Origin of the sequence: Alicyclobacillus acidocaldarius subsp. acidocaldarius Tc-4-1, assembly GCF_000219875.1 — a bacterium.
In the GTDB taxonomy this organism is placed as follows: domain Bacteria; phylum Bacillota; class Bacilli; order Alicyclobacillales; family Alicyclobacillaceae; genus Alicyclobacillus; species Alicyclobacillus acidocaldarius_A.
The window spans coordinates 2,348,766-2,404,888 of sequence record NC_017167.1; the positions used below are offsets into that span (position 1 = coordinate 2,348,766).

At 56.6% G+C, this 56,123-nt stretch carries 67 protein-coding genes (2 of these 67 cut by a window edge); 12 read left to right on the plus strand and 55 right to left on the minus strand.

All coding sequences use genetic code 11. From position 1 onward, the window contains the following. From TC41_RS15970 to TC41_RS11555, 33 genes are all read right to left on the minus strand, one after another. Nucleotides 1-587, minus strand: partial view of a G1 family glutamic endopeptidase gene (locus TC41_RS15970; RefSeq protein WP_014465207.1) — the 5' end (the start) only. The gene continues 868 nt to the left of window position 1, outside the view; only the first 587 of its 1,455 coding nucleotides appear in the window; it begins with the start codon at nt 585-587; its stop codon lies off the left edge, out of view. Nucleotides 588-981: 394 nt separating this feature from the next. Further along, a complete protein-coding gene (locus TC41_RS11425; RefSeq protein ID WP_014465208.1) occupies nt 982-1,482 on the minus strand; it encodes a sigma factor-like helix-turn-helix DNA-binding protein in 501 nt (166 codons plus the stop codon). A gap of 41 nt (nt 1,483-1,523) precedes the next feature. Beyond that, entirely contained in the window at nt 1,524-1,937 is a 414-nt protein-coding gene (locus TC41_RS15440; RefSeq protein ID WP_158306746.1) for a hypothetical protein, read from the minus strand. Beyond that, on the minus strand, nt 1,925-2,404 hold the full coding sequence (locus TC41_RS11430) for a ParA family protein (RefSeq protein WP_014465210.1): 480 nt from the start codon (nt 2,402-2,404) through the stop codon (nt 1,925-1,927). Before TC41_RS11430 ends, TC41_RS15440 begins: the two co-directional genes overlap by 13 nt. 107 nt (nt 2,405-2,511) lie before the next feature. Continuing rightward, nucleotides 2,512-3,609: a ComF family protein gene (locus TC41_RS16325; protein WP_158306747.1), complete on the minus strand. Its 1,098-nt coding sequence runs from the start codon at nt 3,607-3,609 to the stop codon at nt 2,512-2,514. A gap of 224 nt (nt 3,610-3,833) precedes the next feature. Next, entirely contained in the window at nt 3,834-4,898 is a 1,065-nt protein-coding gene (locus TC41_RS15975) for a DNA-processing protein DprA (RefSeq protein ID WP_148260194.1), read from the minus strand. 204 nt (nt 4,899-5,102) lie between these two features. Next, on the minus strand, nt 5,103-5,807 hold the full coding sequence (locus TC41_RS11435) for a putative quorum-sensing-regulated virulence factor (RefSeq protein WP_014465212.1): 705 nt from the start codon (nt 5,805-5,807) through the stop codon (nt 5,103-5,105). A gap of 201 nt (nt 5,808-6,008) precedes the next feature. Next, on the minus strand, nt 6,009-6,596 hold the full coding sequence (locus tag TC41_RS11445) for an AAA family ATPase (protein WP_041695394.1): 588 nt from the start codon (nt 6,594-6,596) through the stop codon (nt 6,009-6,011). Between the two features lie 77 nt (nt 6,597-6,673). After that, entirely contained in the window at nt 6,674-7,066 is a 393-nt protein-coding gene (locus TC41_RS11450; protein WP_041695395.1) for a RusA family crossover junction endodeoxyribonuclease, read from the minus strand. A gap of 46 nt (nt 7,067-7,112) precedes the next feature. Then, nucleotides 7,113-7,328, minus strand: a complete 216-nt coding sequence (locus TC41_RS11455; RefSeq protein ID WP_041695396.1) for a hypothetical protein — start codon at nt 7,326-7,328, stop codon at nt 7,113-7,115. A gap of 384 nt (nt 7,329-7,712) precedes the next feature. Next, the gene (locus TC41_RS11460; RefSeq protein WP_014465218.1) at nt 7,713-8,120 is read right to left on the minus strand and encodes a hypothetical protein; all 408 of its coding nucleotides are present in this window, start codon (nt 8,118-8,120) and stop codon (nt 7,713-7,715) included. Nucleotides 8,121-8,122: 2 nt separating this feature from the next. Beyond that, complete coding sequence (locus tag TC41_RS11465) at nt 8,123-8,530, minus strand: DUF669 domain-containing protein (RefSeq protein ID WP_014465219.1); 408 nt, start codon at nt 8,528-8,530, stop codon at nt 8,123-8,125. Between the two features lie 114 nt (nt 8,531-8,644). Further along, nucleotides 8,645-8,836, minus strand: a complete 192-nt coding sequence (locus TC41_RS11470) for a hypothetical protein (RefSeq protein ID WP_041695397.1) — start codon at nt 8,834-8,836, stop codon at nt 8,645-8,647. Next, complete coding sequence (locus tag TC41_RS11475; RefSeq protein WP_041695888.1) at nt 8,827-9,315, minus strand: hypothetical protein; 489 nt, start codon at nt 9,313-9,315, stop codon at nt 8,827-8,829. The genes TC41_RS11470 and TC41_RS11475 overlap by 10 nt, the downstream gene beginning before the upstream one ends. 261 nt (nt 9,316-9,576) lie before the next feature. Continuing rightward, nucleotides 9,577-10,686 (minus strand): DNA polymerase III subunit beta, encoded by a 1,110-nt coding sequence (gene dnaN, locus TC41_RS11480; protein ID WP_014465222.1) that lies wholly within the window; start codon nt 10,684-10,686, stop codon nt 9,577-9,579. Continuing rightward, on the minus strand, nt 10,674-10,982 hold the full coding sequence (locus TC41_RS11485) for a hypothetical protein (RefSeq protein WP_014465223.1): 309 nt from the start codon (nt 10,980-10,982) through the stop codon (nt 10,674-10,676). Before TC41_RS11485 ends, dnaN begins: the two co-directional genes overlap by 13 nt. 16 nt (nt 10,983-10,998) lie before the next feature. Further along, the gene (locus TC41_RS11490; protein WP_237699927.1) at nt 10,999-11,361 is read right to left on the minus strand and encodes a DUF4406 domain-containing protein; all 363 of its coding nucleotides are present in this window, start codon (nt 11,359-11,361) and stop codon (nt 10,999-11,001) included. Beyond that, nucleotides 11,352-11,540 (minus strand): hypothetical protein, encoded by a 189-nt coding sequence (locus tag TC41_RS11495; protein ID WP_014465225.1) that lies wholly within the window; start codon nt 11,538-11,540, stop codon nt 11,352-11,354. The genes TC41_RS11490 and TC41_RS11495 overlap by 10 nt, the downstream gene beginning before the upstream one ends. Nucleotides 11,541-11,655: 115 nt before the next feature. Beyond that, nucleotides 11,656-12,186, minus strand: a complete 531-nt coding sequence (locus TC41_RS11500; RefSeq protein ID WP_237699928.1) for a sigma-70 family RNA polymerase sigma factor — start codon at nt 12,184-12,186, stop codon at nt 11,656-11,658. 31 nt (nt 12,187-12,217) lie between these two features. Beyond that, the gene (locus TC41_RS16460; protein WP_158306748.1) at nt 12,218-12,403 is read right to left on the minus strand and encodes a hypothetical protein; all 186 of its coding nucleotides are present in this window, start codon (nt 12,401-12,403) and stop codon (nt 12,218-12,220) included. Between the two features lie 893 nt (nt 12,404-13,296). Next, entirely contained in the window at nt 13,297-15,117 is a 1,821-nt protein-coding gene (locus TC41_RS11505) for a DEAD/DEAH box helicase (RefSeq protein ID WP_014465229.1), read from the minus strand. 6 nt (nt 15,118-15,123) lie between these two features. Beyond that, the gene (locus TC41_RS11510; protein ID WP_041695398.1) at nt 15,124-15,612 is read right to left on the minus strand and encodes a hypothetical protein; all 489 of its coding nucleotides are present in this window, start codon (nt 15,610-15,612) and stop codon (nt 15,124-15,126) included. A 19-nt stretch (nt 15,613-15,631) separates the two neighbouring features. Beyond that, entirely contained in the window at nt 15,632-18,043 is a 2,412-nt protein-coding gene (locus tag TC41_RS11515) for a DNA primase family protein (RefSeq protein WP_237699929.1), read from the minus strand. A 1,242-nt stretch (nt 18,044-19,285) separates the two neighbouring features. Further along, nucleotides 19,286-19,444 (minus strand): hypothetical protein, encoded by a 159-nt coding sequence (locus TC41_RS16330; protein WP_014465232.1) that lies wholly within the window; start codon nt 19,442-19,444, stop codon nt 19,286-19,288. A gap of 836 nt (nt 19,445-20,280) precedes the next feature. Then, nucleotides 20,281-20,907, minus strand: a complete 627-nt coding sequence (locus tag TC41_RS11520) for a BRO-N domain-containing protein (RefSeq protein WP_014465233.1) — start codon at nt 20,905-20,907, stop codon at nt 20,281-20,283. 87 nt (nt 20,908-20,994) lie between these two features. Further along, nucleotides 20,995-21,201, minus strand: a complete 207-nt coding sequence (locus TC41_RS11525; RefSeq protein WP_041695399.1) for a hypothetical protein — start codon at nt 21,199-21,201, stop codon at nt 20,995-20,997. 16 nt (nt 21,202-21,217) lie between these two features. Further along, a complete protein-coding gene (locus tag TC41_RS11530) occupies nt 21,218-21,553 on the minus strand; it encodes a hypothetical protein (protein ID WP_014465234.1) in 336 nt (111 codons plus the stop codon). Between the two features lie 494 nt (nt 21,554-22,047). Then, nucleotides 22,048-22,668 carry a hypothetical protein gene (locus TC41_RS11535; RefSeq protein ID WP_014465235.1) on the minus strand — a complete coding sequence of 207 codons (621 nt, stop codon included), beginning with the start codon at nt 22,666-22,668 and terminating at the stop codon, nt 22,048-22,050. Nucleotides 22,669-22,931: 263 nt separating this feature from the next. After that, on the minus strand, nt 22,932-23,759 hold the full coding sequence (locus TC41_RS11540; protein ID WP_014465236.1) for a hypothetical protein: 828 nt from the start codon (nt 23,757-23,759) through the stop codon (nt 22,932-22,934). A gap of 33 nt (nt 23,760-23,792) precedes the next feature. Further along, nucleotides 23,793-24,719 (minus strand): PD-(D/E)XK nuclease family protein, encoded by a 927-nt coding sequence (locus TC41_RS11545; protein ID WP_014465237.1) that lies wholly within the window; start codon nt 24,717-24,719, stop codon nt 23,793-23,795. A gap of 85 nt (nt 24,720-24,804) precedes the next feature. Then, entirely contained in the window at nt 24,805-25,038 is a 234-nt protein-coding gene (locus TC41_RS11550; protein ID WP_014465238.1) for a hypothetical protein, read from the minus strand. Between the two features lie 102 nt (nt 25,039-25,140). Then, nucleotides 25,141-25,308 (minus strand): hypothetical protein, encoded by a 168-nt coding sequence (locus TC41_RS16575; RefSeq protein ID WP_014465239.1) that lies wholly within the window; start codon nt 25,306-25,308, stop codon nt 25,141-25,143. A 14-nt stretch (nt 25,309-25,322) separates the two neighbouring features. After that, a complete protein-coding gene (locus TC41_RS11555; RefSeq protein WP_008340968.1) occupies nt 25,323-25,493 on the minus strand; it encodes a hypothetical protein in 171 nt (56 codons plus the stop codon). Between the two features lie 165 nt (nt 25,494-25,658). Between TC41_RS11555 and TC41_RS11560 the strand changes: the two genes are divergently transcribed. After that, nucleotides 25,659-25,997 carry a ribbon-helix-helix domain-containing protein gene (locus TC41_RS11560; RefSeq protein WP_041695400.1) on the plus strand — a complete coding sequence of 113 codons (339 nt, stop codon included), beginning with the start codon at nt 25,659-25,661 and terminating at the stop codon, nt 25,995-25,997. Between the two features lie 388 nt (nt 25,998-26,385). Here TC41_RS11560 and TC41_RS15990 read toward each other — a convergent pair whose 3' ends face one another. Then, a complete protein-coding gene (locus TC41_RS15990) occupies nt 26,386-26,559 on the minus strand; it encodes a hypothetical protein (protein WP_237699930.1) in 174 nt (57 codons plus the stop codon). A 20-nt stretch (nt 26,560-26,579) separates the two neighbouring features. Between TC41_RS15990 and TC41_RS11565 the strand changes: the two genes are divergently transcribed. Further along, nucleotides 26,580-26,939, plus strand: coding sequence for a hypothetical protein (locus tag TC41_RS11565; protein ID WP_014465242.1), 360 nt, complete (start codon nt 26,580-26,582; stop codon nt 26,937-26,939). 26 nt (nt 26,940-26,965) lie between these two features. Here the strand turns inward: TC41_RS11565 and TC41_RS11570 are convergent, their stop codons facing one another. Both TC41_RS11570 and TC41_RS15995 read right to left on the minus strand, forming a co-directional pair. Then, nucleotides 26,966-27,316 carry a hypothetical protein gene (locus TC41_RS11570; protein ID WP_081462280.1) on the minus strand — a complete coding sequence of 117 codons (351 nt, stop codon included), beginning with the start codon at nt 27,314-27,316 and terminating at the stop codon, nt 26,966-26,968. Next, nucleotides 27,313-27,543, minus strand: coding sequence for a helix-turn-helix transcriptional regulator (locus TC41_RS15995; protein WP_081462281.1), 231 nt, complete (start codon nt 27,541-27,543; stop codon nt 27,313-27,315). The genes TC41_RS11570 and TC41_RS15995 overlap by 4 nt, the downstream gene beginning before the upstream one ends. 91 nt (nt 27,544-27,634) lie before the next feature. Between TC41_RS15995 and TC41_RS16000 the strand changes: the two genes are divergently transcribed. Further along, nucleotides 27,635-27,883 (plus strand): helix-turn-helix domain-containing protein, encoded by a 249-nt coding sequence (locus TC41_RS16000; RefSeq protein ID WP_014465245.1) that lies wholly within the window; start codon nt 27,635-27,637, stop codon nt 27,881-27,883. A 4-nt stretch (nt 27,884-27,887) separates the two neighbouring features. On the opposite strand, the gene TC41_RS11580 is transcribed toward TC41_RS16000, so the two are convergent. Then, nucleotides 27,888-28,097, minus strand: a complete 210-nt coding sequence (locus tag TC41_RS11580; RefSeq protein WP_148260199.1) for a helix-turn-helix transcriptional regulator — start codon at nt 28,095-28,097, stop codon at nt 27,888-27,890. Nucleotides 28,098-28,212: 115 nt separating this feature from the next. Between TC41_RS11580 and TC41_RS11585 the strand changes: the two genes are divergently transcribed. Continuing rightward, nucleotides 28,213-28,440 (plus strand): helix-turn-helix domain-containing protein, encoded by a 228-nt coding sequence (locus tag TC41_RS11585; RefSeq protein WP_041695892.1) that lies wholly within the window; start codon nt 28,213-28,215, stop codon nt 28,438-28,440. Between the two features lie 2 nt (nt 28,441-28,442). Here the strand turns inward: TC41_RS11585 and TC41_RS11590 are convergent, their stop codons facing one another. Together TC41_RS11590 and TC41_RS16005 are read right to left on the minus strand one after the other, a co-directional pair. Continuing rightward, nucleotides 28,443-28,691, minus strand: a complete 249-nt coding sequence (locus tag TC41_RS11590; protein ID WP_049784371.1) for a helix-turn-helix domain-containing protein — start codon at nt 28,689-28,691, stop codon at nt 28,443-28,445. 383 nt (nt 28,692-29,074) lie between these two features. Continuing rightward, nucleotides 29,075-29,293 (minus strand): helix-turn-helix transcriptional regulator, encoded by a 219-nt coding sequence (locus TC41_RS16005; RefSeq protein WP_258165036.1) that lies wholly within the window; start codon nt 29,291-29,293, stop codon nt 29,075-29,077. 134 nt (nt 29,294-29,427) lie between these two features. Between TC41_RS16005 and TC41_RS16010 the strand changes: the two genes are divergently transcribed. From TC41_RS16010 to TC41_RS11600, 3 genes are read left to right on the plus strand one after another with little or no spacing between them, the layout of a single operon-like run. Beyond that, nucleotides 29,428-29,964, plus strand: coding sequence for a helix-turn-helix domain-containing protein (locus TC41_RS16010; protein WP_081462282.1), 537 nt, complete (start codon nt 29,428-29,430; stop codon nt 29,962-29,964). Between the two features lie 4 nt (nt 29,965-29,968). Next, nucleotides 29,969-30,445 (plus strand): ImmA/IrrE family metallo-endopeptidase, encoded by a 477-nt coding sequence (locus tag TC41_RS17315; RefSeq protein ID WP_081462283.1) that lies wholly within the window; start codon nt 29,969-29,971, stop codon nt 30,443-30,445. Then, complete coding sequence (locus TC41_RS11600; RefSeq protein ID WP_014465249.1) at nt 30,390-31,934, plus strand: recombinase family protein; 1,545 nt, start codon at nt 30,390-30,392, stop codon at nt 31,932-31,934. Before TC41_RS17315 ends, TC41_RS11600 begins: the two co-directional genes overlap by 56 nt. Nucleotides 31,935-31,955: 21 nt before the next feature. Here the strand turns inward: TC41_RS11600 and TC41_RS11605 are convergent, their stop codons facing one another. Next, on the minus strand, nt 31,956-32,951 hold the full coding sequence (locus TC41_RS11605) for a LysM peptidoglycan-binding domain-containing protein (RefSeq protein WP_041695404.1): 996 nt from the start codon (nt 32,949-32,951) through the stop codon (nt 31,956-31,958). A gap of 381 nt (nt 32,952-33,332) precedes the next feature. Further along, complete coding sequence (locus tag TC41_RS11610) at nt 33,333-34,823, minus strand: amino acid permease (RefSeq protein WP_081462331.1); 1,491 nt, start codon at nt 34,821-34,823, stop codon at nt 33,333-33,335. 204 nt (nt 34,824-35,027) lie between these two features. Here TC41_RS11610 and TC41_RS11615 point away from each other — a divergent pair, with 204 nt between their 5' ends. Beyond that, the gene (locus TC41_RS11615) at nt 35,028-35,588 is read left to right on the plus strand and encodes a hypothetical protein (RefSeq protein WP_014465254.1); all 561 of its coding nucleotides are present in this window, start codon (nt 35,028-35,030) and stop codon (nt 35,586-35,588) included. 6 nt (nt 35,589-35,594) lie between these two features. Continuing rightward, nucleotides 35,595-36,206, plus strand: a complete 612-nt coding sequence (locus TC41_RS11620; protein ID WP_014465255.1) for a SpoIID/LytB domain-containing protein — start codon at nt 35,595-35,597, stop codon at nt 36,204-36,206. 27 nt (nt 36,207-36,233) lie between these two features. Here the strand turns inward: TC41_RS11620 and TC41_RS11625 are convergent, their stop codons facing one another. From TC41_RS11625 to TC41_RS11650, 6 genes are all read right to left on the minus strand, one after another. Further along, nucleotides 36,234-36,653 carry a putative iron-sulfur cluster-binding metallochaperone gene (locus TC41_RS11625; RefSeq protein WP_049784372.1) on the minus strand — a complete coding sequence of 140 codons (420 nt, stop codon included), beginning with the start codon at nt 36,651-36,653 and terminating at the stop codon, nt 36,234-36,236. A 12-nt stretch (nt 36,654-36,665) separates the two neighbouring features. Next, nucleotides 36,666-38,123 (minus strand): hypothetical protein, encoded by a 1,458-nt coding sequence (locus TC41_RS11630; protein ID WP_014465257.1) that lies wholly within the window; start codon nt 38,121-38,123, stop codon nt 36,666-36,668. 6 nt (nt 38,124-38,129) lie between these two features. Beyond that, entirely contained in the window at nt 38,130-38,987 is an 858-nt protein-coding gene (locus TC41_RS11635) for a hypothetical protein (RefSeq protein ID WP_041695405.1), read from the minus strand. A 109-nt stretch (nt 38,988-39,096) separates the two neighbouring features. Next, nucleotides 39,097-40,872: an ABC transporter ATP-binding protein gene (locus TC41_RS11640; protein ID WP_041695406.1), complete on the minus strand. Its 1,776-nt coding sequence runs from the start codon at nt 40,870-40,872 to the stop codon at nt 39,097-39,099. Further along, complete coding sequence (locus tag TC41_RS11645; RefSeq protein WP_041695407.1) at nt 40,869-42,611, minus strand: ABC transporter ATP-binding protein; 1,743 nt, start codon at nt 42,609-42,611, stop codon at nt 40,869-40,871. Before TC41_RS11645 ends, TC41_RS11640 begins: the two co-directional genes overlap by 4 nt. A 139-nt stretch (nt 42,612-42,750) precedes the next feature. Beyond that, the gene (locus tag TC41_RS11650; RefSeq protein WP_014465261.1) at nt 42,751-44,292 is read right to left on the minus strand and encodes a Na+/H+ antiporter NhaC family protein; all 1,542 of its coding nucleotides are present in this window, start codon (nt 44,290-44,292) and stop codon (nt 42,751-42,753) included. A 78-nt stretch (nt 44,293-44,370) separates the two neighbouring features. Here TC41_RS11650 and TC41_RS11655 point away from each other — a divergent pair, with 78 nt between their 5' ends. Continuing rightward, on the plus strand, nt 44,371-44,871 hold the full coding sequence (locus tag TC41_RS11655) for a hypothetical protein (protein ID WP_014465262.1): 501 nt from the start codon (nt 44,371-44,373) through the stop codon (nt 44,869-44,871). Nucleotides 44,872-44,877: 6 nt separating this feature from the next. Here TC41_RS11655 and TC41_RS11660 read toward each other — a convergent pair whose 3' ends face one another. From TC41_RS11660 to TC41_RS11685, 6 genes are all read right to left on the minus strand, one after another. Further along, on the minus strand, nt 44,878-46,647 hold the full coding sequence (locus tag TC41_RS11660) for a peptide ABC transporter substrate-binding protein (protein WP_041695408.1): 1,770 nt from the start codon (nt 46,645-46,647) through the stop codon (nt 44,878-44,880). A gap of 371 nt (nt 46,648-47,018) precedes the next feature. Then, nucleotides 47,019-47,981 (minus strand): ABC transporter permease, encoded by a 963-nt coding sequence (locus TC41_RS11665; RefSeq protein ID WP_014465264.1) that lies wholly within the window; start codon nt 47,979-47,981, stop codon nt 47,019-47,021. Nucleotides 47,982-48,017: 36 nt separating this feature from the next. Continuing rightward, nucleotides 48,018-48,905: an ABC transporter permease gene (locus TC41_RS11670; RefSeq protein ID WP_041695899.1), complete on the minus strand. Its 888-nt coding sequence runs from the start codon at nt 48,903-48,905 to the stop codon at nt 48,018-48,020. Between the two features lie 56 nt (nt 48,906-48,961). Further along, nucleotides 48,962-50,701 (minus strand): peptide ABC transporter substrate-binding protein, encoded by a 1,740-nt coding sequence (locus TC41_RS11675; RefSeq protein ID WP_014465266.1) that lies wholly within the window; start codon nt 50,699-50,701, stop codon nt 48,962-48,964. 77 nt (nt 50,702-50,778) lie between these two features. Then, on the minus strand, nt 50,779-51,747 hold the full coding sequence (locus TC41_RS11680; RefSeq protein WP_014465267.1) for an ABC transporter ATP-binding protein: 969 nt from the start codon (nt 51,745-51,747) through the stop codon (nt 50,779-50,781). A 17-nt stretch (nt 51,748-51,764) separates the two neighbouring features. Next, nucleotides 51,765-52,730, minus strand: coding sequence for an ABC transporter ATP-binding protein (locus TC41_RS11685; RefSeq protein ID WP_014465268.1), 966 nt, complete (start codon nt 52,728-52,730; stop codon nt 51,765-51,767). A gap of 459 nt (nt 52,731-53,189) precedes the next feature. On the opposite strand from TC41_RS11685, the gene TC41_RS11690 reads away from it, so the two are divergent. Together TC41_RS11690 and TC41_RS11695 are read left to right on the plus strand one after the other, a co-directional pair. Beyond that, entirely contained in the window at nt 53,190-53,915 is a 726-nt protein-coding gene (locus tag TC41_RS11690; RefSeq protein ID WP_014465269.1) for a response regulator transcription factor, read from the plus strand. Then, nucleotides 53,900-55,189, plus strand: coding sequence for a sensor histidine kinase (locus tag TC41_RS11695; protein ID WP_014465270.1), 1,290 nt, complete (start codon nt 53,900-53,902; stop codon nt 55,187-55,189). The genes TC41_RS11690 and TC41_RS11695 overlap by 16 nt, the downstream gene beginning before the upstream one ends. Here the strand turns inward: TC41_RS11695 and TC41_RS11700 are convergent. Together TC41_RS11700 and TC41_RS11705 are read right to left on the minus strand one after the other, a co-directional pair. Next, entirely contained in the window at nt 55,167-55,946 is a 780-nt protein-coding gene (locus tag TC41_RS11700) for a lipoate--protein ligase family protein (protein ID WP_148260277.1), read from the minus strand. The genes TC41_RS11695 and TC41_RS11700 overlap by 23 nt on opposite strands. A 5-nt stretch (nt 55,947-55,951) precedes the next feature. Then, on the minus strand, nt 55,952-56,123 hold the 3' end of the coding sequence (locus TC41_RS11705; RefSeq protein WP_014465272.1) for a sensor histidine kinase. It continues 1,295 nt past the right edge of the window; 172 of the gene's 1,467 nt are visible here — the last part of the coding sequence; its start codon lies off the right edge, out of view — the gene reads right to left on this strand; its stop codon occupies nt 55,952-55,954.

Consider the following 56,123-nt stretch of genomic DNA (forward strand, 5'->3'; position numbering starts at 1 on the left):
AATACATTCTTGACACCATTGATGTAATATATGTACTCCTGACCTCCGTCAGGAAGTGTCTGTACCGAGGAAGCAGTCAATGCCTGGGTTGAAATCGTAGAGACCTTCGAATGCGTTGCCGCTGAAGCTACGGTTGGTTCCGCGTCAGAAGTGTTCTCGGTAATCCCTTTATACGGAACGAGACGATGTGAAATATTATACGGAATGAGACGATGCGAAATATTTGTCATTACCACCTTGGGCGGAAGCATCCGTTTCCAATGACTCATTTCCTGCTCCCACTGTTGAAGGTTCTGGGGATCAGAAGGCCGTGGCGGGAACCCATATTCTCGAAGTTGTGCATCCGTTGCCGTCAGCGGATTAAATCCTTTGGGTGGTACCGGGAATACATTCTTGACACCATTGATGTAATATATGTACTCCTGACCTCCGTCAGGAAGTGTCTGTACCGAGGAAGCAGTCAATGCCTGGGTTGAAATCGTAGAGACCTTCGAATGCGTTGCCGCTGAAGCTACGGTTGGTTCCGCCATCGGAATTGCTGCGAAGATCGCCAAAAAACCGCAAAGAGAAATTTTACGCACATCCATCTGTCTCACCCTCCTTTTTCATGATCAGACATGTATAATAGAGGTTTTTGCAGAATGACTCCTGCGCGTGGCCTACACACAATGTATAGCGTCTAATTATCATGGAGCCCGCTACGTATAGTCAGTTAAACGCTTAGAAATTGAATTCTTCAAAACCATCAATCGATATTTTTGCGCCGATTCCTGTTCTAACACTGGTGATACTGGAATGTTATCACTGACTCTTTGTCAAGATCAAGTCCGAGATTGTGTGGCCGTGTCAAGTCGTCGTAGGGGGCCCACTAGGTAGTTTCATTCGACCATTGTAAACCACATCATGGAATATCTCGCGCAAGACGTACTTTCTTTACCCAGGATCGGTCCAGTGGCCGGACACCGAACGTATGCAACGAAATCACGGTAGACCTGAGCAGTTAGCAGACCACAACCCCAACTGCGCCCCCTCCACCCTCTTCAACTTAGCCCTCGCCCGCTTCAGATGGTTCTGCACCGCGCCGCGTGTGATCCCAAGCTCCCGCGCGATCGCCGAGTACGTCATACCGGACTCATATGCGAAGAGACACGCCGCTTCCCGCAGGCTCAGGATCGACAGCCACGCCACGGGCAGACGTTCTTCCTCTTCGCCACCCTCACTCGCGTCGTCCCAGTCCATCCACCGCCTTCGCCGCGCCGCCAGTCTGTCAAGGTCCGCCAGGTCTCCAACGAGGATTTCACGCCGAGGAGCGCGACACTCGCCCTCCATCACCGCCAGCGCATAGTCAAGTGTCTTCACCATGCTGTCATACAGAGTGGCATCCTGATCATTGGCCTCTCGCCGCGCTCGGTTCCGAGCTTGGCGGATCGCCTCGCGAGTGGACTCGTACTCCGCGATCAGGTCGTCCAGATCCCGACGCATGGATGTCCCCTCCACAGGTTATCCACACAGAATCCACAGAGTTATCCACAGGCGATGTATGCGTCGTCCTTCAGCCAACTGATCTCCTGTGCGAGCGCTGCGTACGCGAGGTCGAGTGCAATGCCGCTGCCGCTGATGTCGCGCAACGACTTCGGGTGCATTATCCCGTCTATCCAGAACACCGGTATTGCATAATGCGGCGCTGATTCGTCCACGAGATCGAACGAGAAGACAGGCTCCGTCCCCCAATCCTCGTCGTACAACGTGTCTCGGAAGACATCCCACGCCCGCTCGCGGAGCGTTTCCATGTGTTCGCCAGCGCGACGTAACGGGACCATAGCTGCAATGGTCTTGATACGTTCGCGCACCTCTTCCGCTAGCCCGGTCGCCAGCCACTTTTGGAACAAGCGGCTATACATGTTCCAAGTGGTCTCATCGTCCATCAAAACATCCACACCGTCGCGTCGAGCGACGGGACAAGCGAGGCTCCCCAAAGACCGCTTGGACCGTCAATCAGCGTCACATCTGGGCAGATGGCAGCTTCCAGCCTTGACGCGAGGTCTGCGAAACGGTCCGCCCACGCCTCATTCGCATGCACCCGCATGAGCTTGGTCAGATAATCCTGAGTTTTGTGTCCGTAGGCCGGGACGACATCGATTTTCCCCGGAAGCTTAGCCGTCCATGCCGGCGATGCAACCATGTCCATCTCTATCTCCGCTGGCTGATCGACCAACCAGTCCACAACCCCATAGCGCGGCAGCTTGTCCGGCTCCACAAACGCAGTCGTAGAACCAGGCGAGTCCAGATCGACATCGATCACAAGCACACGGCGACCCCAATTGGCCAGCATGCGTGCGATCGCGTATGTCGTTGTGGTGCGACCCACCCCACCGCTTGCGGAGAACATCAGGATGCGCTTCATGTTTTCCCTTCGTGATAGTATCTTTCTTGGATTATGAAAATAGTTGTCAAAACGTTATGTCCGAACCAACGATGTCAATGTCGTCATCGTTAGCCATTCGATTTCTCTCACGCCATCCATCCAAAATCCCATTTTACCATTGCATTTTGTGTTCTCCCACTGGTTACATCCAAAAAAGCACCTTGATTAGATGCAATTCGTAATGTCAGTTGGCCGTTACAGTTTGGGCACGGAAGTGTCACAAATTTGCGCCATTCAGGTGGAAACTGATTGAGAGCTAAGACAACGACGGTTACTTTTCGGGCTCCCTTTTCCATGATTGTTTTGGCACATTCTAAAGCTGTAGATCCAGTAACGTAAACATCGTCTAGAAGCACAACATGCTTCCCTCTCACTTCCTCAGTTGCACGAAATTTATCTTTTACGTTAGCTCTACGTGCTTCTTTGTCGAGACCTTTTTGTTTTGGATACTTCTGTGTACATACTAGCGCAGTACTCAAATCGAGTTTGTCCAACCGCGAACATAGCAGTTCCACGATGGGCTTAAAGCGATCCTGCTCGTTTGGACGCGGAGGAACACGAGTGATTCCGTCTATTACCTCAAATCTATTTTCTACATCATTAACCAAAACAGAGAACACTTCTGCAAATAATTCATTTTGACTCGTATCACGCTTGCTCTTCCAGATTCGGTGTGATAGTTGATGCACTGACCAGCGTTCATGCCTTGGGCCAAAGTAACGCCCTCCGCAAAATACCCGAAAGGTATAGCCATCGTATTCACGATTGAAAGAAAACAATAATCCCCCGTTGCCATACCAGTTCGAGCGATCAATTTTGGTTGTAAGGACCTCTGATAAGTATCCTTTCCATTCATTTCGTACAATTTTCAACACATCTGCTCCATCATGCGCGAGAAAGTCCGGCATGTATCCAAGCAAATCTGGCATATGTCCCCTTACGACAGAATCTAGATCACCAACGAAGATAGTTCCAATATGTTCTGACATCAGAGCTTGTATTTCATAAAGGTTCGAAGTAGCATATGCAGTTTCATACTTTTGTCCGTCAATCGCGTTTAGTGCGCTTGTGATGAGCTTGTTGATGCCAAATAAGACATGCCTAGGTCCTTCAACAAACTCTGCCGACGGGTGTACACGTCCTTGTAATTCTCCAATTTGATTCCAATCCGAATAAATGAACACGCATCGAACTTGACGAGATATCTCGGGCCAGCAAGGATCCTCGCTTAGGATATCGTTCAGTTTGATGATGAGGTTACGGAGACTGTTTATATCGGTAAACATACACGGAGCCCTCTTCTTTACGCGCCATGTTCAGTGCTTCATCACTTACGTTAATAACTTTCGAATTCCGCAGATATTCTATCAGCTCGTCGATTCTCCCAAATTTTATTGCCCCCTTTTCTTCAACATATTTTTGGGCCAACGAAGGTGCGGATTTTCGACGGCGCTTTGTGGTATAAAACAAATCTGTCTTGCTTCAAGGCATAGTCAGCTTGAATCAGTGCACCACTGGTTTCCCCAGCCTCTACAATAACCGTCGCTAGGCAGATACCGCTCATTACTGCATTTCTCGCAGGGAAATTCCATTTATGAACAGGAGACAACGGAGCAAATTGTGAAATAAGCAACCCGCGTTCCGCAATCTCGGCCTGCAATCTTTCGTGCTCTTTCGGATACGTTTTTGTAATCGGTGTACCTATAACTGCAATGGTCGGTATGTTATTTCTGAGCGCACCTTCATGTGCAGCACGGTCAATGCCTCTTGCTAAACCTGACACTACAACAATGCGATATTTACCAAGCAATGCAGCTAAAGCAGAGGCCTTTTTGATACCCTCTTGGGTAGGGTTTCGCGTACCAACAATAGCCACACAATGCAAATGTGGCAGTCGAATATTACCCCGCATAAAGAGAAACAACGGTGCCTCATGAGTTAAGGCAAGGTATGGTGGATATGTTTCTTGCCCAAGCCTACTTATGTGAGTATCATTCGGCAAAAGGGAAAAGCCCTTCTGAATCGACGCATACGTTTTTACAATTACAGAGCTGTCTATCTGCAGAATTTGGGATACACCGTTCAGGTTCTTAACAATAGGTTCTGACATGTCAAAACAAGCACTGATCCTATCATACAACGACCGAGTTCGTTTCGGTGCCCATTTACATAAGGACTGGATTGTAAAATAATTTAGTGCATCCTGAACAATCTTGGGGTCATTCTCAAACCTCATGTATTCCCCCCCGGTTCCATTAGGCCTTCTGCCGGCATTACGATTCACTTCGTTTTTCCGCTCCTCAACGTCCTTTCTTAAGAACAGGAAACTAGAACGACTTTGCTTCACTGGAATCAACTTCCCAGATTTAACTAATTGATGAAGTCTCTGAGGACTAATACCGAGATATTGAACCACTTCATGTGTAAACATCACTTGATCAGCAATGAACTTACGAAGTTCATCCTCACGCATTCCTCATCATTCATTCCCGTACGTATGTTGTGTGGTATTCATCGTACCACTGCACTTGATAATCATCAAGATCAAAGACTGTAGGCGCCGTGTCAATTCGTTCCCTTAAATTGTCGTTTAATAAGGAATATGCTCTTAAAAAATTCTTCAATATTATCTTCCGTATTCTGTAGAGCAGAAGTTGGGCGACTGCACTCATCCCGTTCACCCCAAACCCTGCTCCAGCGCCTTCTGCATGCTCCACCGCAAATCCGGTGAAAGGTCCTGTAAATTGCGCAACGCCCAGTCGAGATAGTCCAGCGGCACGTCTTTCAACGGCATGCCCTTGTGCTTTCCGAACGGCATCGTCTGCACCTCAATGGGCGACTCTGCAAACGCGATCAAGGCTTCCACATCATCCGGATACCCCGCCTCCAGATACGCTTGAAGCTCCCGTTGGAACACATGCGCCGTCACGATCGCGTCGCCGAGCGCCCGGTGCGGATTTCCCACTTCCACATCGATCCCGAGCCAGTACCGCAACACCTGGTTTGAGTGCCGCGGTGCGTCGGGCCATAAGTGCTGCGCCAGACGCTTCGAGCAGATCCACGGTCGACCCGTCTCCGGCAGCATCCCACGATCGAACTCGGCGTTGTGCGCAACGAGGATCGCTCCCTCGATGTACCGCATCACCTTGGGCCAGATCTGCGACAAGCTCGGCTTTCCTACGACGTCGCGATCCGTCAGGTGATGCACCGCCGAAGCTTCGGGAGGGATCGGGCAACCGGGATCAACCAGTGCCGAGTACACGATCTGCGGCTCGCGGTCCAGTCCCACCTCGACCAGCGCAAGTTCGACGACGCGGCCTTCGGGTGGAAGGCCGGTCGTCTCAGTGTCGATTACGACAAAACGCGCTTCACTCAATCTCACTTGCTCGCCCTCTTTCGTTGACTTTTTCGTGTCGCAAGCTCTGCTCCCACTGGCGGTTTCTCTGTCGGTTTCGAGAACACCCGCGCGCCGTACTTTTCCCGGAGATATCGATCCATCTCAACGGGATCCATACGATAGATCGATAACTCCGACGGACCTGTTGTTCGCTCCTTATGTCGATTTGGCACCGGCGTGCCGTGCTCATGCCTCATCGCCATTTGCCGTTCTCTCCTCTCGTTTGCACATCGCCAACCGACGTGCCTCAATCGCGGCACACACCATTTGGCACATCTCATCTTCCGTCAGATCACTGGTATCGATCAAAAACCCGCGCGCATGCTGCCACTGCTGTTCGGTCATGTCCTCATGCGTCCGTCCGTCGGGCAGCTCTCCGTCTCGCGCCAGTATCCGACGCCGCCGAACGAACTCTGAGGCGGTGAGGATGATGACGAGAAACCCGTGCTGGTCCGCCCACACCGCTTCTTCAACCGTTCGTCCATCGTCGATGACGATCGGACTCACAGTGTGCTTCAACACCTCCTCCGCAGCAAGAAGCAGCGGATTTGGTTTGAACTCACGAAGAAACCGCCCGACCTTTTGTAGATACGGCCGCCGCACCGCCTTACTTGCGTCCTTCAGCCACGGTGCCGCAATATCAAGCACGGCGTCGACGGGCGTCGCCAGCGAGTACCGAACATAGCTCATCTCCCGTCTTAGATACTGCGCCACAGTACTCTTTCCCGCCCCCATAGGTCCCATCAGAAACACGTGTTGGAATCGCCGTTCCATAGCCTTTGCCCCTAACGAACATATGTTCTATACCAAGCATAACTCAACCAGGTTCGCCACGCACGCGGCAAAATCGGTTACATCGCGCTTAACTCTTTGTGCAGCAGGACTTCGACCTCCAGCCTCGGGTTGCTTCGGTCTACGAAAAAGTCCATTTCCTGAACCAGCACCCACCGGTCTTCTGGATACAAGACGCCCTCCAGAGCATCCAACAGCACCTTTTCTCGATTATGCGTATCCATCCGGCGATTTGACGGCCAGAAGTACCACAAGCGCAAGACCACTTTCGTGCCTGGTTGCGGCATCTGCCACCCTGTCGCCTGCCGCCAACGAAGCGCAAGATAGGCCGCGTCGCGCCGAAACTTCTGCGCTTTGGCGTTGAGGACCCGCATCCGCTGCCCTGTCTTCGGATGCACAAAACTTCGATAGGCATGATTGACAGATGGCGGAAGCGGGAGCACCAGACGCATGGAATGGCCTCCAATCATTTGGCATGGTTTAGCGGCGAAACTTGTGTTAGCATGCGGTTCGTGGGTTTCCACGCCCACTGCGTTGTGGCGCTGCGATCGCGTCGAGTAGCCGGGCCAGGTACGCTTGCTCGGCGCGGTACCGCTCATAGAGTTGGTTGGCGCGATCTGTATGGCGATTTTCAAACCAAATCGCCTTCGCGCGAGCAACGCGCTCATCGGCTTGTTGCAATTGGACTTCGAGTAACGCCAGTCGTTCGTTCATCCTTGTCGTCCCCCCAAACTCACTTCGACAATCCTCGCAAAGAGGACTCCACGGATAGCGGACAAAGTGCCCGCACAGTCGGCATCTCGGTCTTTCCATCTTGCGCGCCCTTCGTTTGGACATGCTTGAAATCACGCCTTTCGTTTGTGTCGAAACGCGCTCTCAGGACGAAGAATGTACTCCTGCACACGAACCTGACCGTTGACTTCCATCACCACTTCAAGTACCGTCGGCAACCCGCGTCGCCACTTGAGTGGTCGGGCTTCGACGACGGTTGCTTGTCTCGACTCATTCCTAGGAGCGTTTTGCATCTTCATCACTCACCATCAAAAATCATCCTCCCAAGCTTCCGGCGTCGCAGGCGGTTGTCGGCGATCAGGCGGATCAACGGGGATCCACACTCGCTCCTTGCGCCACGGCAACAACAATCGGCGCAAGCGTCTGCGCCATGACTGGCGTCGATTCATCGACATCCTCCTCTCGGTCAAAATCCACGGGATACAAGCAGCCCACGACTCGAAACCCAATGCACGGCTCCTGTTCCACGCCGGGCGGCGGAGGCTTCCGCCGTCGATAACGTTCGCGCCGAGCGTAGAACTCGACGATCTCGCCTGGGCGAAGCGGCGGCTGATGCTGAGGCGAGCGCCGACCGAGTTGGAGCCACGCATGCTCCCGTAGCAGGTTGCCGTCCCGATCCCGCACATCGTAGACCAGCGCGACCAGGTTGCGCGCGGGCGTGTTCCGACTCCACAAAACAAACTCCGCCGTGTACCGATCCAGTGCGGCCCTCATGGTCAGCGCCCCTTTACCGGATCCAGATAGGCCACTTGCGTCTTCTGCCCCGTGGCCGGGATCGTCACCGTCTTCAGTTCCACCTTCACCAGGCGTCCGAGGCACTGTGGCAGAAGCTCCGGCAGCCGAGACAGATAATCGGTGTAGCCTATCGCCAGGAGATCCCGCTTGAGCCACGCCAACGTCTTCTCGTTGTTGTTGATGGGCCGGTGGTGGAAGATGCGCCGCCCCTTGTGAGAACCCTCATCAACCACAAACACCAGCGCGAGGTGCAAGCCGTCGTTGCCCTTGTTCTGCTTCACTTGCGCTTTCTCCAAGCGACAAACGTACGTGCCGTCTGGCAGCGGCTGATATCCACCCTTGGCAGGTTCGACGTCCTGATACTTCTTGTCCAGTTCGGTAAGATTCATTTTTCATCCTCCGTTTCTTCAATGTTCCAGTTACTGGGCGTATGCGGCAGCGGCTCCCGCTCTACTTGGAGGGGGAGTGGCAGACAACAGATTCACTTCTGAAAATGCCCTCTTCTAACTTAACGGCATCGGCCCCCCACCACGCGGCTCGTCTCTCGTCACCAGTTTGAGACCATCTCGCAACTTCCTCGCTGTCTCTTGGTCGATCACAAGCTCCAGTGGACCGTGTGCATCGGACAAAAGTACCCGAATCTCGCCTCCGTCGACCACAACCTGCACCTCTGCTTCCTTGATGCTCAACCGCAACTCGCTCGCTCCCCCTCCAACTGCCGCGCCAAACTTGCCAGCGCCATCCGCTCCTCGTTCAGCGCCAACCGCACCTGCTCCGCCACAAGCTCATGCCCAAGCTCATCGTCCTTCCGCACCCCGAGCAACGCCTGGCTCGCATCGACCCGGCGCTTGACCGCACTGTAGAGCATCATCAGCGCCTGATATCGCTCTGTCGGAATCGCGACGACATTGCCTTGGACCGCCGCACTCGCCTGCTGCGCCTCCACACACGCCCTGGCCAACGACTGTGCCTCCCGCAAATCGTGATAGAGATCCAAGAGCGAATCCAACATCTCGCGGTATGCGTAGGCACGATCCCGAAGCGCCCGGTTGTGACTGGCCTCGCATTGTGCCCAGTGGCTCTGCAATTCCCGCAGGAAGTGGTCGTAGCACTCACAGACAATGGTCAGTCGGTTGTAGACCTCAGTGACTGACACGCTCCACGTCGTTTCCATTTCGCCATGCCTCCCTCGCTTCGCGTAGAATGGTGGAGACTTCAGCTCGCGCCTTTTGTAGATTTGCAAACGCCAAAGGTTCCGCAGGATCGTCGGCCCATTCATAAGCCACCTCAGCGGCGCGACAACGTTCGACAGCCTCAAACAGCGCCTCTTGGTAGGCTCGGTAGACCTCGCTTGTCTCCCACGCCGGGGATCGTCGTCGAGCAATTCGATCAAGCATAATCACCACCTCACCATTGCGTGGCTTGCAGGACAAAATCAGTCGTTCGTCAGGATCGCCGAGATCAAATGCAGGTGATCATCGTCATCATGGAAGGCCACCGGTCGACTCCGCCCAGCAAATCGCATCCTCACCGTCGCGCCTTCCATCGCCTGCAACATCTCCAACATGAATCGCGCGTTGAGCGTCACCCGCACTTTCTCACCCGAAGATTCGAGAATCGGCACCTCTTCGCGCGCCTGACCGCGATCTCTCGCTCGCGATGTCATGTGTAGCGCGCCGTCCGACAAATCCATCGTGACCGAGTGATGTTCGTTCTCAGCGAGAATCATCGCACGTTCGACCGCCTGCTCAAGCCGATCACGTTCCACCATGCACTCCGCGATAAACTCCGTCGGGATCACCCGAGTCACGTCATGGTACTCCGCTTGATACAAGAGCGCGTACAACCGGACATTCCCCCACGCGAACATCACGTAGTTGGCGCTCTGGTACACCTGCACCGTCGTGTCTTCTTCGTCTTCTAATAGTCGCAAGAGCTCTGATAGCCCGCGTCGCGGAACCGTAAACCGAATTGGCAAATCTCGCCCCAACTTCTGCGCCATTCGCGCCAACCTCAACCCGTCTGTCGCTGTCCAGACCAATCGACCGTCTTCGCACCGGACATGAACGCCATCTAAAATCCGCCTCACCTGGTCCTGCTTCGCCGCTGCATAGGCCACAGCCTTAATCGCTTGGACGATGGCCTTCGCCGGGATCTCCACTGGCTCGATGCCCACCATGTCAGGCAACGTCGGAAATTCCACGGCGTCGCGAGCATTCAACTCCATGTGCGTCGTGCCCGAGTCCAAGCTGGCATTCAAGTGGTATGGAGGGATCGTTGCGATATCAATCGGGCCTTCCGGAAGCCGTCGCACCAAGTCTGACAGCAGTTTCGCCGGGAGCACGATTTCACCCGAATCCACGACGTGCGCTTCAAGTGTCATCCGAAGCGCAACCTCCAAGTCATACGCCGTGAGCGTGACTTGACCGCCATTGGCCTCGATCAGCACGCCCTGGAGTATGGTCTTGGGTGTTCGCGCCGGCGCGATGCGAGCGAGTGCAGCTAGCGCAGGTTGGAGGATTTTTTGCTCGATTAGGCACCGCATATTGTCTCGGCCTCCGATGTCGAATTTTGCACGATTGCCTGACGCAATGCCTCGCGATCCTTCGGCGTGACTGCCTGCGGAACAACCAGGTAGATGGTGTGCACCACCGACACCTTGCAGAACCTCGGCACTGCCATGAGCAACCGCGTCTCGTCGCATGGCTTGTTCGGATCGTAGGCCATCCGAAACCCGCGGCCCTCGTAGACCGGCGGGTACTCGCCTTCCTCCACGACGCCCAGACACAAGCCGCGCTTCATGCGAACTCGACCCTGCTCCCAAACAGCAAACTCAAACATTCAACCACCCCTCTCATTAAGTGGATGTTTGCAGGACAAACGGAACAACTTCTCCGTCGCGATACTCGAACATCGGCATCCCCAAGGCCTCCGCGATCGTCCGTTCCAACTGCGCGCCTCGCGAGGACTCCCAACCCGGCAGGAACACCACGGCGTGGCAGCCGAGCAGGCAGTGCAACGCTGCACGCATCCAGTCGTCCCATTGCCAGTCGTCGTCACCGCGGATCTCCGCCGGATTCACCACCACCAGCCCCTTCGCCCTAAGCCTCGCCGCGACCTCGTGAAACGCCGGACGATTGAAATCCGGGTAGCCGGACATGGGGCCGGCTAAGTACCAGCGACCGTCACGTTTGAGCGTATCCAGGTCTTTCAGTGCCACGCGTTTTGCCGCCCCTCCTCTGCGTATCGGTCAATGACTTCAAACCACCGCGCAAACCGCGCCCTTAGTGCCTGACCCGCCCGCAAGTCGTAATCCTCCAGTTCGACAATCAGTTCGTCCGCTTCGCAAGCGATATTGATGAGCGCGTCCAAGTAGTCTTTCTGAACCAAGATCTCCATCGCATCATCCTTCCTTATAAGATCTTTTGAGATGTTTATTAACTCCAAAACGATGAGCATGGAATCCGGCGCTACGACAGATGAATCGAGCATCTTAGGGTTGTCGCTGTTCTCGTCAACCACTCACCGTCTGCAAGGCAATCCATCTTCCCCGTGCCCGCCTCAACGCCCGGCACACCGAAGGCTGGGTTACGCCCAACCTGCGCCCGATCTCGGCCTGCGAATACCCCGCAACCGTCCACCCGACAATCGCGCGGTCTCGCGGCGTCAACTCCGCCATGAACTCGCGAACCTCAAGCTCGCTCCAGTCAAACTCCTGCCGAAGATCCCGACTCTCCACTTGCTTTTCGCCTTCGTCTTCGTCTTCAAACTCCAGCAGGATCGACCGTTGCAATTGACGCCTCACCGCACACACAATCAGCTTCTGCATTTCACGTGCGATCACCAGCGCAGCAAATCCAGCGAATTTTCCGACTCCAACGCGATAGAACAACGCCGCCCTGCACAACGCAAGCAACCCCGCTGCTACGAGATCGTCGAATTCGATTCCTACCCGTTCGGCGCGGTAGCGATAACGACGAGCAATGTGGTAGACCAACCCAATGTTCTTCGCAGCTAGTTCGCGTTGAGCGTCGTTCATCCTCATCACCATTGCCTCACCGCTGCCTTCTACAGCCTCACTCTTTGACCCATGTCATGAAGATCCCAACTTGTGAGTGGGGATCGTCGGCTTGTTTGATCCTCGCCTCTTCCGCAGCGTATTCCGGATCCTTGTACACCTCGATGAGTGGCGGCACATCCACTTCACCCGGCCACCACTGTGCGACCACCCAGACCGGGTTGTTCCCTTTCATCGTTCTCATTCGCCTCCAATCTCGATTTCCAATAGAGCTTCCCACGTGCAGGAATCGAACATCTTCTTCTCGAATGCCTAGGTATCAATACCATCTCCTTTTGTTCTGGAGGTATCATGAGACCATCAGAACCAAACTCCTGTAAGGAACCAGAGAAAGGCGGAAATCAAGAGACCAAAGATGCTATACGCCAACGCGAAAGCTCCAGCCTCTTCTTCGAACTCTCTCCGATGGCGTTTCGGTCGCAATTTCAAGATTCCCAAAAGAAAGAAGAATGCCGAAGCGTACAGAACGAACATTCATCTACTCCTTCCAGCCCTTTTCTATCTTTGCTTTGGTTGTGGTATCGCGATTCGTTATGGGGAATCTTTTGCTGGTTCCATCCACGCTTCAAAAACACGAATCCATACAATCGCTCGACGATCGAAATGTTCATGATATGTCTTAGTGGAGCCATACTATTCTTTTTGATGTACTTTCTACTTGAAAATTCAAAATACGCACCAAATCTCAGTTGGTCGAATCCCGGGACCTGGTTCTTAAGCCTCGGGTTTACTCTTTTCTCGTTACTCACGTCAATTTTAGGGGCACTTATCATGTCTTTGATGTTTGTTATCGTTCCCTGGATTGCAAGATGCTTGGTCACTATTTGGCGAATTGTAAAATCCAAATTCAAGTATTCGAAGAAACAATGGCATCCCAACAACAAAATATACAAAACTAATTGAAATGTCCAAGAAAGCATATGTGCCCTTTGTCAAATGTAGAGAATGATATAAATACGGAATCAGATTCACAGATGTCCCTCCTCGCGTCATGTTCCTTTCGGGTTTTGGATCATACACCCGCTCTATACAAGCTCTCGTTCACGGACTCATCCCTCTCTATCCATAGGTGAGCCGTCATACAACACCGATCGCCTCCGCCGCCGCTTTAGACTCCTCATGCCTCTGCACCACATCCCGGAAGATCTCCCACCTATGCGGCAACACCATCGCGTACCGCACCAGAAACTCCTGTCGCTCCAGCCGTTGCCCAAGCACCGCATTGAGCAGCGCGTTCGCCTCGTCCATCGTCTCGGGCAACAGCGCGTACGGGATGTTGTTCGCCTTGAAGATCCGCTTAAGCAACTCTTCCTGCCTCGGCGTTGGCTTCGTCAGGAGCTCCGCCGCCTCCCACCGCGTCTGCGGCGCTTGCAGACCTCGGCGCTCCAGCGCCGCCACTTGCTTCTCCGTCGGCGGCAGATCCATCCACTCCTCCTCGGCCCCCACCGCACTCTTTGACAACCCGATCTGCGCGTACGTCGCCGCCGCGCCCCAGGCCATCTCGGAGTCCGGCCCGAAGTACACTCGGTGCATCTCGGGCTTATCGCTCGGATCGTCCGTACTGAATCGTCCATAGGCCACGTACCAGCCGACCTGCGTCTGCTCGACCCGGACAAAGTTTCCGCGGAAGTCTCGCGCGAGCCACACACGCTCGCGCACCCGCATCCACCGGAACGCGCTCGCCGTAAGCCGCTTGGCGACCCTCGGCCCGCGCTCGCCGCCGGCCCGCTCGCGCTTCTCGCCGCTTTCGTCCTTGTCCTCGCCCGCGAGCAGCCGATCCACCGTCATCAGCCGGTGCACGTCCGTGACCCCGACCACATCAAGCACCAAGCAGTCCTGCTTGAAGATGTGCGGCGCGATCCGCAGGCCTCGGCCAACGCACTGGACGTAAAGGCTGTGAGACAAGGTGGGTCGCGCCATGATGATGCAGGACACTTCGGGCCGATCGAATCCTTCTGTAAGTACGCCATAATTGCATAGGACTCGAATATTTCCATCTGAGAACGCGTCAAGGGTCTGTCGACGCGCCTCCTTGGGCAAGGCGCCGTGCACCACCGCCACGGGGACTCCCGCCTGCTCGAACTCCTCCGCCAGGTGATACGCGTGTTCCACACTGGCGCAGAACGCGATCGTCAGCCGGTCGGAGGCCTGCGCCTGCCACGCCGCGACGATCTGTTTGTTGACACTTGGCGTATCCACCGCGCCCTCGACCTCAGCATCCGACCAATCGCCGTCGTTCTTGTCCTCAAGACCTTCGACGATCTCGAGTTTCACGCTCTTCGGCGGAACCAGGAACCCCATGTCGATCAGGTCGTGGATCCCGATCGCGTAGGCCACGCCGTCGTAGACCTTGCGGAGGTCGGCCTTGTCGGTTCGATACGGCGTCGCCGTGAGTCCCAGATGCACATGACCATCCGGCACCGCGCCGAGGAACCCGAGCGCGTGGTAGATGCGCATGTACGTCCTCGCCGTCGCGTGGTGGCACTCGTCCGTGATCACGGTGGGTGTCGTCTCATGCGCGTCCATCCAGCGCTCCAAGCGCTCCGACTGCGAGATCGTCTGAACGCTCGCCACCGCGAAATCCGCCTCGACGTCGTCGTCCGGGCCTTGGATCCGACCGACCTTCACCTCACACCCCTTTGGAGCCAAGGCGTCGAACACCACCGAGAACTTCTCCAGCGTCTGATCGAGCAACTCGTCGCGGTGGGCTAGGAACAACACCGGCCCGCGTTCAAGCCTCTCCACGGCGAACTGCGACGACATCACGGTCTTGCCTGCGCCCGTCGCGGCCACGAGGATAGGCCGCGGCTTTGGATATCGTCGAATCGCGTCGACGGCTTCGAGTTGGTAGTCGCGGAGTTTGAGTTCGTTTTGGTGTTTGGCGGTAATGGTTCTCAATCTCCATCACCCCGTGAATCGACACATTTCAACTTTGCTGTTCAACGCGCGTAGCCTCGCACTGTCATCTGGAAGCACATTCAGCACACATGGCGACCAGTGCGGACGCTTGTAGGCACCGAAATGGTTGGAATAGGGAATGGTCAACACGCCTCCGTCGACCACATAATTCAGCACCACCCATCCCCGCTGCGAACGATCAGGCACGAAAATGAACAACTGACGGCGCTGAATCAAATCCAGCAAATACACTGCAAATGCTTTACTCATGCCGCACCAGAGAAAATTGTTTGGAGCAATGGTTAGCCCGTACTCTCCATCCACAGGGATGTAAGTACGAAAATGTCGTTGAAGTTCCGCGAACGATGTTCCGACGTGCTTCAACACATACATCCAAATCGCTTGTCGAAAATCACCTTTTTGAGCGAATTCCATCCATGCGTCCTCGGAATATGGACTGCTCATCTTCTCCCACTTCATGATGTTCATCGACATCGTCAACACCTCATTGTTCCTATTGGATTACGCCTTTTGGCAAAGAACCAGATTCAAGCATGCTAACATCATCGAACTTGTGCTCTTCAGCGTACGCCTCCGTGACTGGCATCGAGATGTACTCCAACTTCCTCTGATCCAGATTCACGACTTCGCGACTCACCAACAGCATTCGCCCCGCTTCGCCCAGGCGAACGCCCGTCCAAACATGAATCGGTTTACCTTTCCAGCGCGGGCGCGAATAGTCGATTTTGTGGGGAGCATAGTTCCGCAACCGTTCGAGCAATTTCGCAGCTCCCGGATATTTGCGCCCCGTCTCCTTCGCATAGATCTCCATCGCCTTTTGAAGCAGATCCCGCGGCACGCTGAAATCCTTGCCGAGTTCGATAATCCCCTCGTCAATCGCCGCCTTCACCACATCATTTGCACGCCAGTAATAGTCCTTTTCGCGCAGCATCTCTTTGGACTCCGTGATGTTGCGGCCTTCACGTCGCATCTGCCGATAATGCAGCAACCCGAGGTAGCACATGTACGACAGCGCCTCAGGCGTCCTCAGCCGTTCCACCCACCCCGGCCCTTGCCGCTTGAAGCGCTCCATCATCGGGTACAGAAGGATCCGTCGGAAGTAGCCATGGGTCGGATCCTTCGTGGGCGGCAACTCATTCGCGCCGTAAATCAACTTCGTCTGCGGCTTGAATTCGAACGAAGCCTTGAACTTGCGCTCGGCTCGAACCACATCGTTGCCGATCCAGCCTTTCAGGAAGCTCGTGTCCTCGATCCCTGTGCCCGCCATGTCCGGTACGATGTCGATCGCTGCCCGAGTCAAACACGCTGAAGCAAAGCGATTGCGTTCGAGGCTTTGCACGCTCTCCGTCACTGCGTAAATCCCGAAGGCCTTCGCCAGCATACCGAGGAGCGTTGACTTACCGTTCTGGCCTGGCCCGTAGAGAATGGCGTAGCACTCTTCGGACTGATCCCATCTGCACAGACAATAACCGAGAAACTCGAGAATTGAACGTCGTGTCTCGTCATCCGGAAACGTCGTACGGAAGAAGTCCAGCACGTCGACTTCCGCGTCCTTCATTGCAAGCGTCCATGACTTCGGAGTTCGGTGCCAATTTTCAAAGAACGGAATCGTCAGCTTCCAGTTAATCCGATGTCGTGGCGAGAACTCATGGATTCGCCAATCGTGGTCAAACGGATCACTCATGTCCAGGAGCCCGTTTTCAAACGGCACCAACGGTTCGGTGTTCCAAACCTCGTGCACCCGAATGGATTCGACGGAATGGTCTTTGTCATGCTCGAGGTTGGTAATCAACATCCGCTTGATCTCTTCTGCGCGTGACCACGTCGCCCAGGTCGGCTTGATGGTCTCCAGGGCCTCCAGGATAAAGTCCCGGATGACTGCCTCGTCTTTTCCATCATCTGTAGGCGTCGTGTAGATCGTCCCGTCGTAGTAGTAACAGGATTGAAAGAAGTACTGTAGGTTGAAATCCTTTTTGATGAGAGTCGCCATGCGCCGGAACAGCAGGTGTTCTTTCCCCTTTTCCTCATCGACGTAGACGAAATATCCCTTCTTCTCCCGCGCCCATTTCCGAGCCGTGTGATTCGTAAACGGCTGTTCGCACCAGTTTGTGTTGTCTTCCGGCGCTTCGCTTAGATCCTCGGTCCAAGCGACAGGATCGTGTACGATCACATCTTCGGGAACTTCCACCAAATCCTCTGCGCCCGCGGCGACCCGAGCTCCTCCGTTAGCATGCAGCGCCTCTTCCGTCGTCTTTGTCGGAAGCCCGTCCATCTTCGGTCCATCCACTTCATCCGGAGCGCCGTAAAGTCCCGGAAGCCCCAGTTTCGCCGCGTAGGCTCTCCGAACAAACGTGGCCGGACTGGATCCCCGTTGAAAGTGCCTGCACGCTGCACAAACACTCATCGGATCGAGTTCTTGGAACGTGGAACACAGAACAGCCATCGGTCGCGACGATCGGAACTTTCTCTCAGTCTCGATCGCGTTGTATCGCTTGCCCGGTCCCACGTCATAGCCTTCCGACCATTTGTGAAAGAGGGAAGAGTCAGGAACCATCGATTTCAGTAGACATGCCATTTTATGCCATATAGGTTCGGTCACAATGTTTGGATCCTGCACATAAGCCTTGAACCTTGCACAGATGGTCGGCAATTGCTCTTCGACAAAGTCAGCGGGGACAGGCTTCCAATCGCCCGTGAACTCGCCGCCGTCATCTGTCGCAGACACTGACTCTGTCCGCGTTAAATCAATACCCAACGCCTCAGCAATCCCGTCAATTGCTGCCTCAAGTTCGTCAGGCTTGTACAGTGCATCCTTGCGCCATTCTTCAACTGTGACCTTGACGATGCGCCCCGATTTCGTGTGCATGGAGCCTGGAATCCGCATCACTCTCGCAACATCGGCCACGTTGAGATCGCTTGACAGTACCCTTGCGAGCTTCCAAACAATCCGTCGCCCGCGCTCACAATCCATCTCGGGACGCTCGAACTTGAAGTACAGGTGCCGTCCTCGACCTCCGCCCGACCGCACAACTGCGCTGGGGATGAAGCCCTTGTCCGCCAACATAGCCAACACGCGTTCGGCATGCGCCATGCGTTCCTCGTCGTCTTCCCGGCCGTGGTCGTCCACGTCCGCCCAAGCCCCTGGACAGGCCACGACGTCGTCTGCGCTGCCTCCGATCCATCGCCCCTCCTGCGTCCGCTGCACTGGCTTGTCGCGCAAGCAGGTGCCGAAGTACCATCCGCATCGCGCCATGTCCGGGCTTCTGTACCCGCGGTCAAAGTAGTCCCGCAACGCCTCAAAGTCCTTCGTGATGAACGACCGCCGCGCCTTAACGGCTTTGAACGCCATCTCCCGATCGTCCTTCCGGTTCGGGATCGGCCTGATCTCCACGTAGCCTGCCGCCCCCTCGAACCACCATCGCAGGAAGTCGATCGATTCGGCGGGATCACCACAGAACGCATGCTCGATCATGTGCCGCCGAATCGCCGAATCGGAAATCTCTTCTCCGTTCTCTGCACACCACGTTTCGAGCCCCCGGTAGCTTTCTCCAGCCAACCACCGAGTTTCGATTTCCTCCCGGATGGCAGAATCACACAGCTTGCAGTCTCGTGGCATCCCTCTCACTCCCAGTTCTCGGAATCAAGGCAGAAGGCGGAACATGGAAACGAATCAACAGAACACCAATTCCAATGAAAGGTTTTCACTATTCTCTTTCCTTCCTTTTTTCTTTTCTAAGAGAGAAGGAAGTAAGGAGAATATAGGAGTGATCCGAGGGTGATCCGAGCGTGATCCTAGGATGATCCTAGAGTGATCCGAGTGGTGTTAGTCTAGAATCCCTTGTGCTGTAAGGGATTCTGGAGTATGATCCGAGTGATCCTAGCCAGATTTACGGTTGAGAAGAAATGAGTGCTTCGATTCGTTTACAAATAGTTACTGTCGTCGAGTCATGGGTTAATATGGATAAAGTTGCTTGTAAATGGTATCGAAACGAATCGAAGCAGCAATTTTATAGAGATGCGTTTTCGACCCCGGATCACTCGGATCACACCCCGAGATCCCTTGTGGCACAAGGCTTCTCGGGATTTTGCAGATAGGAGCAATCTAGGAGCAGCCCCGGATCATAGCGCCTGTTGCTCGGATCACGTCTCATGATGCATCCTCCAATTTGGTGGCTTGGGCTAGGCGCTTAAGGGCTTGGGTGATCTCCACCTTCATCGGCAGCAGCCACTTCTCTCGGAATTCAAGCCACTCTTCTTCGCTGTCGAACCCGAGCCTCGGGTCGATGATCGGCACGATGTGGTACATACCGTTTTCCCATCTCAATGTGGCTCCGCCACATCGGGAAGCATTTAGCGTCCAACCCAGCGTGTCATCACTCACGACCTGAGTCAGTAGGACTTCCCACAGTCTGTGGTCGCTGACGAGATCCGGTCGCGGGTCCCAACGCCAATCATGTGCGCATGAAGTGATGCTCTCACCACCTGTTATTCGTCGAAATGCGTGTGAATCCTACCACTAAATCTTCCAGCCAGTACGACACATTGTGATGTCCGCTGTTTTCACCCGCTACCACGGCGGGCAGCGCACAGCGGACGAAGCGGCCATGCCTTGCCATAGCTTACCTTACCACACCACGCCTCGCCTGGCCGAACCGCGCCCAGCCTAGCCTCGCCATGCCACGTAAGGAGTTAGGGCAGCGTGAGTTCTCACCCGATGGCGTCCCGACAGGCGCGAACGTGTCTGAAGCGCGGAACACTCGCTTTTGCCGTGTCCCACGATTTTGCGCCTGCCGAACGCCACGGTCGGGCGGTGCCTCCGCCGCCCGGCGCAGCGCACGAACTGCTTGGGACAACAGCGCGCATCAGGCGCGTAATGATGCAGCTCGCGCGCCGGGCACGGCGGCGGAGAAAAGGGTTCTGGGATTATTCAGTTGCCAAGGTCCGCTCTGACGCGGCACATCGCCTCATGAGTGTTCATATCGTGCTGTCGTGACGGCGATACGACCCGCGCCGGGAACGCGCGCTCGGCGTCCCTGGTGTCATTGGTGTGGGCGTCGTCAGACACCCGAGAGGGTTCGCCCCTCCACTCTGTACCGAAGACCTTCGGTACAGGGCGCAAGGGCGAGGGCCTTGCGCAAGCCATTAAAACGGCTTCCAGTATGGTTTGATGTCAGGGAACCGCGTCCTGCCGTGTTGGCCGCTGTTCATCAAATCCGCCAAACTCGGACCATCGGTCGGAATCCCAATAGCGTCATACCCCGCCATGAGATTCGCGCTGACGATGAGCAGGCGCTCAATCATCAGGTCAGACAGGCGATCCTGCAGACGGTGAGCGGCATCGATCAGAAGCTTCGCCTGCTCTGTCCTCACGTTAAGCTCCATGACTTTCAGTTGTTTATCCGCTACCTCGCACTGCTCGCGACGTTCAGGCGTCTCGTACTTGCCGGTCTTGCGGATGGAGGGCAAGACTTCGTGGGTGACCCAGCGCTTAAAGGCCTTCGCCTCAGGCTTGCGGCTGCCCAAGATCAGTGAATACAAACCGGCTTCGTTGATGATGGTCATGTTCTGTTGACCGCCGGGGGTGTGAATTGAACTCACACCCTTTTCATCCTCGTCGATCCGCTCCAAGGCTTTACGATCCAACTCAAGAATCACAAGCACGTCAGCAGCCACCCACCACGGTTCATCGTTAATCATGACGACTCGGATTCGATGGCCTTTGAACATCCATTCCATCGTTTGGTTTCCGCTCTTGTCCACAGGTTGCATGGTATCCCTCCTGAAGATCTTGCGATTAGAAGTTGCCATTTCGGTCTGGGCCGAAAAGATTCGACCCATGGCGCAAGGGCGAAACGCTCAACGCACCAACCTCAGTCGTTCTACGGCTCTGTAGATCCCCCATCCCGCCAGAATGAACGGATATAACGCTATGAGCACAAGCGCCGCGAAGAACACTCTGACAAACCACATCAAATCTTCGTTGTCCCAGAGTTTGATCAGAACAAGAGCCAAGACGGCACCTAATAGATCTCCTCCAATAACCGCCAGCAGATATTCCGCCATAGATGACCACCAAATCCTACACCGGAAGCTGCAACCCCCGACACCCGATCACCCTGCCCTCTTCGTCCAGGATGGCCTCCGCAGGGCTAAACACATCCGTTCGCCCCGCCCTCGCCGCAGCCTGCGCCACCAGCGTCGAGGCGACGTACACCGTGTCCTCCTCCGGATCCGGCAACTCGACAACTTCACCAAACTCCGTGCTGAAGACCGGGATACCATCAAGCACATCAATTTGCTTCGATGTGCTCGCCACCCGTGCCACGATGCCAGAAGGCGGGATTCGTGCGATGGTAGTTCCATCCGAGCCGATGAATGTGAGTTCGTGTGGTGTCAAATTGACAATCCGATGCATGCTATTGTCCTCCTTGGTCCGATTTCTGTCGCATCCTCAAATTCCTAATCAACCTCGTAGGAGCCTTCTTTTCGCGCCCCTCCGCGCGGCGCTCAAAGTACGGACTCGAACCGCAAGTCTCCACGGGGTGATCAGTCCCGTGTCAACCGTGCCGCCTGCACCTTTGAGCGCCCGGCGCAGGGGCGCGCCCTGCGCGCTCTCTAGGCGTTGACAAAGGGAGGTTCACCCACTGTAACAGTGGGCTATGGTGCCGGCTGTTTTCACCCGCTACCACGGCGGGCAGCGCACAACCGGCGAAGCGACCATGCCTTGCCATAGCCTGCCGAACCTGACCACGCCTCAGCCCGCCTCACCAAGCCATTCCAGACCCTACCCCACCGAGGCTTGCCGTGCCACACCCGGCCATGAACGTTGGAGCGGTTCTTCGCCGCCCCGACCCGCCTCCGAGACACCTCGGAGACACGTCGCGGAAGCGAAGCTTCCGCTCAAGGCACTCACTCCACGTCGTCCTCCAACACCTTATACTCCACCACCTGAAATCTTCCAAACATTGGCCTATAATCTCCAATTCCAACCAACCTTCCCGCTTGAACCAGTAGGTCATAGAGCAGTTCCGGACTGATATATTCTGGAAGAAGACACTCAACTTGAAATTCAACTTCCCACCCTGGTAACAGCGCTGGACGAACCCTGGTAACTCCCGCTCGTTGAACTAAAACACGGCGTCTATCAAGAAAGTCTGGTTGTGCTTTTCCCATTGAAGCCAGCCACGGCGTCACGATAAATGCAGCTTTAGATAAATCTGACATTGACTTTCTTGGCGAGCGAGGATCCTGCTTGAACTTCGCCGCGTTCACGAGCGCCTGATGCAGGTAGACACCGGGAATGCAGATTTCGCCGTCTTCGTTCCGGTAAAGGTACGCTTCCCAGTTGTCCGTCTTCTTCATCGCGCTGCCCTTGGCGGCTTGCGCCTTGGCTTCAACATCCTCACAGTCCCATCGATGGAATAATATAGGCGTCGATCCCTTCAGTCGCACAGCCGCCCGATACGGCGTCGCGAAACGAACATTGTCTCCGTCAACCGTGTAGCCTATAATGGTATTGGCAACCGACATTCGTCTTTCACCCTTTCGTTTAGGATGGAGCGGCGCGAACGCCGCTCTTTTGTTGTTCCCGGCTAATTTCAGACACTACCTCGGTGTCCAGCGCTCAACCGGGGAAGCGGCCATGCCACGCTCTACCACGCCGAACCATGCCACACCATGCCCCGCCTCGCCTGGCCAGGCCACGGCAAGCCATACTTTTGGAGCGACCTTCGCCGCCCCACGCCACCCCCGAAGGATTCGGAAGTGGTGTGCGGAGGCGAACCCTCCGCTGTTCATGCTGTTTGTCCGGCTGTTTCGCCTTGTTGTGTCTCTTCTGTTGACGAACCATTGGAGTTCTCCACGTTGACTTGCAGATAATCTTCAATCCCCACCGTGATCGATTTGTGCCGTGCTTCAAGCTCTTTTCCTATCGACACGACGCGGTACTTTTCCGCTGGAGTCAATTCCCGAAGTATCTTCGGAGGTTGCAATTGACTCCATACGAACGCGCCATTTCGTTTTGTCTCCAGCGAAAGTTCGATTTCATAACTGCTCACCAGTTGACCACGAAAGCGAAGCGCGCTGACAAATTGATCCCACGCCCGATGACTCGAAGGTGGCAGTCCGAGAATCGCAGGCACTTGCGAATTTTCTTCCAGAAGATAGATTCGTCGAACGGTTTTGCATGCTTTCCCTCTTCCACCATTCGGATCACTACCAAACTGATCAAACGGACAACCCTGACACTTTCGATATGAAATGAGTCCATCGTCCGCAACGTAGCGTCCGATCTTGCCATCGTGACTCGTGCAGAGCGGCGGCGCACTTTCACCTTCGTTCTGAGGCGCAAACAGCACTCGACTTGTGTGAAAAAACGGGATTCTGACTCTTAATTTCTGAATAATTTCTCCAGTTGCCTCGTTTTGGAAGGCGGCCGCTTGCGCAACGATCCGATATCTTACGGGAAGAATTTCGGCGTTCTCTTCCAGTTGCGCGGCATCTTGCATGGTCTCAGCGTATTGTTCGAGTGAGATTCCTTGAGCTTCGAGCTCCTGCGCCTGTTCGACCGTCAACCCGAGCTTCTGAAGCAGATTCGGATCGTACTGTGCCAGTGTGGTCATGGTTCATTCCTCCTTGAATTCGTTGGTTCGTTGTTACGCTGTCTCAGTGAGTTCGTCATGCGTTGTCGAACTGACGAAGAACATCGACTCTCGTGCACCTTCCACACCTAGGCAGAGTGGAAGGAATGGACAACCACCATATTGATGGCAATTACTGGTATTGTGACGAATCACACCCGAACGCGCTTGCCAATTGCGTTCCAAGCACTCCATCCAAAGTTCGCTTTCAAACTGTTTGATCTGTTCTGGGGCTCGGATCACCTCGTCTTCTGACAAGTACTTGTCGGGGTTCGACTCGTACTCCGCCAGGAGCCGGTCCCGGAAGTCCTCCCAGGTTTCCACCACCTCTCCATTGCGCCGTTTGGGTTCCATGCGGCTCTTCTGCACAGCTCTCACGATTGCACCTGCAATCGGCCTGTCGAAGACCCGCGACGCAGCATATACATATAATGTTAATTGTTGGGACATACCGTAACTCTGTTTGAACTGTTCGATGGAGGCCGTGGTCTTGTTCTCAAGAATCCACAGGTTTCCATGTTCATCTTCGCAAATCCCATCGATCTTTCCGCCCAGCGCGTACTTTCTCGACTTGTGCCCGGTGGCGGGATTCAAGATTGGAATTTCAAACTCTCTCTCAACCGCTACCAACCGTCGCGGCTTGAAATGTCGAACTGCGAACCGAATCATGCATTCGGTGCGGATGCGCTCAAGCTGGAGTTTGTACCGCTCCTCTTCACTCTCTGGCCGGATCCAGTCCAGCGTCTCCAAGCCCGTCCTCACCGCACCGTCCTCGTCAACCTCGCCCCGCTGCCACAACTCCAACCCCCGATGCCACGCGCTTCCAATTGAGAGCGCCCAGGAGACCTCGCGCGGGCGAAGACGTTCCACATAGTGGTAGTGTTCTTTCTGCGGGCACTGCTGCCGCATCGCGATGCGGCTGTGTGTCAGTAGTTCCACCATTTTTTACGCCCTCCCCTTGCCAACGCCCGAGCTTCGTGCTAGAATCTGTGGTGCGCTGTGCGTATTGTTCTACTGCCTGTTCCCATCAGGCGTTCTCTTTTTGCGCATCGACCTCGCTTTCTTCGGTGTTTTCCTCCCAGCATTCCGAACAGAACCAAGATGGCCCGTCCTGAATGGCGGTGTCCTCATCGAGCACGTCTCCGCAGCACTCGCACTTCAACATCTCGTCTTCGTCGAACCATTCGTTTTCGTCTTCGCCGAGTCCCCAAAGCGCCGCGTCTTCTTCGGGAGTCATCAGCTTCCACTGGTCGTAGGTCATGCCACCTCAACCTCCTGGCACAATGCTTCAAGGTCTGCGATGGTGTACCGCGCGCGATCCGGATCGTTCCGGTCGGCGTCGACTAAGCGGGCAAGAATTAGTTCATACTGCATTGCTGTTCGCCTCCTTCAAAATCCGAATCACGAATCGAAGTGTTCGCGCCGCCTCCGCTGACCACGGGTCGTTGAAACGTTCGACCAACGAGCATGCCGCGTAGTACTCGGAAATGAGTTCGTCATAAACACTGGCGTCGGGGGTAATGACGATCATTCAACTGTCCCCTTTCAAATCTTGACTTTGGTTTGTTCCAGGTACTGATCTGCACCCTTCTCGATCAGAGCTCGAAGAGTTTCGGACCAACTCTGCGAATAGAAGACCTGTTGCTTCACTGCGTCCAACTTCTCCAAGAGCTCATCGGGGATCGACACGACATATCGCTTCATTTCCGTCGGCATGTTTCTCACCTCGGTTCTGAACGTATTCTAATGCAAAGGTGCAACACCTGTCAACTGATTTTTTCAATCAAGCGTGCAACACCATGGTGTGTTGTGATTTATCGATTCGCTTTGTCCTTTGCATCACTGCTGCACTACTGTACAATGAGAGGCGAGGTGTTGTGAGTGCCAACCGATAAACCGAGAATCATGATCACACTGCCCGAGAAACTTTTTCAGGAAATTGAAGATTTCCGATTTGATTACCGCTATCAATCGCGGTCAGATGCTGTTTTGGCTTTGATTCGCACTGGGTTACGCTTCAAAGCTTTCGTTCGAGACATTTCGGAATCAGATTTCGAGCACGCAGACTACCAACAGGTTTCCGTGGAATCTGATCCGAATGTCGTCAATGATATGCTTCGGCGTGGATGGGTGCTGCTCTCGGTTGGGTTCTTGCACAATGCAAACGGCGAAGACGCGCCACGTTTCGTTCTAGGCTTTCCTAAGTCGAAGACTGAATAAGAATCCGCTCGGAGTGGGCTGAACTCCGACCAATTTCCATCCCGACCGTAAGAGGATGTTGGTTACATCAACGCTTGTCGTCTTTGTAATCTCAGTCATGTATACCAACCCTTTCATGAAGGAGTGATCCCCTTGCCCGAAACCCGCGACCAATCCGTAAACGAGATCTTTTCTCGCTTCGTTGGGCGGCAGGTTCGTGCGCACTTACAATTCCATGAGGATCATGCAGTCCTTGAATTCGATACAGTTATTGGTCACGTGACTACAGGTGAAGACAGTCTGCACCTCATTCACTTGGATAAAGGCGTCTTCTGCATACCAAAAGGTGAAATCGTGTCATCATCCCCTGTCCACTTCATGATTCGAGGAAAACATCGGAATTTATTCGTTACATTTTGGCGAGGTTCTGAGCCTTATCCGGATGTTTCATGCACAACACCGCAAATTTGATCGTGTTGATGATCTCCTGAACCTGTGGAAACTCAATGTGCTTGCTCAGGAGTTGAATGCTGCGTTCGTAGAGGACGATCAAATCCTCGTTTGCTAGGTTCTGTGCAACCATGAGTCCCATCCCTTTAAGGAGTGATTCCCTTGCCCGAAACCCGCGACCGCGCCGACGAGATCATCGAACGCTTTGTCGGAGTACCTGTCCGCATGACCTTGACGTGCGGTGGAAAATCGAGTCTCGTGATCGACACCGTACTCCACCGCGTCTCCCGCCGCGACGAAGGCGGCCTGATTGCCCTGGACGGCGGCGCGTTCTTCGTCGAATCGGCGATGCTCGTGGAGGTGTCACCGGCCATGTTGGTCCTGCGTGACACCGAGCGCCGCTGGTCACTGTCCGTCCTCCGTTGGTCTGACCTGCCCGAGGAGTTCAGGCCGTATCCGCGTGGACGGTGGGTGGATCCTCGGCCGAGCGATGATGATCCGTTTGCGGATTGAGTTTTCAAGGTTCTCAGGCGATGTGATCATTGATCCGTTCGTTTGCGCTCGATGATTCGTGCGATCGTGTCTGCGATCTCGCGAATCTCGTCCTGGTCGGATTCCTTCAGCCACCTTACGCGTTTCACGCCATACCGCGCGCGAAGGATGGCTGAAAGACCGTTTTCAAGTGCGGTCCTGAGATTTATATCGTCAACCAGTGGTCGAATGCGGGCCATAAACTCTTCGCGCACCTGGGCAAACACGCCATCATCGAACCTGGATTTACGAGCCCGCAGTGCTTCGATCGCTTGCTCTTGTTGTTGCACTCGCTGTTTCAGTTCGTTCAGTTCCTCGAGCAGCGATGTGATGTCTGTTTGTTCAAGCACTGTGCTCATGCGATAGCATCACCTCTGCGCCTTCTGTTCTTTGTGGGCACGTTGTACATCAAGTCTTCATAGCTCAGACCAAACACTTCGTTGACGCGCTGTACAGTTTCGTGACTTGGATTTCGAGTGCCGTACTCAAGATGACGGTATCCTCGTTCCGTCATTCCAAGGCAGCGGGCCGCTTCGGCCTGCGTCATTCCGCGTTCTATGCGAGCTTGCCGAAGCCGCTCTCGCATTGTCTCACCACCTTATCTAAGGTACCCAAGGTACCTTACACACCTTTGATTCTAAGGTACTAAAAGTACCCTGTCAAGAGGATGTTGCTTCGTGTTATTGGGAGAACGACTGCGTTTTTTACGGAAAGAGCGCAATCTTCGTCGAGATGATGTCGCGGCAGCGATTGGAGTTACGCCGCGTCTCATCACGTTTTACGAAACTGGCGACAAGACTCCATCTCTTGAGGCGGCAATGAAACTTGCCGACTTCTTCAACGTCAGCCTGGACTACCTCGTGGGTCGCACCGACGACCCCACACCACCGACGCGCAGCTCGTCGTCATCGGAGCGGGATCCGTAGTACGTCACGCGCTCCTCGACTGTCGCTGAGCCAGGTCTCGAACGTCAACGCCGAGAATGTCGGACAGCTTCACCGCCATGTCCAAGGTGAGGCGGCGCTTGCCGCTTTCGTACCGTTGATACGAGCGGACTGTCACATGCAGCAAATCAGCAACTTGCTTTTGCGTCAGGCCCTTCTTCCGCCGGGCCTCTTGCAGGACTTTTTTGAGTTCCATCACCACCGTCACCTCGTATTAGACGACCATTCGGTCATCTTTCTGATTGCATTCTAACACGACCGTTTGGTCATGTCAATAGGAGTTGAGTTTTTTGCTCGATTTCGGCAATCGCATGTTGGAGATTCGCAAGGCAAGGAACTTGAAGCAAACTGACATTGCGAACGCGCTTGGCATATCCGTGCGTACGTGGCAGCGATATGAGTCCAACGAGCGGGAACCTACGCTGTCATTGCTTGTCCAGCTTGCAGACTATCTGGGTGTCTCGTTGGATTTCTTGGCAGGTCGCACCGACGACCCCACACCTCCACCCCGCACGTCCTCATCCTCGCGGGATCCGTAGGACTACGCGCTCATCGCGTCGTACTCTTCCCCGAGGATCACCGATGCGCAGAGCCTCATGACCGCATCCGGATTCGTTGCCCGCGCGTAGCCCCGCAACACACACAGCGTCGGCTGGCGCGTCCCGAGCTCCACCCGTGCGATCTGCGCCTGTGTCGTCCTTGCGCAGTAAGCGACGTACTCCTGCGTCACGCCGGCGCGAAGACGCAGCACACGGAGAGCTTGTCCAAGCCACATCGAGTCCGCTGTCATCACCTCCTCATTAGGAATATTCCTAGATATTGTTGTGTTTGATGATTGCCTGTATTCTGAGCATGTCGGCCCCATCTTCCCCACCTCAGCGCCTCGCCCCGCCGCTCCCAAGGCGGGCGGGTGGGTTAACCACTTAGACTTTCTGGAGTATTCTGCTGTTTGAATTTCTTCACTACTTCAGTCCACAGACACGCTGGGTAGCGGTCCTGCTCCACATCATCTTTCCATTTTCGTTCGCGTTCTTCTTGACTCAGAAGAGCATACGAATTGGGTGAGACGAACCATCGGGTATTGGATTGTCGACTTGGAATCTCAATCCACTCGTTTTCCACGTTGCTCACCTCAGTAATTCGTATGCTTTCAAGGTTTGTACCAAACACCATTCATTTCTTGTCATCTTTCGGAACATCATCTCCAAAGAGATCGTCGATAGTTGTGTTGAGTTCCTTGGCAAGTTTCTTTGCAATTCTGAGACCAGAAATCTTGCGTCCCGCCTCGATGTTGGCCAAATGAGGCCGAGAAATTCCAACTTTCATGGCGAGTTCACGTTGTGTCATGTTCATCTGCCTTCTTCTCTCAGCAAGGCGAGAGCCCAATCCCACATCACCGTTCCTTAACGGAACAATCTACGCTTTGATTGTAGTTCCTTATAGGAACTATGTCAACAGCATGTTCCTAAAGTCGATGTTTCTTTTAGGAACATCGCGGTTACAATAGATACAAGGAGGAGGGGGACGTGCATCTGAGCAACTTTGCCCAGCGACTTAAATGGCTGCGTGAAAGGCGTGGATGGACGCAGGAAGAACTGGCACAAGCTCTTGGGGTCTCTCGTGCGACAATTGCTGGGTATGAATCGGAGAGCAAAGGACGCATACCCCGGGAGGAAATATTGATCAAGATTGCAACCATATTCGACTGCACAATCGATTTTCTGCTCGGGCGCACTGAAGCCCCACATCTCTTTGCTTCAAAGGACGAGTTTCCACTAGACAGTGAAGAAACGCAATTGATAACCACTATACAAAAACTTTCTTCCGAACAGCGTAAACAAGTTCAACGATTTGCAGATTACTTGTTGTCAATTCAAGAAAGTGACGATCAGCATTCACGTACTGACAGTGAGACTAAGTCGCAGTCGCTGAACATCACTGAACTTGCGGCTCATATGGAAAATGAATATGGTGTGATCGACCCCAATTTTGCCATTGGAATCCGCAAAGTGATCGAAGAAGTGCTCAAGGAGTATGATATAACCAAAAAGAGCAACAGGTGAGACTATGAATGAATTGTTTGACATCCTTAATAGAGAGGGCATATTTATCTCCTACAAAAGATTAGAACATTTGGCAAACGGAAATTTGCTAGGATTCTATTTCTATGATGCCGAAAGAGAACAGCCATTTATTGTTCTCGAAAAGAAAATAGAACGTTCAGCAATCCTACATCGATGCGTATTAGCAGAAGAGATTGGACACTACTTCACTGTACCGAAGAGTAAGTTCATTCTTCCCTATACTTCGTACAGAGATAGACTATTTCTCAGTATTGATGAAAGAAAAGCCTTGACATGGGCCGCTAAGTTTCTTATTAGTTTGAGGGATTTGAACGCAGCCCTACGTGCAGGGTGCGAAACCCTGGATGATTTTGCGGATTACTTGAATGTCACTCATGAAATCGCAAAAATCCGTTTACAACTAGGTGACGCCCGTGAATGCCTTTCCAGTTGGATTAGATCACGTAGCGATTTATCTTAGGAAATCTCGTGCAGATTTAGAAGCTGAGGCTCGTGGCGAAGGAGAAACTTTGACTAAACATCGTCGAGCCCTTCTTGAACTAGCCAAACAGTATCAATATAGCATTGACCACATTTATGAAGAAATTGTCTCTGGAGAACTTATTGTCGATCGGCCGGAAGTACAGAGACTGCTACATGCTGTACGAGAGGGAAAGTACAGCGCTGTATTAGTTATGGATATTGATCGACTTGGACGTGGAAACCAGATTGACCAAGGCATTATTCAACAAGCCTTCAAGCAATCCGGAACACTCATTATAACTCCTAGAAAAGTTTACAATCTCGAAGATGAGATAGACGAGGAATTCTCCGAGTTTGAGCAGTTCATGGCCCGCCGTGAACTCAAAATCATTACTCGTCGTATGCAACGCGGAAGAAAGCTTTCGGCAAAAGAAGGGAAGTCGATTACCCCTTATGTTCCTTTTGGTTACAAGAGGGATGAAAACCTCAAATTATATCCAGACCCCGAAACTGCACCGATCGTCCGTCAAATTTTTGAGTGGAGTGCCGAAGGATTAGGCATCATCAAAATTGCAAAGAAACTGAACGAGATGGGGGTTCCAGCTCCACGCTCGAGTGGTTGGCAGAGAACTACCGTTCAGCATATTTTGAAGAACGAAGTCTATCTTGGACGGATTGTTTGGGATAAGAAGAGGGATGTAAAAACACCTCAGGGGAAATACCGTTCTATCAAACGTCCGCGTGAGGAATGGATTGTTCACGAGAATGCTCACGAGCCTATTATCTCTCAAGAATTGTGGGATAGAGTTGTGCAAGTCCGTAAGATGAATGATCATCGAACAAAGGATAACTATGACTTGAAAAACCCCTTTGCAGGGATTTTGAAGTGCAAACAATGTGGACGAGTTATGAAGAGGCAACCTCGCCCAAATCGTAAGGGCGATACTTTTCAGTGCTATACGGTTGGTTGTCCGACGCGAGAGGTCCTCATTTCCAAACTTGAAGATCGCGTTTTGAAATCAATTGAAGAGTTTGTTCAGTCATATGCTGCTCAATCTAGCGTTAAGAAACGTGCTGACAATCGACAAAAGCGACTGGAGACTCTACAGAGACATAAAAGATCAATTCAATCAAAAATCAGCAAACTTGAGACGCAAAAGAACAGACTGTTTGATTTCCTTGAGCAAGGTGTTTACGACATCCAAACTTTTCTTGAAAGAAGTAAATTGGTGGGTGAACAGCTCGATCAAGCAAGAGAGGAACTCAGAACTTGTGAGCAAGCTATTGAACGTGAAACGGTTCAACAACAGCATGAGGAAGAATTGATTCCAGCGATCAGCGAGGCTATCGAGATGTATAGGTCCGCTTCCAATGCAGAAATTAAAAATATGGCGTTGAAATCAGTTATAAAGGAAATACATTATTACAGACCTCGTTCGTGGCCAAGATCCAAGGAATTTGAAATAGATATATATTTCCGCATCTGAGCACTTGATAGTCAAGGAACATCATCGACGACTTAAACCGTAAAGTGACATACCCATCAGGATTTTCTTCGGGTCGATTGCGCCCGTGGCGTACTCGAGCACCGATTCCACGCGGTCGGCCGGGGCCACGGGCATGGGCGGTCCGCCGACCCATCCCCACTCGTACGTCATGAGCATGACAAAGTCCACTTCGTCGCCGAGTGCCGCGTAGTCGAAGGCGCCCATCCACGGCGCGTCCGGTTCGTCCGACGACTTGGGGCCGAGCGCCACGGAAAGGCTCCATCCTCGCGGGCGCAACGCATTGCCCAGCGCGCGGATAAATGACGTGTAGGCGGCGCGATCGCCCGGGTGCATGTGCTCGAAGTCGACATTCACGCCGCGGTAGCCCTTCTCTTCGCAGACGCGCACCGCTTGGTCGATCACGCGCTTTATGAGCGCGGGAGAATGGAGAATCGCATGCGCGAGATCGGGGTTAAAGCGATTGCCGTTGAAATTCGTGAGAGTCGCGAGCGGCGCAATGCGGAATTTGGCTGCGGCTTCGAGCATGGGCTTGTCGTTTGGCGCGTCGAGATCGCCCGTAGCCTGCACGCGGTAACTGAATGCGCAGACATAGGTGAGTTCGGACACATCCTGCAAGAGGGCGGCGTCGTTCTCGTTCCCGGCCGGCATCAGATATGCGTTCACCTCGATGGTGCGCCTTTGGGGCCGCGTGCCGGGGATGTTTACCGTAACGCCAATAGGCCATGGTCCATCCTTCGGGAGTCCCGGGTTCCAATTGGCGATGGCTGCGGGCTCAACGCCATACCGGTGTGCCAGGCGGTCCAGCGTATCACCCGCTCTCACAGCGTGGCGGATAACCCGAAGTGGCGGGCCTTTGGGAATCAGGAGCGCGATGCCCGGTACGATCACGTCCTTCGACGCGAGCTCGTTGTATCGCAGCAGGTCCCGGAGGGACACCCCGTACGTCGAAGCGACGTCGTCGAGCGTCTCACCCGGTAGAACGCGGTGAATTTGCATGAGACGGTCCTCCTTCGCGGCGAGCCTCACTGAAGCCTATGCCACAGGTGCCTAGTCTCGTGCGCCTATCCGTGTGAACGCCAACCGCGTCCGAGGCGTCTATCCGTTGAGACCAAATCCCCAAGACGGGCGCTGGCCAAAGTTTAATTCGAGGCCATTGGGATAAACTGATTGTAGCAAGTTCTTTCATCGATAGATTCTGTCATTCGAGGTGCAAAGATGATGCTGACTAAAGTCGCGCTCATTCTCCTCATCAGTTTTGGCATCATGGCATTCAACCGGTACATGAAAAAGCAGACCGAGCGAATTGAAGAAAAGATTCAGTCGAATCGAGCGTGAGAAAAGGCGGCCTTGTCGGCCGCCTTTTTCGCTTCTCCTGGCTCACTCCTCAAACTGGACCTCTGTGAGCGGAATCACCTTGGTCTTCTTGATCCACTTGTAGCCGAGCCACAGCACCACGAACAGCGGAATGCCGATGTACGTCGCGACTACGCCCATCCAGTCGATCTTTCCGCCCGTAAACACGCTCGTGTCCTGGCCGATAATGACCACTGCGCAAAGCGCCGCAGCGAACAGCGGACCAAACGGATACCACTTCGCGCGGTAGGCGAGATCGTCAAGAGAACGGCCCTGTGCCACGTACGCCTTGCGGAAGCGGTAGTGGCTCACGGCAATGCCGAGCCACGCGAGAAAGCCCGTCAGGCTCGCGGCGTTCAGCATCCACGTATAAATCGCGCCATTTCCGACGATGGACGACAAAAACGCGACGAAGCCGATGGCGGTGTTGACATAGAGCGCGTTCATCGGAACGCCGTGGCGGTTGACCTTGGCGAACACCTTCGGCGCCTTCCCCTCGCACGCGAGCGCCCAGAGCATGCGGCTCGACGCGTACAGCGACGAGTTGCCAGCCGAAAGTACGGCAGTCAGGATGACCGCATTCATGACGCCGGCCGCAAACGCGAAGCCGGCCCGGCGAAACACGAGGGTGAACGGGCTAATGGCCACGTTATTCACGCTCGCGTTCAGCAGATTCGGATCCGTGTACGGGATGAGCATGCCAATGACGAAGATGGCCAGCACGTAAAAGAGCAGGATGCGCCAGAACACGGTGCGGATGGCGCGCGGCACGTTGCGCTCCGGGTGATCGCTCTCGCCCGCGGCGAGCCCGACGAGCTCCGTGCCTTGGAACGCGAAGCCGGCGACCATCACCGTGCTCAAAAAGCCGATCCACCCTCCGTGAAAGGGCGTGCCACCCGTCATGAACACGTGCCAGCCGACCGGATGCCCGTCGAGAATCCCGAAGATCATCGCGAGACCCACGACGATGAACGCGACGATGGTGATGACCTTGATGCCCGCAAACCAGTACTCGCCTTCGCCGTAGCCCTTCACGCTCACCACGTTGAGTAGGAACAGGAGGGCCAAAAATGTAGCGCTCCACACGATGGCAGGCACATGCGGGAACCAGTACCTCATGACCATGGCGCCGGCCGCGAGCTCCGCGGGCAACGTCACCGTCCAGGTGTACCAGTAGTTCCAGCCCAGGGCGAAGCCGAGCGCCGGATCTACGAAGCGCGTGGCATACTGTTCGAACGACCCGGCAATCGGCATGAAGGTCGCCATCTCGCCCAGACTGGTCATCACGAAGTACACCATGATGCCAACGAGGATGTACGCGAGCAGCGCACCGCCCGGTCCGGCGGTGGAGATGGACGATCCGCTCGCGACGAACACACCCGTGCCGATGGCGCCGCCGATGGCGATCATCGACAGATGGCGCGATCGCAGGTCGCGGCGCAAGCCCACCTCTCGTGGCGAGAGGATGTACGCGGGACGGGTCTTTTCCTCCCCCAATGCGCGATCTAGGCTCAAATGCACGAACCCCTTTCTCACTCTAGAACTTCATCGAGGTAAAGTACTGCTACGTGAACATGCTATAGCGAATCTGCGTTCGACGCAACGAGAAATCGTTGCCTGTATACGACAAACTCTCGGCGGAAAGATCGTCATATTCGCCCTCGTTTCGGGCACCCTCCTTACGGGTAAGAACTCAACGCCAAGGGAGGGATATCCCGCATGATGAAGAGACTGATGGGCTACGCGGGATGGCTCGCGCTCATGCTGGCCGCGCTTGTGATGCCGATGTCGCGCGTGGCTGTAGTTCACGCGAGCGACCGCGGGGAGATTGAGTTTCGCGTCGGATCGTCCAATTCGACGACGGTTGCGGGGGCGAGGGTCATTGTCATCAACCACGAAGGCAAGGTCGTGTCGACAGGGCTCACCGACACGCAAGGCCTGTTCATTGCCCACGTGCCCATGTACAAGGCCAAGTGGAACGAGCGCTACGACGCGAAGGGGGTCGTCAACGCCATCGTGGTAGCGGACGGGTACAACGAGCAGGCCGTGTTCGTCATTCCCATCACGGAACACACGATTCAGCCGGTGATCCTGCAGCCGATTCGGCCGAACGCGCGCAACGCGCCAAGTGTCTCCTTGGGCAACTTCAGTTCCTACGATCTCGCAGGCTACATCGATCGGTATGCGTCCGAGCTCCACCTGAAGCGCCAGGGGCCGATTCCGGGCGAACCGAGCTACTCGCCCTGGAGCGCGCAACAAGCATCGACATCTTCGAGGTGATGGCGGATGAGCGGGTTTCGACGCTTCGCCTTTGCGCTGGCAGGGGCCGCGCTCGTCGCCGGATGGTCCATCGCACCGCCCGTGCACGCGCAAACCATCTTCAACACGCCGTATCCCACGGTCATCCGTGTGGCCATCCGGGCCTACAACAATCCCACCGCGCCCATCTTGTACGTGCAGACGCTGGGATTTGAGGAGTACTGCGAAGATGTGCTTCCCAACGAGTGGGTTCCCAGTTGGAACGAAGAGGCGCTCAAGGCTGGCGCGATTGCGGTCAAGATGTTCGCCTGGTACTGGACGCTCCATCCACGGACCGAAAACGGATGGACGTACGACGTGGACAACACAACCAACTACCAGACGTTTAAATACCTGAGTGGCCAGTACAAGACGGACCTAGCCATCCAGCAGACGTGGAACATGGTCTTCGTGCCCCCAGACGGCTCCATCAAGCCGCTGGAGTATCGGCAGGGCTCCGCGCACCGCCCGGGCTACGCGTACATCGGGACGTACATCATGTCGCAATGGGGTACCGAGTACTGGGCGAAAGTGGCCAAGCTCCCCTTCACCCAGATCCTGAGCCTTTTCTACCCCGGATATCAACTGCGATGGGTGTGAGGCGCGGGAGCCGACCGCATCCACATGCTACGAACGCGCGCGAGCGCTCGCGAGAATAGCCTTCACATTGCCGAGGCAGCAGGCGCCTTGCGGATTACGGAGATCACAGGCGCATCGGCGCTCGCGCACCTGTTCTTCGATATCCTCGTCTGGACGAACGCCGCGATGGACCGCCGCGATGAGCGACTCGCGCGTCCAATCGAAGCAATAGCACACGGGCGCGTCCGCTGACGCGTCCTTTTGAAACACGCGTTGCCTGACATCCGCGACACGAAAGACCTGATCCGATGCGAAATACACGACATTGCAGCCAGGGGATGCGCAAAAGTGAAAATCGTCATCCGGCCGGAGTCGGCGGAGCGCAGCGCCCGTGAGCATCGCCTTGACGGTGCGAAGCGCGACCCGGCGTGCCGGTTCATGACACGCGGGACAAAGCATGACTGCCATTGGCGAACCTCCTCAGCCCGTCGTGGACGCGTTGCGGACGAAGATGTCCGCCACGTTATCCGAATAGACGAGGGTCCAGTTCGGGTTGTTCTCCAGATACGTCGTCAGGCTGTATCCGGGCGGAAGTAGGGCGGACTGAAAATGATACTGTTGCAGCAGCGCGGGCGCGTCGGGCGCCAGATTCTGCAGATCCATGTAGTTCGCAAACACGCCAGATCGCAGATAGATGTCCGTGCGCCCGTCCACGAACGTGGGCACGCCCCGGTAGATGAGATACCCCCCAAAGTCGTATGCGTTCAGCAGCGGCCCCGGGATGTGGTGAGACTTCAGATAGTCCACGGCCGCAACCGGATATGCGTTCGGGTTCATGTGCAAGGAAACCGGCCCCTCAATGCTTGGCATGCGCAGCGCGAAATCGGCGATCTCGCCGATCATGGCCGCCACCCAGACGAAGCGAAGCAGGCGCTTGGGGCGCAGGAGCACGCGCAGCCAGTCGAAGCTGAGGAACGCAATGAGCGGTGCAGCGGCAATCGCGAGGTACGGCATGAACCTCTGATATACGAGCGTCAGTGCGAAACAGGCGAAGAAATAGAGCACGTATTTCCACGGCAACTTGCGAGTGCGTGCGATGGCGACGAGCACAATCAGCATCAGGAACGGAATGACGCCGTATTTGTAGTACTGGCTATGAAAGTTGGGTGAGTGCCATTCGTTGATGGAATTCACCATGAGGGCATTGTTGGAGAGCAGCGCATAGGTGAACTCGTGAATGCCGTTGGGATTCAAGAGCCCGACGCCCACGCATGCGGCAGCAATGGCGACAAGGAGACCCCGGGTCCGCATCGGCAGCGGTTGCCCCTGAAACCGCCCGACGGTCGGCAGAAAGGAGACCAGCACTTCAAACAGGATCATCGCAATGCCAATCGACACGCTGGCGTGCGCGTTGGCCCAGATGAGCGTCAGCGGGATGAGCAGAAACGCGTAACCCACGCGCCCCCTCCGCACGCGCTCGAGGATGAGAAGGAACAGAGCAAACATCGTGTACGAAACGAGCTGCGGGCGCACGACCCAAAACGGCATGCCCGCCGCAACGGCGAGCGCCGCGCCGATGGCGGAGAAGACGGCGTTGCCACGTGAGAGGTGAAGACACAACCGGTAGACGAACCATACCGTAAGCGTCTGAAGCCCTACCAGGATGCCGTACACACCAGGAAACCCGAAGTGCTGTGCGCACCACGCGAGCGCGACTTCAAACAGCCACTCCTGCGTCACCCAAGGTTGTCCGCGCATGGACCATGAAAAGGGATCGTGCGTCGGCACGTGATGATGAGCGAGGATCCAAGCGCCCGTGGCGAGATGCCACGGCGTGTCGGGATCGGAGAGGGGGGCCGAAGCCGAATAGGCAAAATAGAGCAGCCAGCCAAGCAGGATGACCGCGTCCAGTCGAAGCCACGATGCGACACGAGCCAAACGTCCTCACGCCTTCCGCATACGGAGATCAAGATACATGACGGCGAGCGCCACAAAACCAAAGGGAACCACGATGAGCGAGGCCACTACGGCGACGACGACGTCGAGGCCGGGAATGACTGCAAAGATGCTGCCCACAAGCAAGAGAAATCCATCTGCGGCCGACAGGATGAAGGAAAGCGCAAAAAAGAAGCCGACGAGCCGCGCCACTTCGCCCTTGGTGAGTTCGAACGACCGACGCAGCGCCGCGCCGTATCCGCGCTCCTCTTCGGCAATGACATAGGGGACAAACGCTGCCCTGACCCAATACCAAACGGAGCCCACAAAGGCCGCCAAGAGCCCGATGACCCCCACCGTGACGCCGAGCACCTGCGAAGCACTCGCCGCGACGCCTGCGCACAGGCCAACCACCCACGATGCGACGAGGGCCGCGACGCCATACAACGCGTAGACCAAGAGTAAGGTCACAAACGACATCGGCCACTTGCGAAATGCGTCATTCCCCGCCTCTTGCACCGGCACATCGAATCCGTGCGCCACCATGCCGACCGTGACGCGGCTCGTCGCGATGGCCATGAGCGGCAGCACCACGAGCGAGTACAACAAGATGACAAACGGCATCCAGGTCGTGTACGCCGGCGGAATGGCCGCGATAGCTGCGCTCACCGAATGCGCCTGCTGGACCTTCGCCATCCAATTCGCAGGCACCGCGCCGAAAAATCTCAACTGCACGTACGCGTTGATGATATCAAACGGAAGAAGAAACACGAGCGAGATGCCCATCAGCGAGCGAAACCGCTGGCGATAGACGGACAGCGAGATGCGGAAGATATCTCCTAGCGTGAACTGCATTCTGGGCGTCACCGCGATTCCTCCCGCCGGAAGGTTGCACGTTCCTTGCCAAAACGTCCTTAACATCATAGCACAGCGGCGGGCGCGCGTCTGCGCCCACCGCGGGTTCGGCCGCGGTTCGTCACGAAAATAGCCGCGATTCGACGCCACTCTCCGCATGAAGCCGCGCGTACAATCCCCCGAGTCGCACCAACTCGTCGTGGCGCCCGCGCTCGACGATCCGGCCTCGATCGAGCACCAGGATCTGATCCGCATGGCGAATGGTCGCGAGCCGATGGGCGATGACCAGCGTGGTACGCCCTTGGCTCGCCGCCCGGAGCCCCTGCTGCACCCACTGCTCCGTCTGGCTGTCGAGGTTCGCGGTAGCCTCGTCGAGGATGAGCACGCGCGGATTGAGCGCGACAATCCGGGCAAACGCGATGAGCTGCCGCTCGCCCATCGAAAGATTGGCGCCTCGACCGTAGATGAAGGTATCGTAGCCATCCGGCAATTTCGCGATGACGCGATCCGCCCCCACCGCGCGCGCGGCCTCCTCCACGCGCGCATCCGAGATGTCCGAGCGGAACATGCGAATGTTGTCGCGAATGGTGCCCGTGAACAGATGGACCTCCTGCTGCACGATCCCGACGAACCGGTGCAGCGCGTCCTGCGCAAGCCATCGCAGGGGCACTCCGTCCAACAGCACTTCGCCTTCGTCGGGATCGTAGAAACGAAGCAGCAGGCTCATCAGTGAACTCTTCCCTGCCCCCGTCGGTCCGACAATTCCGACGAACGATCCGGGCTCTGCCGTGAACGAAATGTCCCGCAGGACCGGATGGCGCGGGTCGTAACCGAACGTGACGTGGCGAAACTCCACGCGGCCGCGCGCATTGGGCGGCAGCGAGACGGGGCACTCGGGATCGAGCACCTCCGGCTCGATTTCGAGGATCTGGCCAATCCGCTCGGCGGCCACCATGGCCGACTGAAGGGTGTTCCACTGCTGGGTCATGGCGTTGATGGGCTGAAAGAACTGCTGGATGTATCGGATGAACGCGTACAACGTGCCGAACGGGATGGCACCGCCGAGCACCGCGGTTCCCCCGATGTAGACCACAGCCGCCACGGACAGGTTGCCGAGCATCTCAAAGGTCCGGTTGAACCAGACCGATGTGAAGTACTCCCGGATGTTGGCGTCCCGATGTTGCCCGGCGAGATGGCGAAACTTCTCCGCCTGGCGCGCCTCCTGACGGAAGAGCTGCGTGATCCGCATGCCGGCGAGGTTCTCGGCGAGAAACGCTACCATGCTCGCGAGCAGCGTGCGCGTGCGCTGGTAGCGGCGGCGCAGCGCGCCACGGAATCCTGCGGCAACAGCGAAGATGATGGGCACGAGCACCAGCGAAAACAGGCCCATGCGCAGGTCCAGGCGAAACATGGCGATGAGGATCATGATGATGGACAGGCCGTCTCGAATCATGCTCAAAAAGAAGTTGGTGAAGAACTGGTTCACCGTCTCGGTGTCGTTCGACACGTTCGCGACGAGCGCGCCGACGGCGCGGTTGTCGAAGAAGCGCATGGACTGGCGCTCAATGTGCTGAAAGAGCCCGACCCGGATGCTCCGGATGACGCTCTGCCCTGCCCTCTGCAGCAGCGTAATCTGCAGGTAGTTCGCCGCAACGCCCGCGACCACCACGCCGATGTACAGCGCCGCGATGTCGAGAAGCCCGCGCGCATTCGGATGGTGGCTCGAGATATCCTGGTCGATGGCGATTTTCACGAGATACGGCTGCATTACGTTCGATGCGTTGAAGACGATGACCAGCGCAATGACGGCGACAAATTGCCAAGCATACGGCCGCGCAAAGGGTAAGAGCCGCACAAGGGACTTCAAGCCGGGCGAAGACGGGCGCTCCTGCTTCACGAGACCTCCTCCTCCCGTGCCTGGAGCCGATACATCTCCGCGTAGATCCCACCTTTCCGGACGAGATCGTCGTGCGTCCCCTGCTCGGCGATCCGCCCTTCTCCCATGACGATGATCCAGTCTGCATCGCGCACCGCGGACAGCCTGTGCGCAATGACGAACACTGTGCGCTTGCGCCGCATGGCCCGGAACGAGGCGAGAATCCTTTTCTCCGTCTCCATATCCACCGCGGACAGGCTGTCATCCAGGATGAGGATGGGCGCGTCCTTCAGCCACGCGCGCGCGATGGCCGTCCGCTGCCGCTGTCCGCCCGAAAGCGTCACGCCGCGCTCGCCGATGAGGGTGTCATATCCGTCGGGGAAGCGGGCCACATCGTCCTCGAGACAAGCCGCCCGAGCCGCGGCCACGACGTCTTCGTCCGTCGCATCCGGGCGCCCGAAGGCGATGTTCTCCCGAAGCGTCGTCGAGAACAAAAACCCGTCCTGCGGCACAAAGGCGATGGACTTCCGCAGTTGTTCAAGCGACAGGTCCCGGACATCGACGCCGTCAATCCGGATGGCTCCCGGAGGCGGATCGTAGATCCTAGGCAAGAGGCTGACGAGGGTTGTCTTTCCAGATCCTGTGCGCCCCACAATGCCAAGTGTCTGCCCGGGACGTACGCTGAGATGAATATCTCGGAGCACAGGGCGCTTTCCATCGGGATACGTGAAGGCATCGAGGTGGATATCCACTGCGCCTTCGATCTTGTCGACGCGTACGGGATGCGGCGCGTCGGTCACCAAAGGCCGCTCTTGAAGCAGAAGATCGAGCCTCGCCATGGATGCAGACGCGCGCTGATACGAATTGATGACCTGGCCAATCTGCTGAAGCGGCACCACAAGCTGCCCCAAGTAGAGCGTGAAGGCGACGAACGAGCCGATGGGGATCTCATGTCGAATGGTGAGCCATCCGCCGTACAGGAGCGCGATGCCGAACGCCACTGAGCTCGCGGTGGGAATAATGGACTGGAACGCGGCCTGCTTGCGAACCAGGGACATCTGTTCGGATACGATGTGATCGACGCGATCCGCAAATCGCGCGACCTCGATGGGCTCGTTGGCCGTCGCCTTCACCAGCCGGATGGCGGTGAAGCTCTCCTCCGCCAACTCGGACATGGAAGACAGGGCCTCCTGCACCTGGCGCGACGACGCGCGCACCTTGGGGCCAATCCATACGACGAAAAAAGGGATACACAAAAGCGGGATCATGCTGAGCACGGTGAGTTTCCAGTTGACCGTGGTGAAGGTCATCACGAGCGTCGCGATGAGAAGAAACACGGCATTGGTGAGAATGTTGAGGCCGCCAGAGAGAGCCTCGCGGACCTGCTGCACGTCGTTCATGGCGTGACTCAACAAATCCCCAATGCTTCGGCGGCGGAAGTAGTCGACGTCCATCTTCTCCCAGTGCGCAAACAGCTTCGTTCGCAGCAAGTACTCGAATCCACGGGCCGCGCGGCCGTTCTGCGACTGGCCGATGCCGTAGAAAAGCACGTACAGCGTACCGACTGCCATGAGGAGGAGCGCGTACATGAAAACGCCTCGGCCGCTCAACCGATGCGAGCTCAATGCGTCGGTGAAGCGGCCGAGCAGGTTGGGGAATTGAACGAAAATCCATTCAGAGATGAGAATGGCAAGCGTTGATCCGACATAGCCGAAGCGATGCTCCCACAGGTACGACTTCAGCAGCGATTGCGGGCGTATAGGACCTCACCTTCCTCCACTTCGGTCGTCAGCCCTATTACGATACCGCACTCATTCGTGCCCAGCAAGAGAAGGATGCCGCCTCTTGACAGGCGCGAAAACGACCATTCAAACGCCCATTGGCCATTACGGCCATCCGTCATCGAGCGATCTCGCCGAGCAGAAAGTACCCTATCACGCACGCCGCCACGGGGATGAGCGCCGTCTTCAGCTTGTAGTTGGCGTAGTCCATGACGGGAACCTTCATCACGGTGGCCATCGCCACCGTGTTGTCACTCAACGGTGAGACAAAGCCGCCGAACGTGCCGCTCGCGAACACGGCCCCTGCCGCAATGGCGAGGCTCCCCGCGCCGCCCTGGGCAAGCGAGAACGCGAGCGGCATCAGGATGGCCCAGGTGCCGAAAGAGCTGCCTAGAACGTAGGAGATGAGGCAGCCAACGATGAAGAGCGCCGGAATGATGAGCGATCTCGGCACGTATTGGACAATCTCCCGCTGACAGAACTGCGCAAAGCCGAGATCGGCCGCAACCGCAGAAACCGCCCAGATGAGCGCCAGAAGGACGATGACGGGCATCATTTCGTTGCCGCCTTGCAAAAAGCCTACCATGATGCGATGGAGCGGCGTGCCTCGGACAGCGTACAGCACGGCCATCGCAACGACCGTGAGCACCAGCGCCTCCAGCATCGCCTTCGCCGCGTTGGACTGCACGAAGGCTTGGACAAGCGTCCGCCCGGGCGCGTACCCAGAGAGGACGGTGAACGCAAGTGTGCTGGCCAAGAGGAGCGCCAGCGGGAAGACGAGGTTCATGACGGAGGGATGCGCGCGCTTCGCGAGCGCCTCGACGGGATCGGGCACCTCCTCCTCGGCAGCCTCCCGGCGGCGCATACCGCGCTGTACCGCAGCATCCTGCGGAAAGGCCATAGCCCCTGCTTCGAGCCCGAAGACTCCTCGGTGCTCGTGCGCGAGGCGCGGAAACGGGCTGACTTCGCCGCCATCTGGCATAGCGCCAGTCATTCGGGTCGACGTCCGCACCTGCGTCGAGAAGCGGAAAAACGTCAGGAACGCCCCCATCAAGAGCATCGCCCAGGCAAAGAAGTTGTACGGAATAGTCGCGAGAAACAGCGCGTACGGAGACGCTGCCGCGGTGTGGTGCGCGGACGTGTGCATGAGTCCGACCATATAAGCCACGAAAGCGGTCCCGATGGGGACCACGGCGCAAAGCGGCGTCGCCGTGACGTCGATGGTGAACGCAACTTGTTCCTTTGCGATGCGGAAACGTTCGAAGACGCGGCTCACAATGGGTGCCACCGTCAGGATGCGGAAGTCGGGCGCCATGCAGGTGAAGAGGCTCGACAACCAGGTGAATACAAAGGCCCCACGAGGCGAGTGAATCCGCGCCTCCATCCAGCGGCTGAATCCCTTGACGCCGCCCGAGACGCGCAAAAGGCCCACAAAGGAGCCGAACAGGTAGAGAAAGAGAATGAGACTCATGTTGCCAGAGAGTCCAAGCTCTCGGCCAATGTAAGCGATGGCGGACTCAAGGCCGGCTAGCGGGCGGGGGTGTTCGATATAGCAACCGACGAACAGCCCAAGCGCGAGTCCCAAAATCACCTGTTTCGTCAGAAGCGCCACGGGGATAATGACGATGAACGGCACGATGGATGCGAATGATCCGTGCATGCGGAACCTCCTCCCTGCATCCTTTGTACAGTGTCCTCCAAACCGCGTTAGACATACCTCAGGGAGGGGGGAAACGGTGTGCTCGGCGTGATGGATCTCGACCTCATGGAGGTTTGCAGTGTGCTCTCGTCCATCGGTACGCTCGCCATCGCGCTCACGTCGTGGTACCAGATTCGGCGCGATACGCAGATTGGCTACGTGCCGATGGTCGTGATCGACGATTTTCAACGGCTGGACGGCGAATTGGTGGCCGAACTGCGAAACTACGGCACGGGTCCGGCGTTGGATGTGAAGCTATGGGGAATGAGAGGGGAAGAGCGCGTGCCGATTGCGCCTGTGGTGGAGGGACGCCGCATGTCAGGGCTGCACCTCGCACCGGCGGAGGCCAAACGCGTGCATCTCGCTGCAGACTGGCGTTCTCGACACTGGGGAGATGAGAAAGCGCCAGATGAGATTGTCCTCCGCTATCGGTCCGTCCGAGGACGGAAGTTTTCCGCGCGGTCCCAAATTCCGCCGGAGCTTCGGACGCAAGCAAACCCAAGCAAGCTCGGGCAAGCCGGAAGCGGCTTGCCCGAGTGAGAGGCTTCACTTGCTGGAGGACATCCAGATGTAGTTGAGGAGCGAATACCCGGTTGTCGGGTTGAGCACCTGCGTCGTGGCATTGTGCACGTTGGGCGCGATGACCGTGATACCAGCCGGGACATTCTGCCACAAGACGGGCAACTGCTTTGCGATGTAGTCCTCGTACGCGAAGAAGTTCTTCATGTTCTCGGCCTGCGAGGAGACCGGCTCGGTGGTCTTTGCAATCAGCTTGTCGGCCGTCGGATCGTTATAACCGAAGTTGTCCAGGCCGCCAGGCTCGAACAACTGCTCGCCGGATGGATAGGATCCGCCGTACGTGATGCCCGTACCGGCTGCCGCAGCCCACTTGCCGGGGTTCTTAGTGTCGCTCATGATCCCAATTTCCTGGTTAAACGGCATCTGCTGCAGCGTCACGTCGACGCCAATTTGCTTCCAGTCCTGCTGCACAAGTTCCGCCTCTTGCAGCGTCGACTCGGAACCAGAAGAAACCAGCATGGTGAACTGGAGCTTCTGACCGTCCTTCGTCATGACGCCATTCTCCATCTTCCACCCGTCCGATTCAAGCAGCTGCTTGGCCTTCGCCGGGTTGTAAGCGAAGAGATTATTGAGAGACGGATCGTAGTACACCGTCTTCGGCTGCGCAGGAATTGGCCCATAGAGGGGCGGCGCGAATCCGTGATAAATGTCCTGGTTGATTTCATTCTGGTTCATCGCGTATTCTAAGGCTTCACGAACCTTGAGATCGTTAAACGCGCTGTAGAGGGGCGACCCCTTCTGCAAGTTCAACTCGATAAAATCGTAGCCGAAATTGTAGGCAGGAACAATCTTATAACCCATCTTGATGAGACTGTTTCGAGCATTCCACTGCGATGGATCGAGATAGCCGAGATTGACCGAGCCGCTGCGAAGCGCTGCGAATTCAGAATCAGCCGAGCCCTCGTATTGGAAGACCAGCTTATTCAGCGTGCTCTTGTGGCCAGCGAACGTGGGGTTAGGAACAAGCACCCACGCCTGGCTCTGCTTCGCACTCACGAGCTTGAAGGGCCCATCCACCACGGTGAAGAAGCTCGGATTGGTGGCCTCTTTGCCAAGGTAGGCAATCTCCTGCGCCATGTTGTTGGGGTACTTGTTCCATGCATGCTCGGGCAAAGCCGTAAGCTGACCGATGCCGTTGTAGATGAACCACTGCTGGTTCACGGGCTTCTTAAGCGTGATCTGCACCGTGTAGTTGTCGAGTGCTACCACACTCTTAACGTTGCTTGGCACGTCGCCCGAACCTGCATTGTAGTTCGGCCAGGGTGGCACGTTTGACTCGTCGGTTGCTTTGATCAGGTTGTAATCCCAGACCACGTCTTGCGCGGTCACAGGCTTTCCATCAGACCACACCCAGTTCTTCTTTAGATGAATGGTATACACGGTACCGGTGGCGTTGTAGTCGATGCTGCTCGCGAAGCTATCATTCCAGTCGATCGCATAGTTACTGCCAATATAGAGGACACCGGGATAGAGTAAAATTTGCAGCGCCGCGTTGTAAATGCTCGCGTTGGCGGAATTCGTTAGAGGTAGATACCAGTTGATGTTCGTCGACGGGGCCAGCGCGACGACCAGAGTCCCCCCCTTCTGGACCGGCTGGACCGACGCCGCAGACGGTGTAGGAGTTGATACGGGTTTTGATGATGGAACCGCATTCGTCCCACAACCTGCGATGAGCCCAGCCGACAGGACCACCGATGCGGCGGTCACGCCTCCTGCTTGCCTGACTCGTTTTTTCATTACATGTGAACCCCCTTCTGTTTCGTCCGTCGCGAGGGAACCTGTTTGAAGTTCCTCGGCACGAACCCTTTGAATTGGCAGACTTCTTTTATGAGTCTTAGCATACGAGTCTGGCGGCTGTGTGTAAAGCGCATTCCAAACAAGCAGTCCGATTACCTGAGGCGACATTTTACCCGTCAGATCAAGGCTTCACATCTGTTTTCTATCAATCACGCATGTCTAATTAAAAAAATTCTTAATCGATGGAAGGATGGGAGACTTTAGGTCCGAACCGCCAGAATCTTGCGCAAGGCTGTGTCAGAGGATTGTCCAAAGCCAAAACAACGGTGGGTCCGCTCGACTTCGTCGAGCAGACCCACATACGGTTTCTCTCACGACATCGATTCGAGGCTAATCCGCGGATCAACCAAGCTGTACAGGATGTCCGCCAGCAGGTTGCCGATAATGGTCAGCGCACCGAGGAACATCGTCACGCCCAGCAAAACAGGATAATCCAGTGTTCCTACGGCATTCCAATAAAGGAGGCCCATGCCTGGATAGTTAAAGATCTCTTCGATGAACAGGGCGCCTGCGAAAAGCGCCGGGAACGACAGGCCAAAAAGCGTAATTTGCGGCAGAATCGAATTCCTGAGCACGTGACGCCACAGCACCTGCGACTCACGCAAGCCTTTCGCTCGCGCCGTGCGGACGTAGTCCATGAGCAGCGTTTCGCGCACGGATGAGCGCATGTAGCGCGAGTAACCAGCCAGCGTGACCAGTGTCAAGGTCGCGGCGGGCAGGATCAGGTGATGCAGCCAATCCCAGAAGCCCGGATTCGGATCCTGCGGGTTCACCACGCCGCCGGACGGAAACCAGTGCAACTGGATGGAGAAGAACATCACCATCAGAATGCCCAACCAGAACGACGGCATCGAGTAGAAGAAGTAGTTCAGCACGGTGATAATGTGATCGGCGATGGTGTTTTCGAAATACGCCTGCACCGTGCCGATGAGCATCGCGAACAACTGCGCGAAGATGGTCGCAATCAGGACGAGCGACAGCGTGTTCGGCAGCGCATGTGCGATGAGGTACGTCACCGGCTCCGTGTAGTTATACGAGTATCCGAGGTTGCCGTGGAGGATGTTCCACAACCAGATCAGATACTGCATGTAAAGCGGCTTGTTCAGGCCGAGCGACTGCGCCAGGGCCGCGGCCCGCTGCGGCGTGTAATGCTGGCCGAGCAGAATGCGGACCGGGTTCCCCGGGACAATATGGAGCAGGATGAACGTAATAATGGAAATTCCAATGAGCGACGGAATGGCCTGCAGGATGCGGCGCACAATGTAGCTCAGCATTCGGGCTCACCCCACTTCCGTGATCGACTTGCGCCATCAGTCAGTGCGCGTTTCCAGCGCATGGCGCAGGCCATCCCCGATGAAGTTCACGAACAGCTGCGAGCACAGAATCAGAATGCCTGGCGGATAGATGAGCCACCACGCGTTCTGGAAGATGTAATTCATCGCAGCTGATAGATCGGCACCCCAGTTCGGCGCCGGGGGCGGCAACCCGAGCCCCAGGAATGACAGACCTGCAATCGAGAGAATGGAGTCTGCGACTGCGAAGGTCGTGGTCACCAACACGGTTCCGATAAAGTTCGGAACCAGATACTTCGTCATGAGCCGCCACGTTCTGACGCCCGCCAAGAGAGCTGCCTCGACGTAAGTCTCGTTCTTGATCTTCAACACTTCGCCGCGGACGATACGGCTCACGCCGAGCCAGCTTGTCGCAGCGAGCACGAAGATCATGAGACCTACGTTCGGCTTGAACGTCGCGTTCAGGAACAGCAGGATGAAGATGCTCGGAATGGACAGCAAGATGTCCACGATACGCATGAGGATGATGTCCACCCATCCACCCGCGAGCGCGCTCACCATGCCGTAGAACGTTCCGAACGCCATTGCCACAAACGCCGACAAGAAGCCGACTTCGAGCGACGCCTGACCACCCACCATCATGCGCGCGAGCACGTCGTGACCCGCGTCGTCGGTGCCCAGCGGATGCTTGGCACTCGGCGGTTGGAGCAGTGCGGTGAAATCCCCCTGCGTCGGACTGACGTGGTAGAGCATCGGCCCCACGAAGCAAAAGGCAAACAGGAGCACCATGCCGATCACGCCAATCGAACTCAGCGGATACCGCCAGAACCGCTTCCAAGTGCGCCACTTGGTGGCCTGTACGCGCGGCTCGCCTGCGGAATTTGCCACTTGCGTCTCTGTGACCACGCCTTTCCCTCCCTTCTGCCGGGCGACTGGCGTTCCCAGCCGCCCCGTGTTGTACATCACTTGGACATCCAGATATAGTTAAATAGTGGATAACCGGTTGTCGGATTCAGGTACTGCTCGGTCGCGTTGTGCACGTTCGGCGCGACGGCAATGAGGCTCGCAACGCCGTTGGTCCAAAGGACGGGCACCTGCTTCGCGCAGTACTCCTCGTACGCGAAGAACGCCTTCAGCGAAGCCTGCTGCGATGGCGCCGGCGATGTCGTCGCAGCGATGAGCTTATCGAGCACGGGATCGTCATAGCCGAAGCCGTCAAGCCCGCCGGGCTCAAACAGCTGCTCACCGGACGGATACGATCCGCCATAGGTGATGCCGGTGCCTGCTGCAGCCGCCCACTTGCCGGGATTGGACGTGTCCTGAATGATCCCGAAGATCTCGGACAGCGGCATCGGCTTCAGCGAAATCTGCACGCCGATTTGCTTCCAATCCTGCTGAATGAGCTCCATCATCTGCGTTGTCGACTGCGTGCCACTCGGATAGATGACCTGGAACTTGAGCTGCAATCCGTTTTTGGTCATCACGCCGTTTTGCATCTTCCAGCCGTCCGACTCCAGCAACTGACGCGCTTTCGCCAGGTTGAACGGAAAGAGCGGCTTCGCGAGATTCGGATCGAAGAAGATGGTCTTCGGCGTCGTCGGGATCGGCCCGTACTGCGGCGGCGCAAAGCCGTGATAGATGTCCTTGTTGATAGCGTTCTGGTCAATCGCGTACTCGAGCGCCTGTCTCACCTTCACATCGCTGAACGCCGCGTACATGGGCGAACCCTTTTGCTGGTTGAGCTCGATGAAGTTGTACCCAAAGTTGTACGCCGGCATGATGGTGTAACCCGACGACGTGAGCGACTGACGCGATGCGTACTGCGAAAGGTCGAGATAACCCAGGTTCACCGCTCCGGTTTTGAGCGCCGCGAACTCCGCATCGTTGGTCGCTTCATACTGGAAAATCAGCTTGTCGAGCGTGCTCTTGTGCCCGCCGAACAACGGGTTGGGCACGAGCGTCCACGACTGACTGCTCTTTGCGCTCTGCAGCTTGAACGGCCCGTCGACCACCGTGAAGAACGCTGGGTTCGTCGCTTGTTTTGCCAGGTAGATGATCTCCTGCCGGATGTCGTTTGGGTACTTATTCCAAGCATGCTTCGGCAAAGCGGTCAGTTGCCCGATGCCGTTGTAGATGAACCACTGCTGGTTCACTGGCTTCTTCAGCGTGATCACGACCGTGTACGGATCCTTCGCCACGACGCTCTGGACGTTATCCGGCACGCCGCCTGCGCCCGCGTTGTAATTCGGCCACGGCGGAGGCGCGTCCTTCGCGTCGGTCGCCTTGATGAGCTCATAGTCCCAGACGACGTCATCCGCGGTCACTGGGTGGCCGTCCGACCACTTCCAGTTCTTCTTCAGCGAGATGGTATACACCGTGCCCGCCTGATTGTACGTGATGTTCTGGGCGAAACTGTTGGCGTAATCGATCTGGTACCGATGGTCGATATAGATCACGCCGGGATACAGTTGCGTATACAACTGGGCGTTGTACAGGCTCGCATTGCCCGCATTCGTAATGGGCAAGTACCAGGTGATGTTGGTCGCGGGCGGCAAGGCGTAAATCAAGGTGCCGCCCTTTTGCACGCCGGTTCCTCCAGTCCCTGCCGCGTTTTGCGGGCTCCCGCCGCCACAGCCTACGACAGCGCCGAGCGCCACCGTCGCTGCCAACCCGCCCGAGAGCAGCTGTGCTTTCCGTTTCATGTCACTTCCCCCTTCGACGAACCCTGTGACTAGGGTCTCGAAACCGAGAGAAGTTCATGCACACGCAAAACCTGCGCTCACCCGTGGAGGTGGCACGCGACCCAGTGGTCTGGATGCACCTGGACTGGCTTGGGCATCGTCTGACGACACACGTCCATCACCCGCGGACAGCGTGTGTGGAACGGGCATCCGGACGGCGGATTTGCCGGGCTCGGCACGTCGCCCTGCAAGATGATCCGCTCGCGCCGCTTCGTGCGCCTGGGCTCCGGCGCGGCCGAGAGAAGCGCCTGCGTGTACGGATGCAGCGGATCCTGATACAGCGAGTGCTTCGGGCCGATCTCGACCAGGTGTCCTAGGTACATCACGCCGACGCGATCGCTGATGTGCCGGACAACCGCCAAGTTGTGCGAGATGAACAAATACGACAGGTTGAACTGGTGTTTCAGGTCCATCAGCAGATTCAGGATCTGCGATTGGATGGACACGTCGAGAGCTGAGACGGCCTCGTCCGCGACGATAAGCTTCGGATTCAGCGCGAGTGCTCGCGCGATGCCGATGCGCTGCCGCTGACCGCCGGAAAACTCGTGCGGGTAGCGGTTGATGTCGCTCGCACGCAAGCCGACGGTCTGGAGCAGTTCTCCCGCCCGCTCAAACGCCTCGGACTTCGACAGCACCTTGTTCACGATGAGCGGCTCCGCGATGCTCTCGCCGACTGACATGCGCGGGTTCAACGAGGCATACGGATCCTGAAACACCATCTGCGATTTGCGCCGGCTGGCCCGGAGTTCCGCGCCCTTGGCGTGAGTGATGTCTTGTCCGTCCAGGATGATCTTTCCGGAGGTCGGCGTCGTTAGCCGCATGATCATGCGGCCCGTCGTCGATTTGCCGCAACCCGACTCGCCGACGATGCCGAGCGTCTCACCTGGCTTTACCTGAAACGAGACGCCGTCCACGGCGCGCACGTAGCCAACTGTCCGCTTCAGGATGCCGGACTTGATCGGAAAGTACTTCTTCAAATCCTGGACTTCGAGCACGTACTCGCTCATGCGCTCCCTCCTTTCCCTCACACGAGATCGCAGCGAACCAAGTGACCCGGGGCCACTTCGCGCAACTCAGGCATCTTCTCGAAGCAGGACGGCTTCGCGATGGGGCAACGCTCAGCGAATCGGCAGCCCTTCGGGAAGTTCGCCGCGCTCGGCACCGTGCCCGGGATGGAGTAGAGCACATCCTTGTCCTCTTCGAGCGACGGGATGGACTCCATCAGCGCTCGGGTGTAAGGGTGCTTGGGCTCCGAGAAGAGCGTGTCTGCGTCGACGGACTCGACCACCTGCCCAGCGTACATCACCACGACGTGATCGGCCATGTCGGCCACGACGCCGAGGTCGTGCGTGATGAGGATGATGGAGGTGTTCGTCTCGCGCCGCATCTTCTTCATGAGATCGAGCACCTGGGCCTGGATGGTCACGTCGAGCGCGGTGGTGGGCTCGTCCGCGATGAGCAGTTTCGGCTCGCAAATCATCGCCATGGCGATCATCACGCGCTGACGCATGCCGCCCGAGAGCTGATGCGGATACTCGCGCACAATCTGCTCGGCGCGCGGGACGCCCACGAACTTGAGCATCTCCACGGCGCGATCCAGCGCCTCTCGCTTCGGCACGCCGCGGTGGCGAACCAAAACTTCCGAAATTTGCGTGCCAATGCTCAGCACGGGGTTGAGCGCCGTCATCGGCTCCTGGAAGATCATTGCGATCTCGCTGCCGCGCAAATCCGCCATTTCGCGGTCGCTCAGCTGCAGGAGATCTCGGCCGTCAAACAGAATCTGACCGCCGACAATCTTCCCGTACGGCCGGGGCACGAGCCGCATGATGGACAGCGACGTCATGCTCTTGCCGCAGCCCGACTCGCCCACGATGCAGACGACCTGTCCCCGGTTGACGTCGATGTCGATCCCGTCGACCGCCTTCACGGTCGCCTGCTTGCTCACGAAGTACGTCTTCAAGTCGCGAATCGCGAGGAGCGGTTCGGCCACGTCTTGCCCCTCCCATCTGTCGAAGAATGTCGAATCGGTGTTCGATTTCGGAACCTGTATGACAACGTCACATGAGTGCATTCCAATCTCATCGCGCGTCCGAAATCGTCGGTACCCTGCACGCACCGTGCCTAGTATAGCGCAAATTGTATCGACGGCCATCCCCGGTGTAAAGGAGCGCGACAGGCACGTACCTCACGTTTTTCCATCGGGTTGCGACGAGAATCGCGAACTTTCGCTGCTTTCTCCGACTTTCGTAGGAAAGTAAGAATTCTCTTAGCCTCCGCGACACCTTTTCGCGCGGCGAATGCGGCAAGAAATCTTACGAAAGCGCAAACATTCGGACATCCCCCGATCCCGCCGCAGGGTTGCATTCCGCCATTCAAGCGGCGTTCAATCCTACAGTGTACAATAAAAGCGGTCCAGTCCGACGTACGGAACCATGCGGGAGGTTATCCGATGCGCATCTTGCTCGTCGAAGACGAGGTGCGGCTCGCGTCCGCACTCAAACAACTTCTCAAGGAACACCGATACGCCGTCGACGTCGCCCACGACGGCGAAACCGGCTGCGATCTCGCCCTGACCGACAGCTACGACATCGCCATCCTCGACATCATGCTGCCGAAGATAAGCGGTCTCGACATTCTGCGCGCCATGCGCAAGGCGGGCCTTCAAACGCCCGTACTGCTGCTCACAGCCAAGGACACCGTCGAAGACCGCGTGACGGGCCTCGACGCCGGCGCTGACGATTACCTCGTCAAGCCGTTCGACAACAAGGAGCTTTTGGCGCGCGTGCGGGCCCTCTCGCGACGCACCGGCCAGATTGCGGGCGGCGACGCCATCGAGGCGGGCCCGTTTCGACTCGATCTTAACACTCGAACCGTGACGCGCAACGGGGAACCCCTGGCGCTGACCCCCAAGGAATTCCAGCTGCTTGAACTGTTCATGCGCAACCCCAACAAGGTGTTGTCCAAAGAGGTCATTCTCGATCGCGTCTGGGGACCCGATGCCGACGTGATTGGCAACGCGGTGGAAAACTACGTGCACTTCTTGCGGAAAAAATCGACGAGCCCGACTTGCCGTCGTACATCACCACCGTGCGGAGCGTGGGATACATATTTCACCCGGACCCGTCGGCGGGCCGCAAGGCGTGAGAAGGGACGTGCGGCTTGTTTAAGCGACTGAGCCTCCGGCTGACGCTGTTGACCGTCATCCTGTTGGTGATCCTGTACAGCATCACGTCGCTCGCGCTCTACGGGATCATCCGGGGATTCGTGATGCGAAGCATCGATTTCAACCTCCGCCAGGCGGCCTACCGCGTAGCCAATACAGCTGTCTTGACAGGCATCCCGAGCTTCGCCTCCACCGGGTCTCCGGAGATCAACTTCGTCCTCGCAGACAACGGCGTCTACACGTCTATCGCGGACCCGGACCTTGCAAGCGCGCTGGAAAATCGCCTGAACCGAGCCGTGGATCGGCCCACGTTCTTCAATTTCACCTATGAGGGCGAGCACTACCGCGTCTTTGAGCTGCCCGTCGGAGCGGGCTCCGGCGCGCCAACGTACGTCGCCACGGTGCTCGACGACACCCAGACGGTGCGCGCCATGAGCGACCTGCGCTCCGTCATCATCATCGTGGGGCTGTTTGGCATCTGCGGGGCGACGCTCGTCGGCTTCATTTTGTCGGAGCGGATGCTCCAGCCCATCCGCCGGGCGTTTCAGCGCCAACTCGAATTCGTCGCGGACGCCTCGCACGAGCTTAGGACGCCGCTCGCGGTCATCCAGTCCAACCTCGGCATCGTCATGGAACACACGGACCAAACCGTCGAGGAAAACCTGGAGTGGCTGAACAACGCCCACGGCGAGGCGCGCAGGCTCGCGAAACTCGTGCAGGACCTGCTGACGCTCGCGCGGTCGGACTCCGAGCGCATGCCGGTGGAGCGCCGGCCGGTCGCGCTCAACGACCTGCTCGAGCGCATCCACGATCTGTACGAGACCATCGCGGAGATGCGCGGCATCGAACTCACCGTGCGTGCGGAAGAACCGCTCGTCGTCTTGGGCGATCGCGACCGGCTCCATCAGCTTCTGGTGATCCTCATCGACAACGCGATAAAATTCACCGACGCGGGCGGCAAGGTCAAGATTACCGCAAGTCGCAACCGGAATCAGGCGATTCTCTCGGTCCGCGACACGGGTATCGGCATCGCCAAGGAGCACCTGGAGCGGGTCTTCGACCGGTTTTACACCGTGGACACGGCGAGATCGCGCCACGGGGAGGCCAAGGGGACGGGACTAGGGCTCTCCATCGCCAAGTGGATTGTGGAAGCGCACGGAGGTCGCATCTCCATCGCGAGCGAAGGCATAGGCAAAGGCACGACGGTCCGCGTAGAACTGCCCCTTTCGCCAAAGCGGGGCCCCGAATCAGACGCGGGCGACGTCATGGCGAAAGGCGAGGCGTGACGCCGACCTCAGGCAGGCGGTTGAGGAGGAATTCCACCAACGAAGCCTTCGCCTCGCCGCTCGTCCACGCCACTTGCGCCGCCTCGGCCAAGGTCGTGGCCTTGTCTCGCTCGACGCGCACGTCTTCGCGCCCGGCGTAGGAATAGAAGCGCTGAATGGCGGCGATGGCCGCGTCGAGATCGGGAGAGATGCTGATGCAGCCGTGCGCGAGGACGTAGCCAGGATGGCGAGACGCCACGCCTGCCAGCCCCCCGCGCCACGACTGCGCCGTGCCCACGACCTTGCGCCCGCCTACTGCGACGTTGTAGTTGCCGTCGCAATAGGCCCCAGGGACGTCGGTCATCTCGGCAGCCAGCCCGAGTGCCTGCAGCCACTCGACGAGCGGCTGACAAATCATGCGATAGTACCTGTCCGTGGTCGCGCCCTCGGCCTGACGCGGAAAGATGAGGGACAAATTCAGCATCCCTTCGCCGTGCGGCACAGCGGTCCCGCCCGTGGAGCGAACGAAGAGCGGCCACCCTTCCGCCGCCATGCGCGCCATGGCCGCCTGGCCGGCCGGACCGGCCACGTCGCGGCGACTGACGACGAGCCCCTTCACGGGCAGATGGCGCCACACACGGACAACAGGCAACCTTTCTCGGTGCGCCACCTGGTGGCCGAATTTGTCATCTTGCAGGATGTTGTCGAGAGGAGAGACGGACACCTCCTCGATTGACAACTCCACTTCCCTGGGCCACAGCGAATCCCACGATGTCATCATCCTCATCCTCCCGAAACGCGCCCCTGGCCGACGAGTGGCAGCACAATCACGACGGTCGTGCCCTTGCCTACGGCGCTGCGAACGTAAATCTGTCCCCTGTACCGCTCAACCACCTGCTTGGAAATGGCGAGCCCAAGCCCAGCGCCTTGCCCCTCGCGGCGCGCGGCCTCTCCC

Bases quoted from the DNA above. Each gene is read 5' to 3' on its own strand.
- TC41_RS11425 (WP_014465208.1), bottom strand. From the start codon at position 1,482: ATGCGTCGGGATCTGGACGACCTGATCGCGGAGTACGAGTCCACTCGC.
- TC41_RS11430 (WP_014465210.1), bottom strand. From the start codon at position 2,404: ATGAAGCGCATCCTGATGTTCTCCGCAAGCGGTGGGGTGGGTCGCACC.
- TC41_RS15975 (WP_148260194.1), bottom strand. From the start codon at position 4,898: ATGCGTGAGGATGAACTTCGTAAGTTCATTGCTGATCAAGTGATGTTT.
- TC41_RS11445 (WP_041695394.1), bottom strand. From the start codon at position 6,596: ATGGAACGGCGATTCCAACACGTGTTTCTGATGGGACCTATGGGGGCG.
- TC41_RS11450 (WP_041695395.1), bottom strand. From the start codon at position 7,066: ATGCGTCTGGTGCTCCCGCTTCCGCCATCTGTCAATCATGCCTATCGA.
- TC41_RS11455 (WP_041695396.1), bottom strand. From the start codon at position 7,328: ATGAACGAACGACTGGCGTTACTCGAAGTCCAATTGCAACAAGCCGAT.
- TC41_RS11460 (WP_014465218.1), bottom strand. From the start codon at position 8,120: ATGAGGGCCGCACTGGATCGGTACACGGCGGAGTTTGTTTTGTGGAGT.
- TC41_RS11465 (WP_014465219.1), bottom strand. From the start codon at position 8,530: ATGAATCTTACCGAACTGGACAAGAAGTATCAGGACGTCGAACCTGCC.
- TC41_RS11475 (WP_041695888.1), bottom strand. From the start codon at position 9,315: ATGGAAACGACGTGGAGCGTGTCAGTCACTGAGGTCTACAACCGACTG.
- dnaN (WP_014465222.1), bottom strand. From the start codon at position 10,686: ATGCGGTGCCTAATCGAGCAAAAAATCCTCCAACCTGCGCTAGCTGCA.
- TC41_RS11485 (WP_014465223.1), bottom strand. From the start codon at position 10,982: ATGTTTGAGTTTGCTGTTTGGGAGCAGGGTCGAGTTCGCATGAAGCGC.
- TC41_RS11495 (WP_014465225.1), bottom strand. From the start codon at position 11,540: ATGGAGATCTTGGTTCAGAAAGACTACTTGGACGCGCTCATCAATATC.
- TC41_RS11500 (WP_237699928.1), bottom strand. From the start codon at position 12,186: ATGAGGATGAACGACGCTCAACGCGAACTAGCTGCGAAGAACATTGGG.
- TC41_RS16460 (WP_158306748.1), bottom strand. From the start codon at position 12,403: ATGAGAACGATGAAAGGGAACAACCCGGTCTGGGTGGTCGCACAGTGG.
- TC41_RS11510 (WP_041695398.1), bottom strand. From the start codon at position 15,612: ATGTCGATGAACATCATGAAGTGGGAGAAGATGAGCAGTCCATATTCC.
- TC41_RS16330 (WP_014465232.1), bottom strand. From the start codon at position 19,444: ATGTACCACATCGTGCCGATCATCGACCCGAGGCTCGGGTTCGACAGC.
- TC41_RS11520 (WP_014465233.1), bottom strand. From the start codon at position 20,907: ATGCAACCTGTGGACAAGAGCGGAAACCAAACGATGGAATGGATGTTC.
- TC41_RS11525 (WP_041695399.1), bottom strand. From the start codon at position 21,201: ATGGCGGAATATCTGCTGGCGGTTATTGGAGGAGATCTATTAGGTGCC.
- TC41_RS11530 (WP_014465234.1), bottom strand. From the start codon at position 21,553: ATGCATCGGATTGTCAATTTGACACCACACGAACTCACATTCATCGGC.
- TC41_RS11535 (WP_014465235.1), bottom strand. From the start codon at position 22,668: ATGTCGGTTGCCAATACCATTATAGGCTACACGGTTGACGGAGACAAT.
- TC41_RS11540 (WP_014465236.1), bottom strand. From the start codon at position 23,759: ATGACCACACTGGCACAGTACGATCCGAATCTGCTTCAGAAGCTCGGG.
- TC41_RS11545 (WP_014465237.1), bottom strand. From the start codon at position 24,719: ATGGTGGAACTACTGACACACAGCCGCATCGCGATGCGGCAGCAGTGC.
- TC41_RS11550 (WP_014465238.1), bottom strand. From the start codon at position 25,038: ATGACCTACGACCAGTGGAAGCTGATGACTCCCGAAGAAGACGCGGCG.
- TC41_RS16575 (WP_014465239.1), bottom strand. From the start codon at position 25,308: ATGATCGTCATTACCCCCGACGCCAGTGTTTATGACGAACTCATTTCC.
- TC41_RS11555 (WP_008340968.1), bottom strand. From the start codon at position 25,493: ATGCCGACGGAAATGAAGCGATATGTCGTGTCGATCCCCGATGAGCTC.
- TC41_RS15990 (WP_237699930.1), bottom strand. From the start codon at position 26,559: ATGGTTGCACAGAACCTAGCAAACGAGGATTTGATCGTCCTCTACGAA.
- TC41_RS11570 (WP_081462280.1), bottom strand. From the start codon at position 27,316: ATGAGCACAGTGCTTGAACAAACAGACATCACATCGCTGCTCGAGGAA.
- TC41_RS15995 (WP_081462281.1), bottom strand. From the start codon at position 27,543: ATGCGAGAGCGGCTTCGGCAAGCTCGCATAGAACGCGGAATGACGCAG.
- TC41_RS11580 (WP_148260199.1), bottom strand. From the start codon at position 28,097: ATGGAACTCAAAAAAGTCCTGCAAGAGGCCCGGCGGAAGAAGGGCCTG.
- TC41_RS11585 (WP_041695892.1), top strand. From the start codon at position 28,213: ATGTTGGAGATTCGCAAGGCAAGGAACTTGAAGCAAACTGACATTGCG.
- TC41_RS11590 (WP_049784371.1), bottom strand. From the start codon at position 28,691: ATGACAGCGGACTCGATGTGGCTTGGACAAGCTCTCCGTGTGCTGCGT.
- TC41_RS17315 (WP_081462283.1), top strand. From the start codon at position 29,969: ATGAATGAATTGTTTGACATCCTTAATAGAGAGGGCATATTTATCTCC.
- TC41_RS11605 (WP_041695404.1), bottom strand. From the start codon at position 32,951: ATGCAAATTCACCGCGTTCTACCGGGTGAGACGCTCGACGACGTCGCT.
- TC41_RS11615 (WP_014465254.1), top strand. From the start codon at position 35,028: ATGATGAAGAGACTGATGGGCTACGCGGGATGGCTCGCGCTCATGCTG.
- TC41_RS11620 (WP_014465255.1), top strand. From the start codon at position 35,595: ATGAGCGGGTTTCGACGCTTCGCCTTTGCGCTGGCAGGGGCCGCGCTC.
- TC41_RS11625 (WP_049784372.1), bottom strand. From the start codon at position 36,653: ATGGCAGTCATGCTTTGTCCCGCGTGTCATGAACCGGCACGCCGGGTC.
- TC41_RS11650 (WP_014465261.1), bottom strand. From the start codon at position 44,292: ATGCACGGATCATTCGCATCCATCGTGCCGTTCATCGTCATTATCCCC.
- TC41_RS11660 (WP_041695408.1), bottom strand. From the start codon at position 46,647: ATGAAAAAACGAGTCAGGCAAGCAGGAGGCGTGACCGCCGCATCGGTG.
- TC41_RS11665 (WP_014465264.1), bottom strand. From the start codon at position 47,981: ATGCTGAGCTACATTGTGCGCCGCATCCTGCAGGCCATTCCGTCGCTC.
- TC41_RS11675 (WP_014465266.1), bottom strand. From the start codon at position 50,701: ATGAAACGGAAAGCACAGCTGCTCTCGGGCGGGTTGGCAGCGACGGTG.
- TC41_RS11680 (WP_014465267.1), bottom strand. From the start codon at position 51,747: ATGAGCGAGTACGTGCTCGAAGTCCAGGATTTGAAGAAGTACTTTCCG.
- TC41_RS11690 (WP_014465269.1), top strand. From the start codon at position 53,190: ATGCGCATCTTGCTCGTCGAAGACGAGGTGCGGCTCGCGTCCGCACTC.
- TC41_RS11700 (WP_148260277.1), bottom strand. From the start codon at position 55,946: ATGACATCGTGGGATTCGCTGTGGCCCAGGGAAGTGGAGTTGTCAATC.